This is a genomic window from Morganella psychrotolerans (assembly GCF_001676055.1).
Taxonomy (GTDB): Bacteria; Pseudomonadota; Gammaproteobacteria; order Enterobacterales; family Enterobacteriaceae; genus Morganella; species Morganella psychrotolerans_B.
The window spans coordinates 1-57,671 of record NZ_LZEX01000008.1; the positions used below are offsets into that span (position 1 = coordinate 1).

Annotated in this window: 49 protein-coding genes, 1 tRNA gene, 1 rRNA gene and 1 pseudogene (1 of these 52 running past the window's edge); 35 read left to right on the forward strand and 17 right to left on the reverse strand. The window is 48.6% G+C overall.

The features are described from left to right. Positions 1-10 precede the first annotated feature (10 nt). The 3 genes from rrf to metA all read left to right on the forward strand — a co-directional run bounded on the left by rrf (position 11) and on the right by metA (position 1,329). Positions 11-126, forward strand: a 5S ribosomal RNA gene (gene rrf / locus AYY17_RS07220). Between the two features lie 49 nt (positions 127-175). Next, positions 176-252: transfer RNA gene (locus AYY17_RS07225), tRNA-Asp, on the forward strand. A gap of 147 nt (positions 253-399) precedes the next feature. Continuing rightward, positions 400-1,329: a homoserine O-acetyltransferase MetA gene (metA, locus tag AYY17_RS07230; protein WP_067422562.1), complete on the forward strand. Its 930-nt coding sequence runs from the start codon at positions 400-402 to the stop codon at positions 1,327-1,329. A 48-nt stretch (positions 1,330-1,377) separates the two neighbouring features. Here the strand turns inward: metA and AYY17_RS07235 are convergent, their stop codons facing one another. Both AYY17_RS07235 and edd read right to left on the reverse strand, forming a co-directional pair. After that, positions 1,378-2,019: a bifunctional 4-hydroxy-2-oxoglutarate aldolase/2-dehydro-3-deoxy-phosphogluconate aldolase gene (locus tag AYY17_RS07235; RefSeq protein WP_067422564.1), complete on the reverse strand. Its 642-nt coding sequence runs from the start codon at positions 2,017-2,019 to the stop codon at positions 1,378-1,380. Between the two features lie 37 nt (positions 2,020-2,056). Further along, positions 2,057-3,892, reverse strand: a complete 1,836-nt coding sequence (gene edd / locus AYY17_RS07240) for a phosphogluconate dehydratase (RefSeq protein WP_067422566.1) — start codon at positions 3,890-3,892, stop codon at positions 2,057-2,059. Positions 3,893-4,227: 335 nt separating this feature from the next. Here edd and metH point away from each other — a divergent pair, with 335 nt between their 5' ends. From metH to AYY17_RS07260, 3 genes are all read left to right on the forward strand, one after another. Further along, on the forward strand, positions 4,228-7,908 hold the full coding sequence (gene metH, locus AYY17_RS07250; protein WP_067422569.1) for a methionine synthase: 3,681 nt from the start codon (positions 4,228-4,230) through the stop codon (positions 7,906-7,908). A gap of 163 nt (positions 7,909-8,071) precedes the next feature. Beyond that, positions 8,072-8,413: a hypothetical protein gene (locus AYY17_RS07255; protein WP_067422571.1), complete on the forward strand. Its 342-nt coding sequence runs from the start codon at positions 8,072-8,074 to the stop codon at positions 8,411-8,413. Between the two features lie 217 nt (positions 8,414-8,630). After that, entirely contained in the window at positions 8,631-9,215 is a 585-nt protein-coding gene (locus tag AYY17_RS07260) for a hypothetical protein (RefSeq protein WP_067422573.1), read from the forward strand. Between the two features lie 465 nt (positions 9,216-9,680). Here the strand turns inward: AYY17_RS07260 and lysC are convergent, their stop codons facing one another. Further along, positions 9,681-11,063 (reverse strand): lysine-sensitive aspartokinase 3, encoded by a 1,383-nt coding sequence (lysC, locus tag AYY17_RS07265; protein WP_067422575.1) that lies wholly within the window; start codon positions 11,061-11,063, stop codon positions 9,681-9,683. A gap of 275 nt (positions 11,064-11,338) precedes the next feature. Between lysC and pgi the strand changes: the two genes are divergently transcribed. The 3 genes from pgi to ubiA all read left to right on the forward strand — a co-directional run bounded on the left by pgi (position 11,339) and on the right by ubiA (position 14,637). After that, positions 11,339-12,991 (forward strand): glucose-6-phosphate isomerase, encoded by a 1,653-nt coding sequence (pgi, locus tag AYY17_RS07270; RefSeq protein ID WP_067422577.1) that lies wholly within the window; start codon positions 11,339-11,341, stop codon positions 12,989-12,991. 253 nt (positions 12,992-13,244) lie between these two features. After that, entirely contained in the window at positions 13,245-13,769 is a 525-nt protein-coding gene (gene ubiC / locus AYY17_RS07275; protein WP_067422579.1) for a chorismate lyase, read from the forward strand. 13 nt (positions 13,770-13,782) lie between these two features. Then, positions 13,783-14,637 carry a 4-hydroxybenzoate octaprenyltransferase gene (ubiA, locus tag AYY17_RS07280; protein ID WP_067422662.1) on the forward strand — a complete coding sequence of 285 codons (855 nt, stop codon included), beginning with the start codon at positions 13,783-13,785 and terminating at the stop codon, positions 14,635-14,637. A 728-nt stretch (positions 14,638-15,365) separates the two neighbouring features. Here the strand turns inward: ubiA and AYY17_RS07290 are convergent. From AYY17_RS07290 to plsB, 3 genes are all read right to left on the reverse strand, one after another. Further along, complete coding sequence (locus AYY17_RS07290; protein ID WP_067422583.1) at positions 15,366-15,920, reverse strand: hypothetical protein; 555 nt, start codon at positions 15,918-15,920, stop codon at positions 15,366-15,368. After that, positions 15,920-16,399: an Hcp family type VI secretion system effector gene (locus tag AYY17_RS07295; protein WP_067422585.1), complete on the reverse strand. Its 480-nt coding sequence runs from the start codon at positions 16,397-16,399 to the stop codon at positions 15,920-15,922. Before AYY17_RS07295 ends, AYY17_RS07290 begins: the two co-directional genes overlap by 1 nt. Before the next feature lie 405 nt (positions 16,400-16,804). Continuing rightward, complete coding sequence (gene plsB / locus AYY17_RS07300; protein WP_067422587.1) at positions 16,805-19,321, reverse strand: glycerol-3-phosphate 1-O-acyltransferase PlsB; 2,517 nt, start codon at positions 19,319-19,321, stop codon at positions 16,805-16,807. A 138-nt stretch (positions 19,322-19,459) separates the two neighbouring features. Between plsB and AYY17_RS07305 the strand changes: the two genes are divergently transcribed. Together AYY17_RS07305 and lexA are read left to right on the forward strand one after the other, a co-directional pair. Further along, a complete protein-coding gene (locus AYY17_RS07305; protein WP_067400747.1) occupies positions 19,460-19,831 on the forward strand; it encodes a diacylglycerol kinase in 372 nt (123 codons plus the stop codon). 117 nt (positions 19,832-19,948) lie between these two features. Beyond that, the gene (gene lexA / locus AYY17_RS07310) at positions 19,949-20,563 is read left to right on the forward strand and encodes a transcriptional repressor LexA (protein WP_067422589.1); all 615 of its coding nucleotides are present in this window, start codon (positions 19,949-19,951) and stop codon (positions 20,561-20,563) included. An 82-nt stretch (positions 20,564-20,645) separates the two neighbouring features. Here lexA and zur read toward each other — a convergent pair whose 3' ends face one another. Then, the gene (zur, locus tag AYY17_RS07315; RefSeq protein WP_235845322.1) at positions 20,646-21,089 is read right to left on the reverse strand and encodes a zinc uptake transcriptional repressor Zur; all 444 of its coding nucleotides are present in this window, start codon (positions 21,087-21,089) and stop codon (positions 20,646-20,648) included. A gap of 248 nt (positions 21,090-21,337) precedes the next feature. On the opposite strand from zur, the gene AYY17_RS07320 reads away from it, so the two are divergent. Further along, positions 21,338-21,808: a YbaK/EbsC family protein gene (locus tag AYY17_RS07320; RefSeq protein ID WP_067422593.1), complete on the forward strand. Its 471-nt coding sequence runs from the start codon at positions 21,338-21,340 to the stop codon at positions 21,806-21,808. Between the two features lie 54 nt (positions 21,809-21,862). On the opposite strand, the gene AYY17_RS07325 is transcribed toward AYY17_RS07320, so the two are convergent. Together AYY17_RS07325 and AYY17_RS22195 are read right to left on the reverse strand one after the other, a co-directional pair. Then, positions 21,863-22,195 (reverse strand): helix-turn-helix domain-containing protein, encoded by a 333-nt coding sequence (locus AYY17_RS07325; protein WP_067422664.1) that lies wholly within the window; start codon positions 22,193-22,195, stop codon positions 21,863-21,865. 51 nt (positions 22,196-22,246) lie between these two features. Then, positions 22,247-22,489: a helix-turn-helix domain-containing protein gene (locus AYY17_RS22195; RefSeq protein WP_067422595.1), complete on the reverse strand. Its 243-nt coding sequence runs from the start codon at positions 22,487-22,489 to the stop codon at positions 22,247-22,249. A gap of 809 nt (positions 22,490-23,298) precedes the next feature. Here AYY17_RS22195 and AYY17_RS07335 point away from each other — a divergent pair. Beyond that, positions 23,299-24,495: a multidrug effflux MFS transporter gene (locus AYY17_RS07335; RefSeq protein ID WP_067422597.1), complete on the forward strand. Its 1,197-nt coding sequence runs from the start codon at positions 23,299-23,301 to the stop codon at positions 24,493-24,495. Positions 24,496-24,776: 281 nt separating this feature from the next. Then, on the forward strand, positions 24,777-25,823 hold the full coding sequence (gene dusA, locus AYY17_RS07340) for a tRNA dihydrouridine(20/20a) synthase DusA (protein WP_067422599.1): 1,047 nt from the start codon (positions 24,777-24,779) through the stop codon (positions 25,821-25,823). 47 nt (positions 25,824-25,870) lie between these two features. Here the strand turns inward: dusA and AYY17_RS07345 are convergent, their stop codons facing one another. Both AYY17_RS07345 and AYY17_RS07350 read right to left on the reverse strand, forming a co-directional pair. Beyond that, on the reverse strand, positions 25,871-26,194 hold the full coding sequence (locus AYY17_RS07345) for a hypothetical protein (RefSeq protein ID WP_067422601.1): 324 nt from the start codon (positions 26,192-26,194) through the stop codon (positions 25,871-25,873). A 160-nt stretch (positions 26,195-26,354) separates the two neighbouring features. Beyond that, entirely contained in the window at positions 26,355-27,338 is a 984-nt protein-coding gene (locus AYY17_RS07350) for an NADPH:quinone reductase (protein WP_067422603.1), read from the reverse strand. Positions 27,339-27,594: 256 nt separating this feature from the next. On the opposite strand from AYY17_RS07350, the pseudogene dnaB reads away from it, so the two are divergent. The 3 genes and pseudogenes from dnaB to AYY17_RS07365 all read left to right on the forward strand — a co-directional run bounded on the left by dnaB (position 27,595) and on the right by AYY17_RS07365 (position 31,410). Further along, positions 27,595-29,000, forward strand: a pseudogene (gene dnaB, locus AYY17_RS07355) (replicative DNA helicase). A 79-nt stretch (positions 29,001-29,079) separates the two neighbouring features. After that, a complete protein-coding gene (gene alr / locus AYY17_RS07360; RefSeq protein ID WP_067400750.1) occupies positions 29,080-30,159 on the forward strand; it encodes an alanine racemase in 1,080 nt (359 codons plus the stop codon). A 54-nt stretch (positions 30,160-30,213) separates the two neighbouring features. Then, positions 30,214-31,410, forward strand: coding sequence for an amino acid aminotransferase (locus tag AYY17_RS07365; protein WP_067422605.1), 1,197 nt, complete (start codon positions 30,214-30,216; stop codon positions 31,408-31,410). A gap of 60 nt (positions 31,411-31,470) precedes the next feature. Here the strand turns inward: AYY17_RS07365 and AYY17_RS07370 are convergent, their stop codons facing one another. Continuing rightward, complete coding sequence (locus AYY17_RS07370) at positions 31,471-31,737, reverse strand: DksA/TraR family C4-type zinc finger protein (RefSeq protein ID WP_067422607.1); 267 nt, start codon at positions 31,735-31,737, stop codon at positions 31,471-31,473. 142 nt (positions 31,738-31,879) lie between these two features. Then, complete coding sequence (gene uvrA, locus AYY17_RS07375) at positions 31,880-34,714, reverse strand: excinuclease ABC subunit UvrA (RefSeq protein WP_067400659.1); 2,835 nt, start codon at positions 34,712-34,714, stop codon at positions 31,880-31,882. A gap of 276 nt (positions 34,715-34,990) precedes the next feature. Between uvrA and AYY17_RS07380 the strand changes: the two genes are divergently transcribed. Further along, on the forward strand, positions 34,991-35,518 hold the full coding sequence (locus AYY17_RS07380) for a single-stranded DNA-binding protein (RefSeq protein WP_067400661.1): 528 nt from the start codon (positions 34,991-34,993) through the stop codon (positions 35,516-35,518). Positions 35,519-35,686: 168 nt separating this feature from the next. Here AYY17_RS07380 and AYY17_RS07385 read toward each other — a convergent pair whose 3' ends face one another. Beyond that, entirely contained in the window at positions 35,687-36,139 is a 453-nt protein-coding gene (locus AYY17_RS07385; protein ID WP_067422609.1) for a hypothetical protein, read from the reverse strand. Positions 36,140-37,369: 1,230 nt separating this feature from the next. Here AYY17_RS07385 and ivbL point away from each other — a divergent pair. The 3 genes from ivbL (at position 37,370) to ilvN (ending at position 39,577) form a co-directional block, all read left to right on the forward strand. Then, positions 37,370-37,474, forward strand: coding sequence for an ilvB operon leader peptide IvbL (ivbL, locus tag AYY17_RS21525; RefSeq protein ID WP_150385191.1), 105 nt, complete (start codon positions 37,370-37,372; stop codon positions 37,472-37,474). A gap of 109 nt (positions 37,475-37,583) precedes the next feature. Beyond that, positions 37,584-39,275, forward strand: a complete 1,692-nt coding sequence (ilvB, locus tag AYY17_RS07390; protein ID WP_067422611.1) for an acetolactate synthase large subunit — start codon at positions 37,584-37,586, stop codon at positions 39,273-39,275. Between the two features lie 17 nt (positions 39,276-39,292). Then, positions 39,293-39,577, forward strand: a complete 285-nt coding sequence (gene ilvN / locus AYY17_RS07395) for an acetolactate synthase small subunit (protein WP_067365304.1) — start codon at positions 39,293-39,295, stop codon at positions 39,575-39,577. Between the two features lie 138 nt (positions 39,578-39,715). Here the strand turns inward: ilvN and AYY17_RS07400 are convergent, their stop codons facing one another. Further along, the gene (locus AYY17_RS07400; RefSeq protein ID WP_067422614.1) at positions 39,716-40,273 is read right to left on the reverse strand and encodes a helix-turn-helix domain-containing protein; all 558 of its coding nucleotides are present in this window, start codon (positions 40,271-40,273) and stop codon (positions 39,716-39,718) included. A gap of 168 nt (positions 40,274-40,441) precedes the next feature. On the opposite strand from AYY17_RS07400, the gene AYY17_RS07405 reads away from it, so the two are divergent. Next, positions 40,442-41,191: a sulfite exporter TauE/SafE family protein gene (locus AYY17_RS07405; RefSeq protein WP_067422616.1), complete on the forward strand. Its 750-nt coding sequence runs from the start codon at positions 40,442-40,444 to the stop codon at positions 41,189-41,191. Here the strand turns inward: AYY17_RS07405 and AYY17_RS07410 are convergent. After that, positions 41,172-41,987 (reverse strand): M15 family metallopeptidase, encoded by an 816-nt coding sequence (locus AYY17_RS07410; RefSeq protein WP_067422618.1) that lies wholly within the window; start codon positions 41,985-41,987, stop codon positions 41,172-41,174. The genes AYY17_RS07405 and AYY17_RS07410 overlap by 20 nt on opposite strands. Before the next feature lie 264 nt (positions 41,988-42,251). On the opposite strand from AYY17_RS07410, the gene AYY17_RS07415 reads away from it, so the two are divergent. From AYY17_RS07415 to AYY17_RS07425, 3 genes are all read left to right on the forward strand, one after another. Then, entirely contained in the window at positions 42,252-43,598 is a 1,347-nt protein-coding gene (locus AYY17_RS07415) for an NCS2 family permease (protein ID WP_067422620.1), read from the forward strand. A 277-nt stretch (positions 43,599-43,875) separates the two neighbouring features. Continuing rightward, positions 43,876-45,525, forward strand: coding sequence for a Na+/H+ antiporter (locus AYY17_RS07420; protein ID WP_067422622.1), 1,650 nt, complete (start codon positions 43,876-43,878; stop codon positions 45,523-45,525). Between the two features lie 3 nt (positions 45,526-45,528). Beyond that, the gene (locus AYY17_RS07425; RefSeq protein ID WP_067422624.1) at positions 45,529-46,428 is read left to right on the forward strand and encodes a carboxylate/amino acid/amine transporter; all 900 of its coding nucleotides are present in this window, start codon (positions 45,529-45,531) and stop codon (positions 46,426-46,428) included. Here AYY17_RS07425 and metR read toward each other — a convergent pair. After that, positions 46,313-47,275: an HTH-type transcriptional regulator MetR gene (metR, locus tag AYY17_RS21155; protein WP_067365212.1), complete on the reverse strand. Its 963-nt coding sequence runs from the start codon at positions 47,273-47,275 to the stop codon at positions 46,313-46,315. The two genes, AYY17_RS07425 and metR, sit on opposite strands and share 116 nt — an antisense overlap. A 106-nt stretch (positions 47,276-47,381) precedes the next feature. On the opposite strand from metR, the gene metE reads away from it, so the two are divergent. From metE to tatB, 10 genes are all read left to right on the forward strand, one after another. After that, positions 47,382-49,664 carry a 5-methyltetrahydropteroyltriglutamate--homocysteine S-methyltransferase gene (gene metE, locus AYY17_RS07435; RefSeq protein ID WP_067422628.1) on the forward strand — a complete coding sequence of 761 codons (2,283 nt, stop codon included), beginning with the start codon at positions 47,382-47,384 and terminating at the stop codon, positions 49,662-49,664. A 154-nt stretch (positions 49,665-49,818) separates the two neighbouring features. After that, positions 49,819-50,574, forward strand: coding sequence for a uridine phosphorylase (gene udp, locus AYY17_RS07440; protein WP_067422630.1), 756 nt, complete (start codon positions 49,819-49,821; stop codon positions 50,572-50,574). Positions 50,575-50,765: 191 nt separating this feature from the next. Further along, positions 50,766-51,545, forward strand: coding sequence for a tyrosine-protein phosphatase (locus AYY17_RS07445; protein WP_067422632.1), 780 nt, complete (start codon positions 50,766-50,768; stop codon positions 51,543-51,545). A 23-nt stretch (positions 51,546-51,568) separates the two neighbouring features. Further along, complete coding sequence (locus AYY17_RS07450) at positions 51,569-52,102, forward strand: DedA family protein (RefSeq protein WP_067422634.1); 534 nt, start codon at positions 51,569-51,571, stop codon at positions 52,100-52,102. 137 nt (positions 52,103-52,239) lie between these two features. Beyond that, entirely contained in the window at positions 52,240-53,634 is a 1,395-nt protein-coding gene (gene rmuC / locus AYY17_RS07455) for a DNA recombination protein RmuC (RefSeq protein ID WP_067422636.1), read from the forward strand. Between the two features lie 91 nt (positions 53,635-53,725). Further along, complete coding sequence (ubiE, locus tag AYY17_RS07460; RefSeq protein WP_067400708.1) at positions 53,726-54,481, forward strand: bifunctional demethylmenaquinone methyltransferase/2-methoxy-6-polyprenyl-1,4-benzoquinol methylase UbiE; 756 nt, start codon at positions 53,726-53,728, stop codon at positions 54,479-54,481. A gap of 1 nt (position 54,482) precedes the next feature. Beyond that, a complete protein-coding gene (locus AYY17_RS07465; RefSeq protein WP_067422638.1) occupies positions 54,483-55,157 on the forward strand; it encodes a ubiquinone biosynthesis accessory factor UbiJ in 675 nt (224 codons plus the stop codon). Then, complete coding sequence (gene ubiB, locus AYY17_RS07470; protein WP_067422640.1) at positions 55,144-56,781, forward strand: ubiquinone biosynthesis regulatory protein kinase UbiB; 1,638 nt, start codon at positions 55,144-55,146, stop codon at positions 56,779-56,781. The genes AYY17_RS07465 and ubiB overlap by 14 nt, the downstream gene beginning before the upstream one ends. A gap of 105 nt (positions 56,782-56,886) precedes the next feature. Beyond that, positions 56,887-57,147 carry a Sec-independent protein translocase subunit TatA gene (tatA, locus tag AYY17_RS07475; RefSeq protein WP_067422642.1) on the forward strand — a complete coding sequence of 87 codons (261 nt, stop codon included), beginning with the start codon at positions 56,887-56,889 and terminating at the stop codon, positions 57,145-57,147. Positions 57,148-57,150: 3 nt separating this feature from the next. Beyond that, positions 57,151-57,671, forward strand: partial view of a Sec-independent protein translocase protein TatB gene (tatB, locus tag AYY17_RS07480; RefSeq protein WP_067422643.1) — the 5' portion only. Its footprint extends 16 nt past the window's final position; 521 of the gene's 537 nt are visible here — the first part of the coding sequence; its start codon is at positions 57,151-57,153; its stop codon lies off the right edge, out of view.

Genomic DNA, 57,671 nt, shown 5'->3' on the forward strand with positions numbered 1-57,671 from the left:
ACAGAATTTGCCTGGCGGCACTAGCGCGGTGGTCCCACCTGACCCCATGCCGAACTCAGAAGTGAAACGCCGTAGCGCCGATGGTAGTGTGGGGTCTCCCCATGTGAGAGTAGGGAACCGCCAGGTTTTACATTAAGTGAGGATGCACAATTGCATCAGTCACGCAGAGATACGCGGAGCGGTAGTTCAGTTGGTTAGAATACCTGCCTGTCACGCAGGGGGTCGCGGGTTCGAGTCCCGTCCGTTCCGCCAACAAACATTAACCCCGATAGGAAACTATCGGGGTTTTTTGTTTTGTATGAAATAAATTCACCTTGAGGTTTTGCTCTCGACATTATAACGGTTTTTCGTTATTTTTAGATGTCCGGATGTCCAAAATAACAAGGAGAATGACCCGCCATGCCAATCCGTATTCCTGATGAACTTCCCGCAGTGACTGATCTTCGTGATGAAAATATCTTTGTAATGACGTCTTCGCGGGCGCAGTTTCAGGATATCCGGCCGCTGAAAGTCTTGTTTTTAAATCTGATGCCGAAAAAAATAGAAACAGAGCTGCAATTTCTGCGGTTACTGTCAAACACGCCGCTTCAGGTGGATATTCAACTACTCCGTATCAGTCATCACGAATCCAAAAATACACCAAAAGCGCATTTGGATGCCTTTTATTGTGATTTTGAGGAGATCAGGGAACAGAATTTTGACGGATTAGTTATCACTGGCGCACCACTCGGATTGGTTGATTTTAATGATGTTAATTACTGGCCGGAGCTTGATGAAATAATTCGTTGGTCACAAACGCATGTTACATCAACACTTTTTGTTTGCTGGGCTGTGCAGGCGGGACTGAATGCCTTATACAATATTCCTAAACAGACATTGAGCGAAAAACTCTCAGGCGTATACCGTCACACCACTCTGATGCCGCATGCGTTGCTGACCCGCGGGTTTGACGGGCAATTTTTTGCTCCGCACTCCCGTAATGCCGATTTTCCGGAATCAATGATCCGTGATTATACCGATCTTGATATTCTTGCGGCCTCAGAAGAGGCTGGTGCGTATTTATTTGCCAGTAAAGATAAGCGACAGGTCTATGTTACCGGACATGCAGAATATGATGCCGATACATTAGCGAATGAATATTGGCGGGATACGGATGCCGGGTTAGCACCGGAGTTGCCGGTAAATTATTTTCCGGGGGACGACCCGCAGCAAACACCCGTCTCCAGCTGGCGCGGACACGGGCATCTTCTCTACTCTAACTGGCTGAATTATTGCGTTTATCAGATAACGCCATTTGATCTGAGTACCATGAACCCGACCAGTGATTAAACTGAAAATGCCACCATTGCGGTGGCAAAAAACAGATGAGTTGAATAATCAGGCTGTTGCACCGGCAACGGCTTGTGCAGCCAGAGTTGTAATACGCGCATAGTCACCATCACGGATAGCATCCGCAGGCACCAGCCAGGAGCCGCCGACACACAGCACACTGCTGAGTGCGAGATAATCACGATAGTTACTCAGACTGATCCCGCCTGTCGGGCAGAACCGGATATGCGAAAATGGACCCGCTATTGCTTTCAGGGCGCTGACACCGCCGTTAGCCTCTGCCGGGAAAAATTTAAAGTTATCCAGCCCGTAACTCATGCCGGTCATTAACTCTGATACTGTTGAAATGCCCGGGATCAGCGGAATCGGTCCGTTCACAGCCGCTTGCAGCAGGGCATCCGTCAGGCCCGGGCTGATAGCAAACTGCGCACCTGCTGCGGTAACCGCTTTTAATTGTTCCGGATTAGTCACAGTACCAGCGCCGACAATCGCTTCCGGCACTTCCTGTGCGATAGCGCGTATTGCATCAATGGCACAGCTGGTGCGTAATGTTACTTCAAGAACACGCACGCCTCCTGCGATCAGCGCGCGGGCCAGCGGCACAGCCTGGTGCAGTTCATCGATCACAATAACAGGCACAACGGGTCCTGCGGTTAAGATTGAGTTTGCACTTATTTTCCAGTTATTCATTGTTACTCTCACTTTTATCATCAAATCTAAAAAAGGCTCAGAAACGGATACAGCAGGCACCTTCTTCCGCACCGGACAGTTGTGTGCGCAATGCGCGGAATAATTCACGGCCGGTTCCTTCGTGTTCAGCACTGAGATCTGGCTGCTCTGCGTCACGGGCGGCTAAAATAGTCTCATCAACAAGCAATGTCAGTTCGCCGGTCTGTCCGTTGACCCGGACAAGGTCACCTTCACGGATTTTTGCCAACAACCCGCCGGTACAGGCTTCAGGTGTCACATGGATAGCAGAAGGTACTTTGCCTGATGCACCGGATAAGCGCCCGTCAGTAACAAGTGCCACGTTATAGCCTTTATCCATCAATACACCCAGTGGCGGCATCAGTTTATGCAGTTCCGGCATTCCGTTTGCCTGCGGGCCCTGGAAACGAACCACCACAACACAATCCTTATTCAGCAGCCCGGCTTCAAAGGCGGGAACGATGTCATGCTGGCTGTTAAAAACCATGGCGGGTGCTTCAATTACCTGATTAGCCGACGGTACAGCGGACGTTTTCATCACGGCGCGCCCCAGGTTTCCGTTCAGTACCTTGGTGCCGCCATGAGACGAAAACGGGGTGCGTCCCTGCGCGATAACACTGTTATCCGGGGAATTGATCGCGCCTTCGCGCCATCTCAGTTCCCCGTTATCCAGCCACGGCTCCTGTGTATAGCGGGATAAACCAAATCCTGCGACAGTATGGACATCTTCATGCAGCAGACCCAGACTGAGTAATTCGCGGATAATCAGTTGTAATCCGCCGGCGGCATGGAATTGATTAATATCAGCGGGGCCATTCGGATAGATGCGACTGAGCAGCGGCACAATATCTGACAGCTCAGAAAAATCGTCCCAGTTAATGATAATACCGGCAGCGGCAGCGATTGCGACCAGATGCATGGTCAGATTGGTAGACCCGCCGGTTGCCAGCAGACCAACAATGCCGTTTATAATTACTTTCTCATCCACCAACTGACCAACCGGCAGATAATTACCGCTGTTTTCCGTAAAGCGGACAACCTGCTGCGTTGCGGCATCAGTCAGTGCACTACGCAGCGGTGAATCAGGCTGGATAAAGGACGACCCCGGCAGATGCAGCCCCATGATTTCCATCATCATCTGGTTAGAATTGGCGGTGCCATAAAAGGTACAGGTTCCGGCTGAATGATAAGACGCCGCTTCTGCATCAAGCAGAGCCCGGCGATCAGCTTTTCCTTCAGCAAATAACTGGCGCACCCGTACTTTTTCTTTATTCGGCAGACCGCTGGTCATAGGACCGGCAGGAATAAAAACAGACGGCAGATGCCCGAAAGAGAGCGCTGCCATCATCATTCCCGGAACAATTTTATCGCAGATCCCTAAGTACAGTGCGCCATCAAACATATTATGGGATAAACCGATAGCGGCTGACATGGCAATCACATCGCGGCTCAGCAGCGACAACTCCATACCATCCTGACCCTGAGTAACACCATCACACATTGCCGGAACGCCACCTGCCACCTGACCAATTGCTCCGGCACGGTGCAGTGCTGCTCTGATTTGTTCCGGATACTGTTCATACGGTTTATGTGCGGACAACATATCATTATAGGCGGTGATAATTGCGATATCGTTATGTGCCATATTGCGCAGCTGTTGTTTCTCTTCCGGCTGGCAGGCGGCAAAACCATGAGCCAGATTTCCGCAGGCTAACTGAGCACGGTGAACTGTTTTACTGCGCGCGGTGCTGATTTTTTTCAGATAACGGGCGCGGGATAAGCGCGAACGCTCAGTAATACGGGCGGTGATATCTGAAAGGCGCTGATGAACCGGCGGATAAGCAGAATGTGTCATGGTATTGGCTCCCGGCTGGGTATCTGCCGCAGTGTTTCAACGTCGGCAGTATCATTAATATGCGTGTTACCGGTAACATTTACACAGACCAACGGGTACTTGCAACTGTTCGGCGCAATTCATACCGGGAAATATGATCGACCTCAAATTTTAGCTGAAACGAGAAAGCTTCCGGTGCAGATCGAATAACCGGGAAAATCCGGTTGTGCGGGTTTGTTGCAGGCATCAACATGAAAAACGCTCAGGTTGGTCTTTGATATCCTCAGTAAAAGCTGTGTTATTATAGACGTTCAGACGTCTGTTTAAATCAGGGTAATACGGAGTGGAGTCAGAACATGGATAATAAATTCAGCGAATTAAAAGAAACACTCACCAGGCGGATCCTTATTCTGGATGGTGCCATGGGGACAATGATCCAGCGTTATGCACTGAATGAAGCTGGTTACCGGGGAGAACGTTTCGCTGACTGGCCTGTGGATCTGAAAGGCAATAATGATCTTTTATCCCTCACTCAGCCGGATATTATCCGTGAAATCCATCTTGCCTACCTTGAGGCCGGTGCCGATATCATTGAAACTAATAGTTTTAATTCCACTGTTATTTCAATGGCGGACTATCAGATGGAATCTCTGTCTGATGAAATCAATGAAGCGGCGGCAAAACTGGCGCGTGAGTGCGCCGACGAATGGACGCGAAAAACGCCGGAGAAACCCCGCTATGTTGCGGGTATCCTGGGGCCGACCAACAGAACCGCTTCTATTTCCCCTGATGTGAATGATCCCGCTTACCGCAATGTTTCCTATGATGCACTGGTTGATGCCTATCGCAGCTCTGTGCGGGCATTAGTTCGTGGCGGTGCTGACATCATTATGATCGAAACTATTTTCGATACACTCAATGCCAAAGCGGCAATTTATGCGGTAGAAACTGAATTTGAAGCGCTGGGTATCAAACTGCCGGTAATGCTTTCCGGCACCATTACGGATGCGTCAGGGCGGACACTGACCGGACAGACAACCGAAGCGTTTTATAACTCCATGCGCCATATACGCCCGCTCTCTTTCGGGCTTAACTGCGCCCTGGGTCCGGCAGAACTGCGCCAGTATGTTGCGGAACTTTCACGGATAGCGGAGTGTTGTGTCAGTACGCACCCCAATGCCGGTCTGCCGAATGCGTTCGGCGGGTACGACCTGGATGCGGCAAACATGGCGGAGTATATCCGCGAGTGGGCGCAGTCCGGGCTGCTGAATATTGTCGGCGGTTGTTGCGGAACAACGCCTGAACATATCCGTGCGATTGCGCAGGCCGTTGCGGATATCGCGCCGCGTGTTCTGCCGGAACGCCCTGTTGCCTGCCGCCTGGCGGGTCTTGAACCGCTGACAATTGATAAAAACTCACTGTTTGTGAATGTGGGCGAGCGGACAAACATTACCGGCTCTGCCCGTTTCAAACGGCTGATTAAGGCAGGGGACTATCAGGAAGCGCTGGCTGTTGCGCGCAGCCAGGTGGAAAACGGCGCACAGATTATTGATATCAATATGGATGAGGGCATGCTGGATTCGCAGGCGGCGATGGTGCGCTTTCTCAATATGGTGTCCGGTGAGCCGGATATTGCCCGTGTGCCGGTTATGATTGACTCCTCTAAATGGGAGGTGATTGAGGCGGGACTGAAATGCGTCCAGGGCAAAGGTATTGTGAATTCTATCTCTCTTAAAGAGGGGGAAGCCGTTTTTATTGATCATGCCAAAAAAGTGCTGCGCTATGGCGCCGCTGTGATTGTGATGGCATTTGATGAAACCGGGCAGGCGGATACCCGTCAGCGCAAAGTGGAAATTTGTCAGCGCGCCTACCGCATCCTGACAGAGAAGGTCGGTTTTCCGCCGGAAGATATTATTTTTGACCCGAATATTTTTGCAGTGGCAACGGGGATCTCTGAGCACAATAACTATGCGGTTGATTTTATTGAAGCCTGTAAGGAGATCAAAGCTACATTACCCCATGCCATGATTTCCGGCGGGGTATCGAATGTCTCTTTCTCTTTTCGCGGCAACGACCCGGTGCGTGAAGCTATCCACGCCGTATTCCTCTATTACGCCATCCGCAATGGAATGGACATGGGGATCGTCAATGCCGGGCAACTGGCGATTTATGATGATTTACCGCCCGCACTGCGTGATGCCGTCGAAGATGTTGTTCTGAACCGCAATGATGAGGCAACAGAACGTCTGCTGGCGCTGGCAGAGGAATTCCGTGACAGCAAAGGGGATGAAATTGCACCGCAACTGGCGGAATGGCGCGGATGGGAAGTGGAAAAACGGCTGGAATATGCGCTGGTAAAAGGGATCACCGAATTTATTATTGAGGATACCGAAGAGAGCCGTCAGCGTGCCGCAACCCCGGTGGAAGTGATAGAAGGTCCTCTGATGAACGGTATGAATGTTGTCGGTGACCTGTTCAGTGAAGGTAAAATGTTTCTGCCGCAGGTGGTGAAATCAGCCAGGGTGATGAAACAGGCGGTTGCTTATCTTGAGCCATATATTAAGGCATCAAAAACCAGTGGCAGCAGTGCCGGTAAGGTTCTGCTGGCAACCGTGAAAGGCGATGTTCATGACATCGGCAAAAATATCGTCGGCGTGGTGCTGCAGTGCAATAACTATGAAATTATTGATCTCGGCGTTATGGTGCCGTGCGAAACCATCCTGCGCACGGCAATTGAAGAGAAAGTCGATATTATCGGCTTGTCCGGGCTTATCACTCCGTCTCTTGATGAAATGGTGCATGTGGCGAAGGAGATGGAGCGTCAGGGCTTTACTCTTCCGTTACTGATTGGCGGGGCGACGACATCCAAAGCACACACTGCCGTAAAGATTGAACCTAATTACAGCGGTGCCGTAACTTATGTCCAGAACGCCTCGCGCACTGTGGGTGTGGTGGCAGCGTTACTGTCAGATAAACAGCGGGATGAATTTGTTGCCCGCACCCGCAGAGAGTATGAAGTGGTCCGCGATCAGTATGCCCGCCGTCAGCCGCGTTCGGCTCCGGTGACACTGGCACAGGCGCGGGAAAATGCAGTGGCGGTTGATTGGAGCAACTATACGCCGCCGCGTCCGCAATTTGCCGGGGTAAAATCAGTCAGCGCGCCGATCTCTGTTTTGCGCCGCTATATTGACTGGACGCCGTTCTTTATGACCTGGTCACTCGCCGGAAAATACCCGCGTATAATGGAAGATGACGTGGTCGGGGAAGAAGCAACGCGTTTATTTCAGGATGCAAATGCGATGCTGGATGAGCTGGACCGCTCCGGCACACTGACTCCGCGCGGCGTTGTCGGGATCTTCCCGGCAAACCGCATTGGCGATGATATTGCGGTGTACCGGGATGAATTGCGTGAGGAAATCCTGCTGTACAGTTGTCATCTGCGCCAACAGACACAAAAGAAAGATAACTTCCCGAATGCCTGTCTGGCGGATTTTGTCGCACCTGCGGGCACACCTGATTACCTCGGTGCTTTTGCGGTGACCGGCGGGCTTGAGGAAGATCAATTAGCCGCCGGGTTTGAAGCCGCTCATGATGATTACAATAAAATCATGGTAAAAGCACTCTCAGATCGCCTGGCGGAAGCATTCGCTGAATATCTGCATGAGCAGGTGCGCAAAACAATCTGGGGTTACAGTCCGGATGAAGACCTGGATAACGACGCCATGATCCGTGAAAATTATCAGGGGATCCGTCCGGCGCCGGGTTATCCGGCATGTCCTGAGCATACGGAAAAAAGTAAAATCTGGGATTTACTGGATGTTGAGTCCCGTACCGGTATGCGTCTGACAGAGTCTTATGCTATGTGGCCGGGCGCGTCAGTTTCCGGCTGGTATTTCAGCCATCCGCAAAGTAAATATTTTGCTGTCGCACAGATTCAGAAAGATCAGATTGAAGATTATGCCGCACGCAAAAATATGCCGGTTAAAGAACTTGAACGCTGGCTGTCACCGAACCTGGGCTATGACCCTGAAGATTAATATCACCGCCCCGTAAGGGGCTTTTTTCTGCCGATTTTCCTGATATATAAGCCTTATCAGTCTCCTGTCCGGGTTTGCGTTAACGGCCCGGAGATGCCCTGCGTATAGTGGACAGTGCAACATTCAGTTGCTCTGCTATCAGCACAAAAGGAGATAATATAATATGAAATCGTCTTTGCATTACCGGCTGGTGATTTTTTCGGCCCTGATAATTAGCGGTGTATTTACCGGCAGTTGCCGGGCTGAAATTGATATATCGTGTCCACTGCTTTTCATGCATGTCTCCCGTGATGTCGAGGATAGTATATGCATCAGTAAGATGCGGGTTCTTGTGTGTCCGAAAATGTGTCATCCGGTAAACGGACATGAGGAAGGCATTAGTACTGTATGTTTTAAAAAAGGAGAACCATTTGGTGAACAAACAGAATTTAAGATACGAGTCTTCATCCCTGAAAATTGTGAACTGACCCTTCCGGTTGCAGTGAAACCTGCCACTGAACAGTGATGTGATATTACTCAGGATAACCGGCCGGTATCCTTTTGTAGCGGATCTGTTTTCATTTTCCTTATTATCTGCCGGAAATGATCACCTGATGTGATACTCCGGACCTTGTCATTGTCTTTTTCATCCCCATTTATAAACAAGGAATTATGCCGTACTATGGCAACTATCTGCCGCGGTCGGGCACATCATATTCAATCATAACGGGAGTGATGAAATAATGTACCGCTTCTATATTCAGGATGCTCTACCCGCCGGGTGCCTGCCGGCCTATACGCTGCCTAAACCGGACCAGCCTCACTATTATGAACTGGATGAAAATGTCCTGAATGCTGCGCTGAACATTATGCAGATAACGGATGTTCTGGATACGGACGATCTGCTGGATGATGACTGTTTTAACCGTATCTGGCTGAAAAGCGAACTGACTCCTGCCCGTGCATCGGAAGTTTATCATTTTCTTTTTAAACAGCAGATTGTTGAGCCCATTCCGTCGCCGGATGAAATCGCTGCATTTAAGCAGGCGCGGGAAGATGAAATTGCACTGCTGAGTTTACGCAGCCCGAAAGACGGGTGTATTCCTGTGCATAAATTTGCCACACAAGATGCCTGGCGGATAGTTCCGCAGGAGTGCCTGTTGATCGTGGACATGCTCAATGAGCATTTACTGGATGATCATAACGAAGTGGTTAAAAATATTGCGTCACTGTGCCACATTTCACATAAAACCCTGGAGCAGGCACTGAAAGGCTGGCGCGGGTTTAATAAATTTGCCGCGAAGCATGGCGGATATAAGGTCTGCTGACGCAGCCTGTGCCTGTTTTTTCTGCGGTCCGGATGAAATGACGGTATTATTGCCATACTGAACAAGTAAATTAAATTAATAATAAGGCAAGTGATTATTCATAGCGCCTTGTCTTAGTTGGTATAAATCACTTTGCTATTGATATATTAAATATCTTTATATTGTTCTGCAAAAATATGATTTTAATTGATGGAAAGATGCTCTTCTTTCCTTATAATTTCTGGTGAGGGATATGATTGATAGCGAGGAACAGTTCACTATCTTTTATGTTTCCTTCCGTGATCGTCTTACTCTTCTTCATATTTTGGAGCTATCAATATCGTGATGACAGGGACAGCAAGCGATATGTTATGTATCGGCAATATGTCACTTTTGTTCTGTATTGATTGATCTCTCTTCGTGTGAATTAATCGCCTGGCGTTAATATCGTCAGGCGTTTTTTTTTGTTTTTCTGCTATCTGCAAATTACTGATCTGATTTTCGGAACAAGTCACGGTGCAGGGCACGGATAATATTTTCCGCATCATTACCCGGAACCAGCAGACACATATTATGTCCGCTTGCTCCGTAGCTTATCATCCGGATATTAAACGGCTCCAGCGCACTGAAAATCGTTTTTCCTAATCCGTGTGCCCGCGTCAGTTCATTACCAATTACCGCGACCAATGCCAGATTTTGCTCAACTTCAATGCGGCACAGTGATGATAATTCTGCGGTTAACTCTTCACTCAGTAATGCACCGTTTGTGTGAGTGGATCCGACCGTATCCAGTGTTAACGCAATACTGACTTCAGAGGTCGTAATAACATCGACTGAAATATTGTGGCGTGAGAGAAGGGTAAAAATCTCTGCCAGAAATCCGCGTGCATGAAGCATTTTCAGGCTGTGCAGTGTCAGCAGGGTTTGCTGGCGGCGTAATGTCAGTGCGCGGAACAGCGGCGGATTCGGATCATTGTCACATACCAGTGTGCCGCCTGCGCTGCTCTCTTTACTGGAGCCGACAAACACCGGGATCCCGCTGCGCACGGCCGGAAGCAATGTGGCCGGGTGCAGAATTTTCGCACCGAAGTTTGCCATTTCTGCAGCTTCATCAAAGGTAATATGATCAATAGGATAGGCATCCGGTACAATGCGCGGGTCGGTGGTATAAATTCCCGGTACATCAGTCCAGATATCGACCCGCTGACATCCCAGCGCCTCTGCCAGAAGTGCTGCGGTATAATCGCTGCCGCCGCGTCCGAGTGTGGTGGTACGATCCCGGCTCTCCCGTCCGATAAATCCCTGTGTGATAACCACGCCGTCTGCCAGCAGAGGCGCAAGTATCTGATCACATCGTGTCCGGAGCACGGCGGTATCCGGCTCAGCGCGTCCGAAGCAATCATCCGTCTGCATGACATCCCTGACATCAAACCATTGTGCCGGCGCGCCTTGTTCACGGAGCACGTCAGTAAACAGCAGTGTCGACATTATTTCGCCGTGGCTGACAATTTCATCTACCAGTGCGCTGGATGTTGCCAGTGCCGCCGCATCAGATAAGGTTGCAATATTACTCAGCAGGCGGGCAATCTCTGTTTGCAGAGCCTCATTTTCAGGGAGTTGCGACAAAATAGAGTATTGCACATCGCTTATCTGTTTCAGGTATTTTTCACGTTGTGTGCGGGAGCATCCCTGTGCTAATTCGATGAGTGCATTTGTGATACCTGCGGAGGCTGATAAAACAACCAGCGCCACACCCGGGCTTTGCAGAATAACCCCGGCACTTTTGCACATGGCTTCATAATTTGCCACGCTCGTGCCACCGAATTTTGCGATTACCTGCGTAGCAGGTGAGGAAGATGCCGACGCCATAATGAATTCCTTATCCCGTAAAATGAAAAATGTGAGCTGTGTTACACTGATAGAATTATCTGTATTGTCTGAATGAGTCAATATTGATTAGCGGATAATCAATATCTTTCATAATGGCGGCTGAATTATCGTTTTTTGCGATAGTCAGTTCAGCACAGGATTTAACTCCGTTTTTTGAGCAATATCACGGAATGACAGACGTATGACACCTTTATCGTCAGGACAGAGTACACTTTGTTGACACGATTCAGTTTTTCAATGAGAAGAGAGCTGCAATGAAAAATATTAACCCCGTCGATACTGCGGCCTGGAAGGCGCTTGAACAGCATTACAGCGAAATAAAATCTGTGCATATGCGTGATTTGTTTGCGCAGGATGATAACCGGTTCAGCCGTTTTTCAGCTGCATTTGGTGAAGAGATGCTGGTGGATTACTCGAAAAACCGCATCACGCAGGAAACATTGGATAAACTGCTTTCACTGGCTGAAGAGTGTGATGTGCGCGGGGCAATCCGCAGCATGTTTTCCGGTGAGAATATTAACCGGACAGAAAACCGTGCCGTATTACATACCGCATTGCGCCACCGGGATAATACACCGGTCATGACAGACGGGCAGGATGTGATGCCACAGGTGCGGGCCGTGCTTGAAAAAATGCGTCTGTTCAGTGAGCGGATCATCGGCGGCAGCTGGAAAGGTTACACCGGAAAAGCGATTACCGATGTGGTTAATATCGGTATCGGCGGTTCAGATCTGGGTCCGTATATGGTAACAGAAGCCCTGAAACCGTATAAAAATCATCTGGGTATGCATTTTGTCTCCAATGTTGACGGTACACACATTGCGGAAACCCTGAAAACACTGAATCCGGAAACCACACTGTTTCTTATTGCCTCGAAAACCTTTACCACACAGGAAACCATGACAAATGCCCATTCGGCGCGTGACTGGTTCCTGGCAAAAGCGAAAGATGAATCGGAGGTCGCAAAACACTTTGTGGCGCTCTCCACAAATGCGGCAGAAGTCGCAAAATTCGGCATTGATACCGACAATATGTTTGAGTTCTGGGACTGGGTCGGCGGGCGTTATTCTTTATGGTCAGCGATTGGCCTGTCCATTGTGCTGTCTGTCGGTTATGACAATTTTACGGCATTGCTGGATGGCGCGTATGCCATGGATACGCATTTCACACAGACAGAATTTTCGCAAAATATTCCCGTACTGCTGGCACTGATTGGTCTGTGGTATAACAATTTCTTTGGTTCAGAGACAGAAGCGATTCTGCCGTATGACCAGTACATGCACCGGTTTGCCGCGTATTTCCAGCAGGGTAATATGGAGTCCAACGGCAAATCAGTTGATCGCAACGGAAATGTTGTGACACAGCAGACCGGGCCGGTTATCTGGGGAGAGCCCGGAACTAACGGCCAGCATGCGTTTTATCAGTTGATCCATCAGGGAACCAAGCTTATTCCGTGTGATTTTATTGCACCGGCACAGAGCCATAATCCGCTGGGGGATCATCACAACAAATTACTGTCGAATTTCTTCGCTCAGACGCAGGCACTGGCATTCGGTAAAACCCGTGAGCAGGTGGATGCTGAGTTTGCCGCACAAGGCAAAAACCCGGCTGACATGGATTATGTCGCGCCCTTTAAAGTGTTTGAAGGCAACCGCCCGACAAACTCTATTTTGCTGAAATCGATTACGCCATTCAGTCTGGGTGCACTTATCGCCATGTATGAGCACAAGATTTTTGTTCAGGGTACGATCATGAATATTTACTCGTTCGACCAATGGGGCGTTGAACTGGGTAAACAGCTGGCAAACCGCATTCTGCCTGAATTGGCGGACAGCTCGCCGGTGGAGAGCCATGATGGCTCAACGAACGGATTAATTAACCGGTTCAAAGACTGGCGTCAGAACTGAGTTTTTCTGTAACTGGTATCCCGGGTATATCAATTTTTGAATAAAGCCGCTCTGCCGTTGTGCAGCGCGGCTTTATTTATGACAAAATATTTTCATCAACGCACTCATTTTACCCCTGATTTTGTTACAGTATATCCGGACACTTATCGTGCTTCCTGTTCACCGGATAAATAATGGTTTGTATGACCAAAACACGTAATTTCATCTGCAAATACGGGAACAGAAGGCGGATCGACACCACGGAGTTTCATGAGTGGAAACAAAAATAATACCTGTACCGCCTATCCACTGGCTTGATAATGCGGATACGATCCCCGCAATAGTACTGGATTGGCTGGTCGAATTAGGATCGATGACCCGGCGTTTTGAACAGCACTGCACAGAAGTGACAGCAGCGCCGTATTGTGAAAAATATATTTCCCGCGATGCGCTGACGGAAGAAGAGCAGATGAATCTGCCCGACAGTGTGCGTTACTGGTTACGGGAAGTGGTGTTGTACGGCGACGGGGTGGCCTGGCTGACCGGCAGGACAGTCGTACCGGAAGAGACACTGACGGGTGAAGAGCGGCAATTATTGGAGATGGGCAATGTACCTCTCGGGCGCTATTTATTCACCAGTGGTTGCCTGACCCGGGATTATATCCGCTTCGGCCGGTCAGAACATAACTGGGCGCGCTGTTCGCGCCTGCGGCTTGCCGGTAAGCCACTGTTACTGACTGAAATCTTTTTGCCGGCGTCCCCGGCATATTCTGTAAGCGAACATCATGGAGAAGATTAACGTGGAACAAAGCATGGTGCATCGCAAATGGCAGGCATACAGCCGCCTGATGCGGATAGATAAACCTATCGGCGCCCTTTTATTGCTCTGGCCGACGTACTGGGCCCTGTGGATTGCTGCCAAAGGTATTCCTGACTGGCGGATCCTGCTTATTTTTACGATTGGCGTATTCAGTATGCGTGCTGCCGGTTGTGTGATTAATGATTTTGCTGACCGGAAATTTGACGGTGCAGTGGAACGGACAAAGAAACGACCGTTGCCGAGTGGCGATGTTACGGAAAAAGAAGCCAAGATTTTATTTGCGGTTCTGGTGCTGGTTTCATTCGGGTTGGTGCTGACACTCAATACCATGACAATCTGGCTTTCTGTTGCAGGGCTGGCACTGGCCTGGGTGTATCCGTTTGTCAAACGGGTCAGCCACCTGCCACAGGTGGTATTGGGCGCGGCATTCGGCTGGTCGATCCCGATGGCGTTTGCCGCGGTCAGTGAATCCCTGCCGGCAGTATGCTGGCTGCTGTTTGCTGTCAATATTGTCTGGTCGCTGATTTATGATACTCAGTATGCAATGGTGGATCGCAACGACGATATAAAAATCGGCGTGAAATCGACAGCAATTCTGTTCGGGCGCTTTGATAAAATGATCATCGGGGTATTACAACTGGTGATGATTTTAATGCTGCTATTGATTGGCGTAATGATTAATCTCTCGGGGATTTTTTACTGGTCGCTGCTGCTGGCAGGTGCGTTATTTGTCTATCAGCAGAGACTGATGGCTGATCGCGAACGCGACCCGTGTTTCCAGGCATTTATGAATAATAACTATGTCGGGTTTATTTTGTTTCTCGGCATGCTGGTCAGTTATTTGTAAATCCGGATAAGCGCTTTGGTATTCGCTGGTGTGAAGCCTTTCACTGTACCATGCAGGCTCTGATATACAGAGCTCAGCGTCATGATGAATGAAGAGCGTAACCATCTGTTCGGTCAGAATCCTGTAGTGGCCAACTAAAACGGTGGCTGGTTTCAGCTGACCACTACAGACCACTACAGACCACTACAGACCACTACAGACCACTACAGGGGGAGTTCCGGATTAATTTTTCAGGGATGTAATAATATAGTAAGTACGTTTATTTCTTATTTTCGCACTTCAAAACCAATTTTTTTATTGCCACAAGCAATGTGAAAGAGGCAACGGAGAACATAACAAAAACATAGGAATAAGAGCCTATAAATGAGATTAATACCCTTATCAGAAAGTCATACAATGACATATCAAAGCATGATTTTTGGTAAATTGATTGCTTCAGGCACGTATAGAAATGCCAGGCTATCATTGGTATCAACGTCGGGAAAATAATATACAGAGCCCCCCATTTGCAAGGGGACAACTTTGTTATCTGAACTCGTAGTAAGCAAATCAAAATGATAGAATAAAGCAAATAAAACAAGCCCATCCCGTTATAATAGTCAGACACCGCCTCATACATGTCCCCATAATAACCATAGACCCGAAAAAATGACTGATGAACTACTACGATTAAATATGTAATAGTACCAATTATCACTGATAATCCATTGATATATATGGTGCTCTTTTTATTTGGCATTTGGGAATAGAACCGCTGGTGGTTTCATACCTAACAACTCTTTTTTTACACCCCAGGGAGCCCTGAAGCCATCCTCTAAATTTTCAAATATGCCTCCACTCTCTCTCAGCACCCGGGCAACATTTGTTGCACAATGAAAGTAATATGAATAGTCATTATTAAGAATGATATTCCTGAGCCGCTCTGCATGTTCGCCAGGTATAGTGAATTGAATTACGACAATATCGTCGCTACTCCAGCGATGATAGGAAAGGTAAGTATCCCAATCAAAATCAGGATATGGCATAAACTCTGCTGAACCACGATGCGCTACCTCGTTTGTGAGGCACTTCTCTCCGCATCCAATATAACCACCGGAAGGGTCATATAGTAAGGCTTGTTCCCTATCACCAATAACTAATCCAACGTGCCCTGAATAATCATTATCTACCATAACGTAAATATTTACAGGATCTGCAATCATTGCAGTATAGAGTGGATTTGATACTACGATTACCGGTACGTCGTAACTATTTTGATGAACATCGATAATAGGCCTAACCATTATTTACCTGCTGTATGGCTAATGCTGTAACCTGATGTGCTTGCTGTAATATGATTTATTGTAATACTTTCATATCGTAATGATACCATTTCGAATGGTTGCAACTCATTATTCAATTGTGAGTTTGGATGCTCATTTGCAATTCTGATAATTGATGCTTTACCCAACTTGATAGTTTTATAGTGCTGCAGTCCTCCGTTCTTATCAATACGATGAAATTTGAACTTACAGTCTAAAATTTCATTACCAGATATGGCGGTTAGTAAGAGTGGTGTTGATTTATCATCTGCTTTTGTTAATACGAAAGGTGCATGGGAGATGTTCTGCTGTCGGTTTATATCGTAGTTTGTAGAATACACCAGTATTTCATCGGTATGCCCATCCTGATATCTATTGCCAATTGAGTTGTAGCTCGAACAGCCCGCCGAAATTAACCCCTGATTACGTCCCTTTAGCGTCAAATAAATTATGTCTGACATTGTATTCCTTTTAATATTTAAATTTCTCCGGGATAAATATTCTGAAACAATAAATTGTTTATTTTTGTTAATCAATAGTTAATTTCATTTAATGAAGGTTAAATTGGCGGTCAGTTACAATGTGAAGTAAAAAATCATATTTTTCATGCGGTAATGGTTTATTGTTTCCAAGGGGATTTAGCTGACAAACATCTTATATATAGCCTTATTCAATTGTTACCATTATGAAAATAAGAAAATAATAAGTATATTCAAATAATAAATTGAGTTACTAATTTGCGCTTGAAAGTCTTACCCGCATTATCGCTGGCTTCCGGATGCGCGGAGGCCACTAAATTTGGTCTGACAAGCAATAAAAAAGGTGATTGGGGAAACCCAATCACCTTTTTTTGTTCTCAGAATTGATCAGATCTGAGTTGTTTTATCTTGATTATCATCCGTATTATCTGCCGGCAGTGTTACATCAGTCTCTTGTGGTGCGGTTTCGTCTTGCTCCGCTTCCAGACTGACACTCTCAATGGTCAGACGTACTTCCGGCGACATCAGTTCAGCCAGCACGTTGTAGAATGCCTGTGCATTGGCCTCAATGATATCATCGCTGTCATTGATATAACCTTCTTCGCGCAGTGTGCTGACCAGAGTGGCAAACACCGCTTTATCGAAGAATTCAGGTGCATTGATCCCGTGCAGAACAGACAGGCGCTGTGCCAGCGTCCGGCTCTCTCTTTCCAGTGTTGAGCGGCTGATTTCCGGTGTGGCATTCAGCAGTGACAGTGTGATTGCATAACGCTGCAGTGTTTCACGCACCCCGGCGGCCAGCAGTTGTAACGGACGGATACGTGCCGGGTTGATCACCAGCACATTATCGTCTTTACGACAGATTAGCTTCTGACGGCATAGCTCATCAATAATGGTATCGAGAATATCCGGTAACTCTTCCCGGCTGTAACGCATAAATAATTCTGCTTTCAGCAGCGGATAGATCATGCCGACATGTTCACGGATTGTATCAATGCTGATACGGCGGTGATGGATCAGAATACTGGCGATAAGCGACGGCAGTACCAGCATATGCAGAATGTTGTTCCGGTAATATGTCATCAGAACGGCAGTTTCACGCGGGAGGACGATAATATCGCCGAGGCTGTCTTTTTCAACCTCAAACTTATTCATCTGTAATGCGTGTTCCAGCAGTGCTTCTGCTGTTTTATCCGGCGTGGTGCTGTCCGGTGAGTAAGGTACATTGCGCAGCAGTTGCAGGTAACAGTCAAGCTGTTCAAGCAGTTGCTCACGGGTCAGTGAACGCTGACGTGATGCGAGCAGGGCTGTTGTACACAGATTGATAGCATTTGCGGCAGCAGCATTATTGATGTTAACCATAATATTGCCTGCCAGCTCAGTTGCTGTCGGTGTCAGCCAGGACGGGCGCTGTGGTTCGACAGGATCAATCGCTTCACGCCAGTCCGGTACCCGGCGGGTCAGATACTGGGACAGCGGAATCGGCTGGCCGAAGTTAACATAGCCCTGACCGAGATTACGCAATTTGCGCAGTCCGCGCACCATCTGCATAAAACCTTCTTTCTGCTTGGTGGCACCCCGCAGCTCTTTTGCGTAAGTCCCCACTTCCATCACATGCTCATAGCCGATATACACCGGCACCAGGGTGATAGGACGGGAGTCACCGCGCAGCATCGCCTGGAGAGTCATAGAAAGCGTACCGGTTTTCGGTTCAAGCAGACGGCCTGTCCGTGAGCGTCCGCCTTCGACAAAGTACTCAATCGAATAACCGCGTGAGAATAATTCACTCAGATACTCGCGGAAAACCGTGGAGTAGAGTTTATTACCTTTGAAGCTACGGCGGATAAAGAATGCCCCGAGACGGCGGAAAATCGGACCGGCGGGCCAGAAATTGAGGTTAATCCCCGCGGCAATATGCGGCGGCACCAGTCCCTGATGATAAAGCACATAAGAGAGCAGCAGATAGTCCATGTGGCTGCGGTGGCACGGAACATACACTATCTCATGACCATCCTGCGCCAGCTGGCGTACCCGCTCGGCATTATGAACATTCAGCCCCTGATACAGGCGGTTCCATGTCCAGCGTAACACCCGGTCTGCAACACGCAGTGCATCGTAAGTGAAGTTTGCCGCCACTTCATTCATCATTGATACTGCATTTTGCCGGGCTTTTTCAGGGGTGATTTTTTTAGTCTTTGCTTCATCTTCAACTGCTTTTTCAATCACTTTGGATTTCAGCAGTTTATTAAATAATTCCTGACGAACCGGCAGTTTCGGACCGATTGCCGCCATGCGCTGGCGTGAAAAGTGAATACGGGCGACACGGGCCAGTTTATTAGCAATAATAGTGTCAGTGCCGTGCTCAGATGCCATCGCACCCATGGAGACCGGCTGAGAAAAGCGTACAAAGCTGTCGCGTCCGAGCCAGATAATGGCGAAAAATTTCTGAATACCGTTTAATAACCTCAGGTGTGGTACGCCGTTGTGCCCTTCGCGCCCGGGAGAGCGGCCGAACATCACAGAAACCGGCAGCATCTGAATATCCAGCGCAGGATTATTGCGGTGCAAATCCAGATACGCATGGAAAATATTGACCGAATCCTTACGCGGATTCAGGGCGTAATAACGGAATACCCGCGGGCCGTCGTCGATAAAGACATACCCCGGTAATGTGGTATTACCAATGGTATTATCTTCCAGCGGATCAGGCAGACCTTGTGCGAGGCATTGGCGGCGCAGCGTGAGTAAGTCAGCCTTGGAATGATAAGGGAGAACATAGAGTGTCGGATGTTGTGTATCCAGCCCCAGTTCGTTGACCGGATCCGTCGGGATCGGCTTGCTTTTTACCAATAATTTCAATGGTAAACTCAATGCGTTATAGTATATTTTACGCCAGAGTGACATAAATGTATGAAGCCTCTTGTTGATAATTCGCGCTCAGCATACCAGAAAGGCGAAGCCGGGTCTGTGTTACACCAATAATAACGCAGTGAAAAATCAGCGGCAAATTTTCAGATAATCAATGAATAAACAGTGACCAAAATGAAGAAAAATACCGGTTTTATACGTGTAATTAAAGCAGCAGGCTATTCCTGGAAAGGACTGAAAGCCGGATGGCAGCATGAAGCGGCTATCCGCCAGGAGTTGCTGGCACTTGTTCTTGCAGTGATTATTGCGTTTTCATTATCCTTTTCTGCTATTGAGCGGATTTTACTGGTCGGGTCTGTGGTGCTGGTGGTGGTGATTGAGCTGCTTAACAGTGCGATTGAAGCGGTTGTGGACCGAATCGGTACAGAGTACCACGTGCTTTCCGGGCGGGCGAAAGATATGGGATCGGCTGCGGTGCTTGTTACGTCATTACTCGGGCTGTTTATCTGGATTATGCTGTTTATCGGCTATTTTCAGCGCCTGTGACAGACTATTTTTTATGAAACATGCAGTTGTGTGCGTATTTCCCTCATGTTGTGGTTCCCAATCCTGAAATACCTGTATATACTCACAGCTTGACTGTATAAACAAACAGGGGGCGGAATGAAAGCACTGACGGCACGGCAACAACAGGTATATGACCTGGTACGTGACCATATTGCGCAGACGGGCATGCCACCAACGCGTGCAGAGATTGCGGCCCGCCTGGGTTTTCGCTCTCCGAATGCGGCGGAAGAGCATCTGAAAGCACTGGCGCGTAAAGGCGTAATTGAAATTATCTCGGGAGCGTCCCGGGGGATCCGTCTGCTTATGGAAGAAGAAGACGATGCAGGTTTACCTCTGATTGGTCGTGTGGCCGCAGGTGAGCCTTTATTAGCGCAGGAACATATCGAAAGCTATTATCAGGTTGACCCGTCACTCTTTAAACCCAGCGCAGATTTTCTGCTGCGGGTGAATGGCATGTCGATGAAAGATATCGGTATCATGGATGGTGATTTGCTCGCAGTGCATAAAACCCAGGACGTGCATAACGGTCAGGTGGTGGTTGCCCGCATTGAAGATGAAGTTACCGTTAAGCGGTTTAAGAAAGTAGGTAATAAAATTGAGCTTCACGCTGAAAATACGGAGTTCAGCCCGATTGTTGTCGATTTGCGGGAACAAAGTTTTATTGTTGAAGGTCTGGCTGTCGGGGTTATCCGTAACAGTGACTGGAACTGATTCAGCGATCGAAATGAGTTAATACGTAAATCGCTTAAAAAACCACAGTGCGCCGGAGACGGATTCTGTGGTTTTTTGTTATTCAGCGCCCGCGTTTATGCGGCTCTTCGTGGTCGTGCAGGCATTTATCTCTGTGTGTACAGGATTCAATATCATAGCAAGGCCGGCAATAGCCATGCGCTTCGATCACACTATGGCGGATATGAAATTGTGCGGCATCTGCCAGCAGATTAATTTGTGAATCAATCTGTTCGCCATCCCGCTCAGTAACACTATTACAGCGATCACAGATAAATAACACAGAGGTGTGGCTGGGTTTATCAAAGTGCGGGCACATAACAAAGCTGTTTGTGGATTCAATTTTGTGGATAAATCCTTGTTCCAGCAGGAATTCCAATCCCCGGTAGATAGTCGGCGGTTTTGCCTGCGGCTCTGTTTCCCGTAGTAAATCCAGTAGTTCATACGCACTGATGGCGCCGTACTGCCCGGCAATCAGCTGTAAAATAGCTTTACGCTGAGAGGTCATGCGCACACTGCGTGACTGGCACAGCGCTTCTGCTTTTTTTTAATAAAGATGTTATATCAACAGGTTGCATGACATTGCCTTCCGTTAACCAATAAATAGATAAACAACTCACTCTAGCATGAATTGCGGCAGAATAACCGGAACCGGTACTATTTTGTCGAAAAAACTGCTGCCAATTCAGGGCAAATTATGTTGAGCTTTCAGGGGCAGACACAATAAAACAAATAATAATTAAACGGAGTTCCTGAATGAGTATTGACGCTGTCCGTATCTGGCTTAACACACACGCCCCGGAGATAACGATCATTGAAACAGCACCGCCTACCGCAACAGTGGTACAGGCCGCAGAGGTTCATGGTGTGACTCCCGGGCAAATTTGTAAAACGCTCTCATTTAAACTGACGGATGAGAGCGCTATCCTGGTGGTTATGGCAGGAGATGCCCGCCTGGATAATAAAAAATTTAAAACACAGTTTGGCTGTAAAGCTAAAATGCTGACTGCTGATGATGTCGTTCTCTTTACCGGGCATCCGGTAGGCGGAGTGTGTCCTTTCGGGTTACCTGTACCGCTTGAGATCTATGCGGATCATTCTCTTAAACAGCATGAGGTTATTTTACCGGCAGCGGGATCGGCTAATTCAGCAGTACGGCTTGCTCCTGCCCGTCTGGCGGAACTGACTGATGCAAAGTGGATTGATGTCACGACACTGCCGGCATAATTAAAGGCTGCAATTACACTGAGCGGTGTTATTGCAGCAGGTATCCGGGGATGATTATATTATTGTCACGGGCAGTATGGTATCTGCGTCGTGCAGAAGCGTATTTTCCTCCGGCAGGTGATGGTGGATAAAAAAGAGCAGACCATCGTCAATAAAATAGTAGGGCGAGGTATTTAATACCCGGGAGATCCTCAGAATAATATCCAATGAAATTTTGGTACTGCCATTTTCATAGCGGGATATTTGCTGTTGTGATACGCCAATCATCCCGGCCAGTTCGGTTGAGGTGATACCGGTGAGTTTACGTATCTTGCGAATCTGTCCGCCGACCATTTTGTACATTTCGCCGATGCTGGTGTTCAGGTTATTATCTGTTTTATTACTCATTATCATCTGTCATTCTGGTTAATTACATATTAATGTTTATCAAATTAAAGCCTATTCATCATCACAACGGGTATCATCAAAAAAATAATTAACATTAATATTCAGGACGTCAGCGAGCATTAATAGCTTATCAAGCGGAATTAAACTCGCTCCCGTTTCATATCGGGATAGCTGTTGCTGTGAGATATTAATTTTCATTGACAGTTCTCTTCCTGTCAGGCATCGGGAAATACGCTGACACTTTATTTTTTTGCCAATAAACATCGCCAACTCATATTTATCATATGTTGTCATAAATTATTTTAGATAAACGGTTGTCATTAATAATATTGAAATTTAACTTGACGAATTTGTTTCCTCAAAGGGGGTCTTTAAAAAGTATAATCGATACCATTTTAATATGTAATATATACAAAAAAACAACAAAATATATACATCTTCACGGGCGTGACTAAGTATGAACACGGTAACCTCAACTATTTCATATTGTTATGGATCATCCATGGGTTTTAACATCTTACATGAATGACGGGTAAGGGGAATATTCTGATATTTACTCGGGATTATACTTAATATAAAGATATTGATGCTAAATATGTGTACATAATGGGCGATTAAACTACTGTAACGGATTGTGCGCTCACAGCTGATGTACTGAGGAACAAATGTGGGATACATCACAGCCTATAGGTACATTTGTTAAATCCATTACGGGTATGTCGGCGCTGACAGCAGAACAAATAATATAAAAGTTTCCATAAAGTATAAAAATAATTTCATTATATTTTAATTTATCAGAATCAACATATGATGGATTCCATTGATAACGACAGAGCTATATTAACGCAATATAGATAGTTTGTTCTATTTTATGATCCGGGTTTTATTTGTTATTATTTTATTTGCACATCATGAATGTGTTATTTTGTGGTGATTATAATATCTAATTAAAGTAAGTGAAATAAAAGTCAGATGATATTTATATGTAATGATATTGTATTCACGAGGTTTTGGTAATAACGCAGGAAAAGTGAAACTGTTGAAAAAAGCAGTGTTTAGTGTATTCTTCAGGTTTGTCAAAGAATTAGCGAATTATTCATTATATGCGAAATCTATTACCTTTATTACTTGTCATGGTTTTGCTCGGACCATTAGGTATCGATCTGTACCTGCCGACTATCCCCGCGATTGCAAAAGGATTGGGCAGCAGCGAGTCATTGATCCAGTCAACAATATCCTTATTTATTCTTGTATTAGGCCTTGGACAGTTGGTAACCGGGTATCTTGTTGACCGGTTCGGACGCAGGCCGATGGCTGTTATCGGTATTATTTTGTATATATCCGGCTCTCTGACTGCCGTATTTTCGGTGACACCGGCAATGTTTATTATTTCCCGTTTATTACAGGGGCTTGCTGTTTGTTGTACATCTGTCGTTGCATTCAGCAGTGTCCGTGATTGTTTTAACGGCAATGAAGCAGCCCGCGCTTTTGGTTTTTTAAACGGAACATTAAATATTGTTCCCGCATTAGCTCCGTTATTGGGCGGAATATTAGCCGAATATTTTGGGTGGAGGGCACCTTTTGGGTTCCTGACATTATATGCAGTAGTGATTTTGGTTCTTATAGTCAGATATCTTCCCGAAACCAGACCTGAAAATAAAAATGGAGCAAAAGAAAAACCGCTTAAAATTATGATTTCAATTTTAGGCAACAAGCGTTTTTTAATATTTTCATTAGTAAATGCCGGCACAATGGGAATGGCTTTAACGTATGTCTCTCTGGCACCAACAGTATTAATGGGCGACGCCGGGCTTAGTCCGCTGCTATTTTCGGTTGTTTTTGGTTTTAACGGATTCTGGATCATGGCTGTCAGTATGATAGCTAACCGTATTATCCAAAAAGCCGGTCGTCCTGTTTGCCTGTTTACCGGTGGCGGAATGATGATTGCAGGCTGTGCCGCGCTGGTAATCAGTTTATTGTTGATGCCGGCTGATATTCAGCGCCATTGGCTGGTGTATATGTTACCTGTGGTTATTTCATGTTCCGGGCTGGCGTTTATTATGGGCCCGGCAACCAGTTATGCACTGGAACCTTATTCAGATACAGCGGGTGTTGCTTCGGCGTTAGTCGGATTTATTCAGATGGCAGGTGGTGCGCTTTTCGCTCTCCTCGCAATAGCAGCGCCGTTACCGCCAAAACCAGCGCTGGCAATTGTTATGCTGTGTGGCGGATTGCTGGCGTGGAATGCATACCGGGTCAGTAAGAATGAACAACAGATGAAAAAAGAGAGCAGAGAATAATAATAACCCGGATATCGAAAGAATATGCGCCGATATAATTGATATGCTCGATAAATTCATCACGCTTATTATCCGGGTTAATATCCGCGCCTGCGCTGCTGCTCAGAGTGACGTATTATATCTGGATATGCTGTGCATCCGGTTCTGATTGCGGATCAGTGTACAGCTCATGCTCTGTGATACAATCACTCATCAGTTATGTGCTTCCTGATTTATATCCCTGCTCTTTGGGGTGCTGACAGGGGTGCCGATAAAGCAAAAACACACTAAAAAGACCAAATATGCACCAAAATACGCCAACAGAAAAAACCACAGAAAACCAGCAACCACGCGCCGTCAGCGGCTATAAGAACCTTAACCGCTTTTCCGTGGCACCGATGCTGGACTGGACTGACCGTCATTGCCGGTATTTCCACCGCAAACTCAGCCGCCATGCCCTTTTATATACAGAAATGGTGACGACCGGGGCAATCTTGTTCGGTAAAGGTGACTATCTGGCGTATAACGAGGCTGAACATCCGGTAGCCCTGCAATTGGGCGGCAGTGACCCGATGGCACTCGCTGAATGCGCGAAGCTGGCACAGGCGCGCGGATATGATGAAATCAATCTCAATGTGGGTTGTCCTTCTGATCGTGTGCAAAATGGTATGTTTGGTGCCTGTCTGATGGGAAATGCTGCACTGGTTGCAGATTGTGTTGCCGCGATGCGCGATGTGGCAGATATCCCGGTAACAGTAAAAACCCGGATTGGTATCGACGATCAGGACAGCTATGAATTTCTCTGTGATTTTGTCGGCACAGTAGCAAATCGCGGGGGATGTGAGATGTTTATTATCCATGCCCGCAAAGCCTGGCTCTCCGGACTCAGCCCGAAAGAGAACCGCGAAATTCCGCCACTGGACTATCCGCGGGTTTATCAGCTGAAAAAAGATTTTCCGAATCTGATAATGGCACTGAACGGCGGTGTCAAAACGTTGGAAGAAGCAAAAATACATCTGCAATATATGGATGGGGTAATGGTCGGACGCGAAGCGTATCAGAATCCGTCGATTCTGGCACAGGTGGATAATGCGTTATTTGATAACGCGTTGCCGGTCACGGATACCATTGCCGCGATTGAATCCATGTATCCGTATATTGAAGAAGAACTGGCTAAGGGAACGTATCTGGGGCATGTCACTCGTCATATGCTGGGTATTTTCCAGGGGATCCCGGGCGCGCGTCAGTGGCGGCGTCATCTGAGCGAAAATGCACATAAAGCGGGAGCGGATGTGAAAGTCATTGAAGCTGCGCTGGCATTTGTTACCCGAAAGGGTAATGAAGAATAATATAAATTATGAATGAACTCTCCGACCGGAGAGTTCATTTAGATCAATTACAGTGAATCAAAGAAACGATTATAACAAGCAACCATATAATTTATTTGTGCATTGAATGCATCTTTAATTTCTTCTTTCTTTTCTGCTGTTTCTGCTGCTTCTGTTTTTTTCTTCATAATAAAAAAACTTTCCTGCATTAACTGTACTGTAACGTCAGCCGATTTTTGAAAAGCAGAAAGACTATTATTTTTTCCATATTGTTCAAGAAGGGAATCAAATTTTTTGTCAGCTTCATCACGGATCATCTGAAACTCAGTATTGGTAATGTGTCCATCTTTATAAATAAAATCAATAAGATATTTAATTTCATTATTACTCATGCTAATTCCTTTTATTATTGTCTCCGGAGAACAAAGGATAAATACCCGTGAGTGAGCAGTCAATGAAAATAACGATATAGATTTAGTATGGTTATTGGTTATATATAAATAAGCGCTTGTTAAATAACGAGCGCTTATTAATTATGAAATAATATATATTTTAAGGAATTAAAATACTGGAACCGGTTGTTGCGCGGCTTTCCAGGCGCTGATGGGCTAGTTTTGCGTCTTTCAGCGGATAAACCTGATCCACCGGAATGGAAATCGTCAGTTTGCCGCTCAGGATCAGGTCAAAAATGGCTTTGCTGGCTTCATTTAATTCTTCACGGTTAGTGATATAACCAAAGACAGAAGGGCGGGTCACATACAGTGAGCCTTTTTTATTTAAAATGCCCAGATCTACGCCTGTTACCGGGCCGGATGCATTACCGTAGCTGACCATCAGGCCGCGACGTTTCAGGCAGTCGAGAGAGGGCAGCCAGGTATCTTTCCCGACAGAGTCATAGACGACACTCACTTTTTCGCCGTTAGTCAGTGCCAGCACGCGCTCAGTTATATCTTCTTTATTATAATTAATGGTTTCCCATGCACCGGCGGCTTTTGCTTTCTGCGCTTTTTCCTCAGAGCCGACCGTACCGATCATTTTCGCGCCCAGTGCTTTTGCCCACTGACAGGCAATTTGTCCCACGCCACCGGCGGCGGCATGGAACAGGAAAATTTCCCCGGCTTTTACTTCATAGGTTTTGCGCAGCAGATAAAAGGCGGTCATGCCTTTCATAAAGCAGGCGGCAGCCGTTTCAAAGCTTATCCCGTCAGGCAGAACAGCCAGTTTTTCTTCCGGTACATTATGAATTTCACTGTATGCACCCAGCGGAGATTGCCCGTATACCACGCGATCCCCCACTTTAATGTGCTTAACACCGGCACCAATTTTTACCACCACACCTGCGGCCTCTGAACCAACGCCCGATGGTGAAACCGGTGCCGGATATAGCCCGCTGCGAAAGTAGGTATCAATATAATTCACGCCGATCGCTTTATTCTCTACCTGAACCTCACCAGGCGCCGGATCTGCCGGGGTGAAATCGCGGTATACCAGTACATCAGCGCTGCCGGGAGCATCAAATTCAATACGTTTAGCCATGAAGGGAACCTCATTCGGAAAAGAAACTGACTACTTACATGCGGATTACATGCAGGTTGACTGCGGGATCCCGCGGAAACAGTAAGCAGAAGAGATAATCAGATGATTTATTGTATTTGGCATAATTGCATGTCACTGAAAATTACTCAAGCTTCGTGCAATCGGCGGTAAATGAGGGCTATACTAGCCCATTGCGTCCCCCTTCCGGGACCAGACTATTCTCCCCGACTGACGTATCGATAAGTAAGAGAGTTTCATGGCCAGATATCCCAAGGACACCAAGAACGACAAACCCCGCGACCATCAGATGGAAGGCTGAAATTACCGCCGCATTCCCTGGAGGCTGAGCAGTCTGTTCTCGGCGGACTGATGCTGGATAACGAACGTTGGGATAATGTCTCTGAGCGTGTGACCAGCGAGGACTTTTTCAGCCGCCCGCACCGGACTATTTTCAGCCAGATGCAGCGCCTGCTGGAGCAGAGCCGTCCGATTGACTTAATCACGTTGTCTGAAGCACTGGATACGAGCGGCGAGCTGGATAATGTCGGTGGTTTTGCCTATCTGGCAGAGTTATCAAAAAATACGCCAAGTGCGGCGAATATCAACGCTTATGCAGATATCGTCCGCGAACGTGCGGTTATCCGCGATATGATTTCAGTCGCGAATGAGATAGCCGACGCCGGATATGATCCGCAGGGGCGTTCAAGTGAAGATCTGCTCGATCTGGCGGAATCCCGCGTGTTCCAGATCGCTGAAAATCGTGCCAATAAAAATGAAGGGCCGAAAGGGATCGACGCTATTCTCGAAGAGACGGTCGAAAAAATTGAAAAGCTGTATCAGCAGCCGCATGACGGTGTGACCGGCGTTTCTTCCGGCTATCATGATCTGGATAAAAAAACCGCTGGTTTGCAATCCTCTGATTTAATTATTGTTGCAGCGCGTCCGTCCATGGGGAAAACAACGTTCGCCATGAACTTATGTGAAAATGCGGCGATGACAGAAGACAAACCGGTGCTGATTTTCAGCCTTGAGATGCCCGGCAACCAGATCATGATGCGTATGCTCGCTTCTCTTTCCCGCGTTGACCAGACCCGGATCCGTACCGGACAGCTTGATGATGAGGATTGGGCGCGGATCTCCAGCACCATGGGTATTCTGCTTGAAAAGCGCAATATGTATATTGATGACTCTTCCGGCCTGACGCCGACCGATGTGCGCTCCCGCGCCCGGCGGGTTTACCGTGAGCACGGCGGATTGAGTATGATTATGATCGACTACCTGCAACTGATGCGTGTGCCGTCTTTGTCCGATAACCGGACCCTGGAAATTGCAGAAATCTCCCGCTCCCTGAAAGCACTGGCAAAAGAGTTACAGGTGCCGGTGGTTGCGCTCTCCCAGTTAAACCGTAGCCTGGAGCAGCGCGCAGAAAAGCGCCCGGTGAACTCAGACTTACGTGAATCAGGTTCTATCGAGCAGGATGCTGACCTTATTATGTTTATCTATCGTGATGAGGTTTATAACGAAAACAGTGATCTGAAAGGCGTTGCTGAAATTATCATCGGTAAGCAGCGTAATGGTCCTATCGGGACAGTCCGCCTGGCATTTAACGGGCAATGGTCGCGTTTTGATAACTATGCCGGACCGAGTTATGACGATGAATAATCCACCTGAATTCAGTGCAGGCGGATTATTACCCCGGACAATAAAACCTACAGCAAACACACATAACCAAGGAACCCCTATGAAAGCGGCAACAGCCGTCATTGACCGTGGTGCGTTGCGCCACAACTGGCAGCAGATCCGGGCGCTTGCACCTGACAGCCGCCATGTTGCTGTGGTCAAAGCAAATGCGTATGGTCACGGATTAGTCGAAATTGCCCGTGAACTCACTGATGCTGATGCATTTGCCGTGGCGCGGTTAAGTGAAGCACATGCATTACGCGCGGGGGGCATTGTAAAACCTATCATTTTGCTGGAAGGTTTTTTCGATGCATCAGATTTACCGGTTATTGTGGCGAGCCGTCTGGAAGTCGCGGTTCACTTTGAAGAGCAGTTGCAGGCGCTGGAGCAGGCAGAATTATCAGACCCGGTAAAAGTCTGGATGAAAATAGATACCGGGATGCACCGCCTGGGGGTGCGTCCTGAAGAAGCAGAGGCATTTTATCAGCGCCTTTGTCAGTGTAAAAATGTGAAGCAGCCGGTGAATCTCATCAGCCACTTCAGCCGGGCGGATGAAGACGATCCTCAGCCGACAGAAGCACAGATTGCCCGCTTTATGGCTTTTGCCGACGGCAAACCGGGCGAAAAATCGATTTCTGCTTCAGGCGGAATACTGTATTGGCCGCAGGCGCATCTTGACTGGGTACGTCCCGGGATCATTCTTTACGGTGTTTCCCCGAAAACCGGTACCGATGCATCAGAATACGGACTGAAACCGGTGATGACACTGAAATCCCGCCTGATTGCGGTGCGCAAACACAAAGCGGGCGAACCGGTAGGTTATGGTGGCACCTGGGTCAGTGAACGCGATACCTGCCTCGGTGTGATCGCGGTCGGTTACGGTGACGGCTATCCGCGCAGCGCGCCATCGGGTACGCCGGTGGTGATTAACGGACGCAATGTCCCGATCGCCGGACGGGTTTCCATGGACATGATTACTATCGACTTAGGTCCGGATTGCAGTGATAAAGCCGGTGATGAAGTGATTTTGTGGGGCGATTCCCTGCCGGTTGAGCATATCGCAGATGTCAGTGGTATCAGCGCTTATGAGCTTATCACCAAGCTGACATCGCGCGTGGCGATGGAATATCTGGACGAATAAAATACGACGCGATATGGTCTGAAGTGAGAAAAATAACTATCAGGAGTATCGCTTGTGTTTGAACATGTAGACGCCTACGGCGGCGACCCGATCTTAACGCTCGTCGAGCATTTTAAACAGGATCCCCGGAAAGATAAGGTCAATCTCAGTATTGGTCTTTATTACGATGAATCCGGGGTGACTCCTCAACTCAACAGTATTGCACAGGCGAAACAGCGCTATATCGCACAGGACAGCGGTGCGTCTCTTTATCTGCCGATGGAAGGACTGGCGTCTTATCGCAGCGCCATTCAGACTTTGCTTCTCGGCGATGAAACCCCGCTTATCCGCGAAGGGCGGGTCGTTACGATCCAAACCCTCGGTGGATCCGGCGCACTGAAGATCGGCGCTGATTTTCTGCATCGTTATTTTCCGGGATCCGATGTCTGGCTCAGTGATCCGACATGGGAAAACCATCAGGCGATCTTTGCCGGTGCCGGATTTAAAACCCATTATTATCCGTATTTCGATCAGCAGACCAAAGGCGTTAAATTTGATGAAATGCTGGCAACGTTTGAAACATTGCCGGAAAAAAGCATCATTTTACTGCATCCGTGCTGCCATAACCCGACCGGCACTGACCTGACGCCTGAACAGTGGGATAAAGTCACAAGTGTCGTGAAAAAACGCGGGCTGATCCCCTTCCTGGACATTGCCTATCAGGGCTTCGGGGCAGGAATTGAAGAAGATGCTTATGCTATCCGTGCTATGGCGGCAGCCGGTATCCCGTGTTTTATCAGTAACTCCTTTTCGAAAATCTTCTCCCTGTATGGCGAGCGCGTCGGCGGACTGTCTGTTATCTGCCCGACACAGCAGGAAGCGGAGTGTGTGCTGGGACAACTGAAAGCCGGTGTCCGTCGTGTCTACTCCAGTGCGCCGTCTTATGGTGCAAAACTGGTATCTGAAGTGCTGAATGATGCAGCACTGAAAGCGGAGTGGTTAACCGAAGTGGACACCATGCGCCGCCGGATAGCCGATATGCGCACTGTGCTGGTGGAAACCCTGAAAGGGACACTGCCGGAGAAAAATTTTGATCATCTTCTGCATCAGCGTGGCATGTTCAGTTACACCGGGTTCAGTCAGGCGCAGGTGACCGCTCTGAAGGAGCAACACGGCGTTTACCTGGTCGGCTCCGGCCGCGTCTGTATGGCGGGGGTGAATCGTCATAATGTGGATGTGATCGCACAGGCATTTGCGGCGGTCAGCCGTTAATCCTGTACAAAAAACAGTTATGCGCGGAATTATTGACAGGGTTTGCTGTTCCGCGCATTTTCAGCGTAACTGGCTGTCTTTGCTGCCACGGCGGTTATATCCGCTGTATGACGCCTGCTTTTTATCAGACTCCGTCTGACAGGTCACACATAACTGCACACCCGGGATTGCCTGCCGCCTCGCGGGCGGGATCGGGTCACCGCACTCTTCACAAAACAGCGCACTTTCCCCGTGTGTTAACTGGCTGCGCACCCGTGCAACGGCATCATCCAGTGTGGCATCAATTTGTTCCTGTACTGCGGAATCATTTGCCCAGCCGCTTGCCATTATTACCTCCGGTACTGTCCGGTACTGAGTCGTGTTGCGTATCTTTAAAGATTACCACCGGGTGCTCAAAATTCAATCAACAAAGAGTGCGGACAAAAAAAATACCGCAGACAGGCTGCGGTATGTTCAGAACATCGAAAGATTAATAGCCTCTTTCCAGGATGGTTTTCAGGAAGCGGGCTGTATGTGAGCGCTCACACTCTGCAACCTCTTCCGGAGTACCGGCAATCAGGATCTCGCCGCCGCCGCTGCCGCCTTCCGGACCTAAGTCCACAATCCAGTCTGCTGTTTTGATTACATCGAGGTTATGTTCAATAACCACAATACTGTTGCCCTGGTCACGCAACTGATGAAGTACGGTCAGTAATTGCTGAATATCGGCAAAGTGTAGCCCGGTTGTCGGCTCATCAAGGATATACAGAGTCTGACCTGTGCCGCGTTTGGATAACTCACGCGCCAGTTTCACGCGCTGTGCTTCACCGCCTGACAGCGTGGTCGCGGACTGACCCAGGCGGATATAGGATAATCCCACATCCATCAGTGTCTGTAATTTACGCGCCAGCGCCGGAACCGCATCAAAGAATTCACGGGCTTCTTCAATGGTCATATCCAGCACTTCGTGAATACTTTTGCCTTTGTATTTCACTTCCAGCGTTTCGCGGTTATAGCGCTTACCTTTGCACTGATCGCATGGCACATACACATCCGGCAGGAAGTGCATTTCCACTTTCAGTACGCCGTCACCCTGGCAGGCTTCACAGCGCCCGCCTTTGACGTTAAAACTGAACCGTCCCGGGGTGTAACCGCGTGAACGGGATTCCGGAACACCGGAAAACAGTTCGCGGATCGGGGTGAAAATACCGGTATAGGTCGCCGGGTTCGAGCGTGGTGTACGCCCGATAGGGCTCTGGTCGATATCGATCACTTTATCGAAATGCTCCAGACCTTCCACCGATTTAAATGGAGCGGGGGTAACGGTTGTTGCGCCATTCAACTGAGTTTGTGCGATCGGGAACAGGGTGTCATTAATCAGCGTCGATTTACCTGAGCCGGAAACCCCGGTAATGCAGGTGAACAGCCCGACCGGCAGATTCAGAGTCACGTCTTTCAGGTTGTTCCCGCATGCACCGGTGATGGTCAGCATTTTTTCCGGGTTTGCCGCATTGCGTTTTTCCGGGATCTCAATCCGGCGCTCGCCGCTGAGAAACTTACCGGTCAGCGATTCCGGCGTATTGATGATATCGTCCAGCGAACCCTGCGCGACAACTTCCCCGCCGTGAATACCGGCACCCGGTCCGATATCAATAATATGATCAGCGGCGCGGATAGCATCTTCATCATGCTCAACAACAATCACGGTATTACCGAGGTCACGTAAATGCACCAGGGTTTCCAGCAGGCGATCATTATCGCGCTGATGCAGCCCGATCGACGGCTCATCCAGCACATACATGACGCCGACCAGGCCCGCACCAATCTGACTTGCGAGACGGATACGCTGCGCTTCACCGCCTGACAGGGTTTCGGCTGAGCGGGAAAGCGTCAGATAATTCAGCCCGACATTCACCAGAAATTTCAGGCGATCCTGAATCTCTTTCAGGATTTTTTCGGCGATTTTCTCGCGCTGTCCGCTGAATTTCAGGTTATTAAAGAACTCCAGTGAATGCCCGATACTGAAATCAGAAATCTGCGGCAGTGTGGTGTCTTCGACAAACACAAAGCGCGCTTCTTTTTTCAGGCGTGTCCCGCCGCAGGAAATACACGGACGGTTGCTGATATATTTTGCCAGTTCTTCGCGTACCGCCATGGATTCCGTCTCTTTATAACGGCGCTCCATATTGTGCAGCACACCTTCAAACGGATGATGGCGAACAGTGACATCACCCCGGTCATTTGAATATTTGAATTCAATTGATTCACGACCTGAACCATTCAGGATCGCTTTCTGTACTTTGGCGGGCAGCTCAGAATAAGGCGATTCAATATCAAACTTATAATGAGAAGCCAGGGACATCAGCATCTGATAATAATAAAAATTACGGCGATCCCAGCCACGGATAGCACCGCCGCCAAGGGATAAATTCGGGTTCTGTACCACGCGTTCAGGGTCAAAAAACTGCTGAACACCCAGGCCGTCACAGGTCGGGCAGGCACCGGCCGGGTTGTTAAAGGAGAACAGGCGCGGCTCCAGCTCACTCATGCTGTAACCACATACCGGGCAGGCAAAGTTTGCTGAGAACACCAGTTCTTCTGCGGTTTTATCTTCCATGTCAGCGATCACAGCAGTGCCGCCGGAGAGCATCAGCGCGGTTTCAAATGATTCTGCCAGGCGCTGTGCCAGGTCATCACGGACTTTAAAGCGATCTACCACCACTTCAATCGTATGTTTGATCTGAAGCTCAAGTGTTGGCGGATCAGACAGATCGCAAATCTCCCCGTCGATCCGTGCGCGGATATATCCCTGCGCCGCAAGGCTGTCGAGCAGTTTGGTGTGTTCGCCTTTACGATCTTTAATCACCGGCGCCAGTAGCATCAGGCGCTGACCTTCCGGTAATTTCAGAACATTATCAACCATCTGACTGACAGTCTGTGCCGCCAGCGGAACACCATGATCCGGACAGCGCGGCTCACCCACGCGGGCAAACAGCAGGCGCAGATAGTCATGAATTTCAGTAATTGTTCCCACGGTGGAACGCGGGTTATGGGATGTGGATTTCTGCTCAATAGAAATCGCAGGAGATAACCCCTCGATGTGATCGACATCCGGTTTTTCCATCAGTGATAAAAACTGACGTGCATAAGCGGAGAGTGACTCCACATAGCGGCGCTGCCCCTCGGCATATAAGGTATCAAAGGCCAGGGATGACTTCCCGGAGCCTGATAACCCCGTGATAACAATCAGTTTATCACGCGGAATAATAAGGTTGATGTTTTTCAGATTGTGGGTGCGGGCGCCCCGTATATCGATATTATCCATGTACCATTTCCCGGGAGTTTCAGATAGCGGCTAATTAATTCAGCCTGACATTATTGCATAGAATTCACTGAATGGATATCCAGTACCGGAAGAAATCTGTGTATAATCTCAGCAGAATTTTCCTGTCAGATGATTGCAATTTGTGCGGTGAATTTCAGAGAGGAGTCGCAAATCTGAAAAGCGGATCGTGGCAGGGGATTAGCGTTTCAAAAATATCACTCAGACGTGTTAGACTAGATCCTTATACGTTCTAAACAATTTCATCGGGAGCATTTCATGGCCAGCAGAGGCGTCAACAAAGTCATTCTTATCGGGAACCTGGGTCAGGATCCGGAAGTGCGTTACATGCCTAACGGCGGTGCGGTTACTAACATCACACTGGCGACATCAGAATCATGGCGTGATAAACAAACCAATGAGATGAAAGAAAAAACCGAATGGCACCGTGTGGTGATTTTCGGCAAACTGGCAGAGATCGCCGGCGAATATCTGAAAAAAGGCTCACAGGTTTATATCGAAGGTTCACTCCAGACCCGTAAATGGCAGGATCAGAGCGGCCAGGAACGTTATACGACAGAAGTTGTGGTCAATATCGGCGGCAGCATGCAAATGCTGGGCGGACGTAACAGTGGCGGCGGTGACAATGCATCGCAGGGCGGAAGCTGGGGACAACCACAGCAGCCGCAGCAATCCCAGCAGTTCAGCGGCGGCGGCAGTGCTCCGCGCCAGCAGGCTCAGCAGCAACCGGCTGCACCACAGAGCAATGAACCACCAATGGATTTCGATGACGATATTCCGTTCTGATTCGGAGTTATTAAAAATGCCCTGCTTATGCAGGGTATTTTTTTATATAAATAATATATTTCATTATATTGTCTTTAAATATAAGTGATAAAAAACACCCCGGAATACATAATATTCACGGGGTGTTTTTATTAATTAATACGCTATCCTGCCCGCAGGAAAATTACATTATGCCTTCAGAGACAGCTCTGTTGCATAACGCAGAACATCTGTTGATGTCCAGACGCCTTTACCCAGTGCGCCACCGGCTGTTTTTGAATACTGGCCTGCGGCACCGGAGCCTGAATTACATGCAACGGTTAAGCAATCAGCGACAACGTGTGCGTTGTTATAACGTGAGAACTGATATTGCGGGATATGGTTACTGATATTCGCGATAAAGAATGCGAGTTTTTCAGTATTGATTTCGTTGATGGTAATAACCTGCGGCTGGCGGCCGCCTTCAGCGGTGATATCATCTTTCAGTGCGCCGATAAACGAGCCCTGATGGCTGGCCTTAATATTGACATCGCTGACACCGGCACCTTCTGTGGTGCGGATACTGACATAATTACTGCGGAATGAAACAGAGGTATGACCCGCTGATTTCTTTGTCGGTAACCAAACATAAACTTTTAACATGACAACGCTCCTTGTTCTGAATGAGTAATGAATATATTCCTTTATATAAGCAGATAAATAATGATTAGTCTTAATGTAGGTTCTTTGTATTTTTCTGCGGGAATTTCATCATCTGATGCGTTACACATGAATTTCAATATGAAACAGGCTATTTTTCAGAATTAATGAAACCAGTTTTAGTCTGGTTTTTCTGCGTGATATCACGTAGGTGGTTTTTGTGGGTGAATAAAATATAACAAGTGTTTTGCCGCCGGCATATCAGGACAATCTGAACATATGTCATCGTGGTGTGCCCGCTTCGTTCTGTTTTTTTGGACAGCCAAAACTTTTGATTGCTAAAACTTTTGATTGTTAAAAGAATACCCCTTACTTATCGGGTGATAAATTAAGGGGTAATATCTCATGCCGTTGGATGAATACATGAGGAGCCCGGGTTAACGGGCAGATTATTTTATTTTTTATAGCGGAACTACTATTTTTATCCTGTCAGCCCTGTTTTTAATCATAATAGGTATTTTTTTATTTTTAATATAAAGAAAACCCAATGTAATCATTGGGTAATTATGCATTATAGTATCTGTTTATTATTAAAATATGATAAGAGGTTTAAAATATCATGTGTCGGATTCCGTTTTATCGGGAATAGCGGAAGGTGGCAATCGCTACACGCTAATTATGTGACGCCAATCACTAAAAACGAGCCTTTAAGACGTAATTTGTAACGTCAATGTAATTTAATACGCCAAATGCAACAAAAATATTACAATAAAATAATGGTTAAGTTACCCCGCTCACCGGATGAGTAAATGCCGGTTTTTAGCTTACTGAACAGCAAAAGTAATAAAATATAATTTTTTAGTCACTAAAGATGGTTTTGTGATCAGGTATTGGTTTTCCTTCCCCCATACTAACCGATCATTCTGCAATTTTAATAAATACGCCATTTTTATTCCGGATAACCGATTAAATATCCTTTTTTATCTCTGCTTTTTTGTATTGTTGATGCTATTTTCATCTTTTCATGAATAGGTGTTTTTTTGTTATTGTCTTATAAATCAATAAATTAATTATTTTGTTATTTATCGGTAGTGATTTTAACGTGATATCCATCACGATTTAGCACCGGATTACAAAATAAATCAGAAAAGGCTTGTGCCGCTTGCGATCTTATGTTTTTTTAAGATACACAACGATATTTATTCATACACAATTACTGTTGAGAGATACCCCGTGAAACCATTCATCCGTCCACAAAATGTACTACTAACAACCGCGCTATCAGACGCGGTTGTCGTCGTGCGTGTGGTAGTGGTGGTGGTCGGCAACGCGCCGTAACGGGCTGGGATCAGCAAGAAGATCACTAACCCCGCCGGCGTAAACCGAGCGGGGTTTTTTTATATCAGGCTCCGCGAAACTGAACCGGTTGTAAGAGAAGGATGATGTTATGGGAGCTTCGCAAGACACTCAGGCTAAAACCCGGATGACGGGTGCGGAATTAATTATCCGCATGTTAGAACAACACGGCATCACGACCGTGTCTGGTATCCCCGGGGGAGCGGCGCTGCCATTGTATGATGCACTGGGGAAAAGCCGTATCCGGCATATCCTGGCGCGCCATGAGCAGGGCGCCGGATTTATCGCACAGGGAATTGCCAGGACGACCGGCAAAGCGGCGGTATGTATCTCTTCCAGCGGGCCGGGTGCGACAAACCTGATGACGGCGATTGCCGATGCCAAGCTGGATTCTGTTCCGCTGGTCTGCATCACAGCACAGGTTTCTTCTCCGATGATAGGCACTGATGCGTTCCAGGAAGTGGACACTTACGGTATGTCCATCCCTATCACCAAGCACAACTATCTGGTTCGTAATGTACAGGATTTACCGGCAATTATTGCCGATGCTTTCCGGATTGCGGAATCAGGTCGTCCGGGACCGGTGTGGGTTGACGTACCGAAAGATGTTCAGTCAGCTATCATTGAAATTGATGAATTGCCGCCAATTATGCCAAAAGATCCGCTGCCGTTGTTTGATGCTGAAAAAGTCTCTGAAGCAGCGGCGATGATTAATCAGGCGAAACGCCCGATCCTCTACATCGGCGGCGGTATTGTGGCATCACAATCTCAGCAGATGATTCAGAGTTTTGCAGAGCGTGCCGGGTTGCCGGTCACCATGACTCTGATGGGCCTGGGAACCATCCCGCAGCAGCATCCGTTGTATCTCGGTATGCTGGGAATGCACGGCGCGCGTTATACTAATATGATTTTGCAGGAATCCGATTTACTGATTGTGATCGGCGCGCGTTTTGATGATCGCGCTATCGGCAAGGCAGAGCAGTTTTGTCCGGATGCCAAAATTATTCATGTGGATATTGATCGGGCTGAAATAAGCAAGATCAAACAACCTGATCTCTCGGTGAATGCAGATGCCGGACAGGTGCTGGCAATGCTGTTGCCACAGATTGAGGTCAATCCGCGTCAGGAGTGGAACGATCATATTGCACAGGTCAAACAGGCGTTTCCGTTAATTCAGGTAAATCATGAGGATCCGTTATCGCATTTCGGACTGATCGCGGCGGTTGCCGGTGCGGTTGATAATGATGCCATTATTACTACAGATGTGGGGCAGCATCAGATGTGGGTGGCACAGGCATATCCGTTATGCCGTCCGCGTCAGTGGTTAACCTCCGGCGGGCTGGGTACGATGGGCTTCGGATTACCGGCCGCTATTGGTGCTGCACTGGCAGAGCCTTCCCGTAAAATTATCTGCTTTACCGGGGATGGCAGCATTATGATGAATATTCAGGAGCTGGCGACTGCCGCAGAGCATAATCTGGATATCAAAATTATTCTGATGAACAACCAGGCGCTGGGAATGGTTCACCAGCAGCAGACGTTGATGTTTAATGAGCATATTGTTGCATCTGCCTATCCGTATCAAACTGATTTTATTACGATAGCGAAAGGATTCGGGTTGCAGACCTGTGATCTGAACAAAGAGAGTGACCCGATTGCGGCATTGCAGGCGGCGATTTCCCGCCCCGGCCCGTGTCTGATCCACGCATTAATCGATGTCTGTGAAAAAGTGTGGCCGATGGTATTGCCCGGTGATGCAAATATCGATATGGTCAGTGCCTGATGACGGAGAATAAAATCATGGAAAAAAATAATCAGCCAATTGCGCTGGAACTGGTTGTACGCAACCATCCCGGCGTTATGACTCACATTTGCGGACTCTTTGCCCGCAGAGCATTCAACGTGGACGGAATTCTCTGTCTGCCTCTGCCGGGACAGGATGAAAGCCATATCTGGCTGTTGGTGAAATCTGATGATCGTCTGAGCCAGATGGTCAGTCAGGTGGAAAAACTGGAAGATGTACAGGGTGTGAAGTACAACGAAGATATCAGTATTTTCGAGCAACTAAGCAAATATATTCCGTAGAGTGATAAGACCGGGCAGAGGAACGAAAAGCAGGCGCGCATGGATGTATTTACAGCGGCTTTTCGTTTTGCCCGTTATCAGCCCGGCCCCGGGGCTGAAATCAATCAAATCCTGAATGACGTCGGGTATAGGATATTACTACGGCGAGGTTTGTCCGATATGTGAATAGGACATAATCAGCGTGCCGCTCAGTTCCCCTTCCATGCAGATATAAGAGTGGGGAATGTCACAGGAAAAGGCATAGAAATCCCCCGGTTCCAGCAGGACAGTCAGATCGTCATTAAAGCGCATCATCAGTGTACCCTGATGGATGAGGATGTGTTCGTGAGTGCCGGTGCTGTGCGCCGGGCTGTTAATAATCGCACCGCGGATCATTTTCAGGTGCCAGATCTCAGAAATATTCCCCATTCCGACACGGAATTTAAAATCTTCTGCATACTCCCCCTTGAACGTTTTGTTTTGTTCATAGCGGGGATAGCCTTCATTACTTGCGGTAAACAAATCACCCAGCGGAAAACGCAGAGCCACGGCGATGGCTTCCAGGGTATCGATGCGCGGATTGGAATCACCGGATTCCAGTTTGGATAATGCGGCTTTCGAGATGCCGGAGAGTTTTGAAAGGTCATTAAGCGACAGGTTACGCGCCTGGCGCAGCAGTTTCACTTTCTGGCCGATATGGGCACTGGTTTTATGCATAATTGAGTGGATACCAATGAAGTCAGCGGGAATATCCCGTTAGTATTGCATACTTGTTATACGACGGTAAGCCGCGATTGTCCGGATAAAATGTGATAGTGATTTTATCAGATGAAATAATCCGGTATGGTCAATAATTAAATGTATGTCAGTAAACGGACTCTCACCATGATCTACACCCTGCCCTGGGCAGATTTTCTGATCTGTTTTATCACACTCTTTTTTGGTTATTGGGTTTTCGGTATGGTCGGGTTCGGCTCGGCGCTGATAGCAAGCCCTGTTCTGGCTTTTTTTATCCCGGTCTCTCATATTGTGCCGATGCTGGCTTTGATGGATTTGGGCGCGGCTGTGATTAATGTCACCCGCGACGGGCGCAAAGCGGATTTCAGTGAACTGAAATGGATGGTGCCGCTGATGATAGGCGGCAGTCTGATTGGTGCGGCGATATTGCTGAAAACACACCCCGATATGCTGGCGGTGTTCCTCGGCGGGTTTATTGTGCTGTATGCCCTGTATTCTCTCTTTATTAAGAAGAGTGCGCGGCATTATCCTCAGAAATATATTGTTCCGTTCGGGATTGGCGGGGGGATATTAAGTGCATTATTTGGTGCGGGTGGCTTTGTATATGCCATCTATTTCGCCGGAAGGATCGAGGACAAAAACCGCTTTCGTATCACGCAGACGACACTGATTGGCTTCAGTACATTAACCCGCGTGATTATTTTCCTGATCATGGGGATCTATTGGAACAGTGAAATTGCGATTACGGCTCTGATGTTTCTGCCTGCGATGATTGCCGGTATTGTGCTGGGACGTCACATTACCATGCGCATCCCGAAAGAGGCGTTCTTCCGCTTCCTGAATATCGTGATCCTGCTGGCGGGGCTGACTCTGCTTATCAGTAATCTGGTGCGCTGATGTTCAGCGCAGATTTTTTTTTAGCACATTGCCGGGCGCGTTGCAGTTCATCCGTTACCCGGCTTTTACTGAAACAGTCGCGGTAACGGGCGGCATAAGCGGCATATTCAGCTTGTGCAGTGGGCAGAGGTTGTGCAATAAGATGATTAATAAAGGTAAAACTGCCAATCTCAGCGTGCTGATAATCCACCGGGTTTTTCCATTCACCGCCCCAGCGCAGAAAACCGTGACTGAAAATCAGCGGTAAAACAGCTTCAATCCTGCCTTTGCTTATATTTTCTCTGTTATTCAGCGCACCTGCTGATCCCGGCGGGCTGAGGGTGATTTTTCCGTTCTTGTCCCGGAAGCGGTAAGGATTTTGCTGCGGATTGATATCAATAGCCACGCCGTAAGCGTGTTTTGACCAGGCTTTCTGATTGACCTGGCGGCGTCCGTTAAACGCAGAGGTATTATTTGCCGCCATAGATGCCTCGTCATCTCCGCCGAAGACATCAATAGGCTGTACCCTGTGCAGCGGGAATTTGTTCCGGTACAAATCGGCAAACAGCGCCTGTGTTTCGGGAGCTGCCACATCAAGTACAGTGATGGTTCCGGTCTGTGTTTCGCCCTGAAAATTAATAAATTGCACATCCACATTGACCAGACGTTCACAAGGCACCGGGTTGTCCGGTGCAATAATACTGAGCGCACTCAGGGCCCGACAGGTATCCGGGCCGAGCGGGGTGATCGCCGCCTGTGCTGCGTTCAATCCTGCAAACAGTAAAAAAGCGGGTAAGAATGGCGTGCTCAGTTTCATTATTAAACCTGCTGTCAGTGACTGAAAAACAGGATAGTACCCTGCGGGGTGGTGTTATGTGAAAAAATTCCCGTTTTGAGCCTTGATTATGGCGATTTTTCCTAAGATAATCGTTTGCTTCAAAAATCACATCTTTTTGTCAGTTAAAAGCCAAACGTTTGCGTCCTGTCTGTCCGGTCTGTTTTTATCCGGTAGATATCAGTTTTCAGTAAAACGCAATCGTTTACGCCGATGTGAAACGAATTCATTAACACAGGTGATTACATGTCCGCGACACAGCCACAGAGTGGGTGCAAATTAGACAGTTTCTTTAAATTAACCGAGCGCGGCACCACTGTCCGCCGGGAAGTATTAGCCGGGATGACCACGTTTCTGGCAATGGTTTACTCCGTTATTGTTGTACCGGGGATGTTAGGCCAGGCCGGTTTCCCGCATACGGCTGTTTTTATCGCCACCTGTCTGGTCGCGGGATTAGGCTCTCTGCTGATGGGCTTATGGGCTAATTTGCCGATGGCTATCGGCTGCGCTATTTCCCTGACTGCATTTACTGCATTCAGTATGGTTATCGGACAGAATATTTCTATTCCGGTTGTTCTCGGCGCGGTTTTCCTGATGGGGGTATTGTTTACCCTGATTTCCGTGACCGGTATCCGCACCTGGATCCTGCGTAATATTCCGCTGGGAATTGCTCACGGCACGGGGATCGGTATTGGTCTGTTCCTGCTGCTGATCGCGGCAACCAACATTAATTTAGTCATCAAAAACCCGTTTGCCGGCATGCCGGTTGTTCTGGGTGATTTCACTTCATTCCCGGTCATTATGGCGCTGGCGGGTCTGGCGGTTATTTTTGGTCTGGAAAAACTGAAAGTGCCGGGCGCAGTATTGCTGGTGATTATCGCTATTTCTGTTATCGGACTGATTTTTGATCCGTCAGTTAAATATCAGGGCTTCTTTAAGCTTCCTTCTCTCGGGGATGACGGACTGTCTCTTTTCTTCAGTATGGATATTAAAGGTGCTTTGCAGCCGGTTGTTCTGCCGACCGTGCTGGCGCTGGTCATGACAGCGGTATTTGATGCCACCGGGACAATCCGTGCGGTTGCCGGTCAGGCGAACCTGCTGGATAAAGACAATCAGATTATCAGCGGCGGACGCGCACTGACGACCGACTCCGTCAGCAGCATTCTGGCAGGGATGGTCGGTGCCGCACCTGCGGCGGTGTATATTGAATCAGCAGCCGGTGCTGCAGCCGGTGGCCGTACCGGGCTTACGGCGACTGTGGTCGGCGTCATGTTCCTGCTGATCCTGTTCCTCTCGCCACTCTCTTACTTGGTACCTGCGTATGCAACCGCACCGGCACTGATGTATGTGGGTCTGCTGATGTTAAGCAATGTCAGCAAACTGGATTTCGGTGATTTTGTCGGCGCAATGTCCGGATTACTGTGTGCGGTCTTTATTGTGCTGACCGGAAACATTGTGACCGGGATCATGCTGGGCTTTGCATCATTAGTGATCGGTCGCATTGTCGGCGGGGAATGGCGCAAGCTGAATGTCGGCACTGTCCTGATCGCGATTGCGTTAGTAGCATTTTATGCTGGTGGCTGGGCAATCTGAGTGATAAGCCGCCACTGAAGGCTGGCTGGTGGTGACGATACACTGTATTTGTACGATTTATCTTAAAATGTTAATTAATTGCCCGCCCTGATGGCATGAGAAGATAAAATAGCAGCGACGGATAACGCATTCGTCGCTGTTTTTTTTGTATGATAGTGACAGAAGACGGTAATATTTTTCTCCTTTGGCATCGTATTACGGCTTTTTGTGTCGTTATTAATAGGTATCTTTCTTTTTTGGTCAGCGGGCACATTGCCCTAAGTTCAGTAAGGGCAATATGGAAATATTCTTTACGATTCTTATTTTGATTTTGATGGTGTCGGTGTCAGGTGTTCTCACCAAAATGATCCCGTATCGCATTCCGTTACCTATCATTCAGATAGCAATGGGGGCGTTGCTTGCCTTCCCGCAGTTTGGGCTGCATGTCACCTTTGACCCTGAACTGTTCCTTGTTCTGCTGATCCCGCCTTTACTGTTTGTTGACGGCTGGAAAACCCCGACCCGGGAATTTATGCAAAAAGGGCGGGAAATCTCCATTCTTGTGCTGTTCCTGGTGCTGGTGACGGTTATCGGGATTGGCTATCTGATTTACTGGTTGATGCCGGGAATCGAGCTGATACCTGCCTTTGCACTGGCGGCAGTTTTGTCACCGACAGATGCGGTGGCGCTCTCTTCTATTGTCGGAAAAGGACGTATTCCGAAACAGATGATGGGGATCCTGGAAGGTGAGGCGTTGATGAATGATGCCTCCGGTCTGGTTGCACTGAAATTTGCCGTGGCAATCGTCATGGGCACCATGGTGTTTACTGTCACCGGGGTCACGATTGAATTCTTTAAAGTCGCGATTGGCGGGTTACTGGCGGGGATCGCTGTTACCTGGTTGTACAGTAAATCCCTGCGCCTGATGAGCCGCTGGAGCGGGGATGACCCTGCTACACAAATCGTCTTTATGTTACTGCTGCCGTTCGCCTCTTATCTGATTGCAGAGCACATCGGTTTCTCCGGGATCCTTGCCGCGGTTGCCGCCGGGATGACCATCAGTAAATCGGGTGTTATCCGCAATGCCCCGCTGGCGATGCGTCTGCGGGCAGATAATGTCTGGGGCATGCTGGAATTTGTCTTTAACGGACTGGTCTTTATCATGCTCGGGCTGCAACTGCCCGGGATCTGGCAGGTATCTGTTATTGAAGCGGAACTTGACCCGACAGTTGAAGTCTGGATGCTGTTTACCGCCGTTTTTGTTATCTATTTTGCTCTGCTGGTGCTGCGTTTCTGCTGGTTATGGATGATGAAAACTGTCAGCCGCCTGACCTTAAAACGCAAGCCGCTGGATTTCAGTCACTACACCACCCGTGAGCTGTGGCTGGCATCATTTGCCGGTGTGCGCGGGGCGATAACCCTTGCCGGTGTGCTCTCTATTCCGCTGTTTCTGCCTGACGGCACACCATTCCCGGCGCGTTATCAGATGATCTTTATCGCTGCCGGTGTCATTTTGTTGTCACTGTTTATGGGCGTGGTGTCGCTGCCGTTCCTGCTCAAAGGTGTTCATGTCGGTGATAAAGCCGCTGATGCCAATGAAATCCGCGCAGCAAGAGCTGCAATGGCCGAAGTCGCGATTGTCAGTATCGGCAAAATGGAAGAGCGTTTGTCTGCCAGTTCTGATGAAGCGCTGGATGCGGAAGCTATCAGTGAGGTGGCATCGAGGGTTGCCGGTCATCTGCGGCGGCGTACCGCCAATGATGATGAAATGGAATATAACCTGAAAGTGGAAGACCTGGAGCGGCGCTTCCGTCTGACCGCGCTGCGTGCCGAGCGCGGGGAACTGTATCATCAGCGTGCGACCCGTAATATCAGTAATGAAACACTGCAATTGCTGTTGCATGATCTGGATTTACTGGAAGCCCTGCTTGTTGAGAAAGAAACATAACCGATGCCGCTACTGATTATTACCACTATTTTATGGGCCGCATCATTCAGCCTGATTGGCGAATACCTCGCCGGTCAGGTTGACAGCTGGTTCTCTGTATTAGTCCGTGTCTCGCTGGCGGCAGTGATTTTCCTGCCGTTTTTGCGCTGGCGCGGTATTGCCCCGAAAGTCATTCTGCTCTATATGGCAGTGGGTGCATGTCAGCTCGGCATTATGTATCTGTTTGTTTTTCATGCCTATAACTATCTGACAGTTGCTGAATTTCTGCTGTTCACGGTACTGACTCCGCTCTATGTGACGCTGATTTACGATCTGCTTGAGCGGCGCGGGCTGCGTTGGGGGTATGTCTTCAGTTCACTGCTGGCGGTGATTGGTGCGGCGGTTATCCGCTATGACCATCTGAGTGACTCATTCTGGAAAGGACTGATCCTGGTTCAGCTGGCAAATATTTTCTTTGCTATCGGGCAGGTGGGGTATAAACGATTGATGGAAGTTCATCCGCTGGTGCAGCGTACGGCGTTTTCGTGGTTCTATCTCGGCGCGTGTGTGGTGGCGCTGGCGGGCTGGCTGCTGTTTGGTAATTTTGCCAAAATGCCGTCAACACAGTTACAGTGGGGCGTTCTGCTGTGGCTGGGGATCGGCGCATCCGGTATCGGTTACTTTATGTGGAACTACGGTGCCACTCAGGTTGACGCCGGAACACTCGCTATCATGAATAACATGATGGTTCCGGCGGGTCTGTTGGTTAACTTTGCCATCTGGCAGCAGCATCCGGACTGGCTCACATTCAGCATAGGTGCAAGCCTGATTGTTGCATCGCTGTGGGTACACCGGGTATGGATACTGAAGCCGTCTTTACAAAAGGCAGATTGTCCACCGCGTGCTGACGCGCACAACGAATAAATGACTCAATAGCCGGTTGGCGCTGTTCTCCGCTGCGGTTTGCGGCATACAGCCGGCTCCATAATCCGTCCCCTAAGGTTTTTGTCACCACCAGCCCCTGTTTTTCAAAATTCTCTACCGCCCAGTGCGGCAGTGCGGCGATCCCCATCCGTGCGGCAACCATCTGAATCAGCAACAGGGTGTTATCCACTGTTTTCACCTGCGGAGACACACCCGCCGGTTGCAGGAAGCGCCGCCAGATATCAAAGCGCTGGCGCTGTACCGGGTATATCAGCAGCGTGTCACTTCCCAGATCCTGCGGCTGGATAATCAGGCGCTGTGCCAGCGGGTGCTCCGGTGCGACCACCAGCTTCACCTCATAATCAAACAGCGGTGTGTAGGTCAGTTTGCCGTTGTGCTGCTCATCAATATCAGAAGTGAGCACTACATCCAGCTCCCGTTTGAGCAGTTCCGGCTGCGGATCAAAACTGACTCCTGAGGTGAAATCCACATTAATCTGCGGCCAGTTTTCGCGGAAATTAGCCAGCGCCGGTGTCAGCCACTGAATACAACTGTGGCACTCAATCGCGACCCGCAGCGCGCTCAGCCCCGGTTCATTGCACTCCCGGATAGCATCTTTAACCAGCGGCAGTATCTGCCCGGCAAGTTGTAACAGTACCTGTCCCTGCGGCGTAAATTGCAGCGGCTGTGTTTTGCGGATAAAGATCCGGAAGCCCAGCCGGTGTTCCAGTTCACTGAACTGATGAGAAAGGGCGGATTGTGTCTGATGCAGCGCATTTGCCGCACCCGCCAGTGAGCCGGACTGATTCAGAGCCTGAATCGTTTTTAAGTGTTTTATTTCTATCATGAGAAACCTTCAGGTTAGCAATGAAGAATCTGCGCTTGTTTCTTATACAGTACCCGCTGATTATGGATGTGTAAACATCTGGATGGCTAAATGACGGAGATTTTTTATGACAACACATAATCACACACTGGGTTTTCCGCGTATCGGTTTGAAAAGAGAGCTGAAAAAAGCACTTGAGAGTTATTGGGCAGGGCACATTTCACAGGACGAATTACACGAAACCGGGAAGGAACTGCGTCTGCGTCACTGGCAGCAGCAAGAAGAGGCAGGGATTGAATTATTGCCTGTGGGTGATTTCGCATGGTATGACCATGTGCTGGGCACCAGCCTGCTGTTCGGCAATGTGCCGCCGCGTCATGCAAGTGCGGATGGTCAGATTGACCTTGATACCCTGTTCCGTATCGCCCGTGGTCGTGCGCCGACCGGCGAACCGGCTGCCGCATCTGAAATGACCAAATGGTTTAACACCAATTATCACTATATTGTGCCGGAATTTCAGCGCGGACAAACCTTCAGTGTCAGTTGGCAGCAACTGTTTGACGAAGTGGACGAAGCACTGGCGCAGGGCTTTAATATCAAGCCGGTACTGCTCGGACCGGTAACCTATCTGTGGTTGGGGAAAGTGAAAGGCGCATCATTTGACCGCTTATCATTACTGCCGTCACTGTTAGCCGCCTATAAATCGGTGCTGGCAAAACTGGCTGAGCGCGGCATTGAATGGGTTCAGATTGATGAGCCCGCGCTGGTGTTGGATTTGCCAAAAGAGTGGCAGGATGCTTACCGCACGGCATACGATGCATTACAGGGACACAGTAAGTTACTGCTGACCACCTATTTTGACAGTGTGAGTCATCACTTACCGCTGATCCGCGAACTGCCGGTGCAGGGTCTGCATGTCGATTTTATTGCGGGCAATGATGATATTCAGGCAATCCATAATGCGTTGCCGGCAGACTGGCTGCTCTCCCTGGGTCTTATCAACGGACGCAATGTATGGCGTACCGATCTCCGTGCCAAATATGATTCAGTGCAGGCGGTAGCCGGCAAGCGCAATCTGTGGATCGGAACCTCGTGTTCTCTGCTGCACAGCCCGATTGACCTGCGCGAAGAAACAAAATTAGATGAAGAAGTAAAAAGCTGGTTTGCATTCGCACAGCAAAAATGTGAGGAGCTGGCTCTGCTGACCCGGGCGGTCAACAGCGGGTCGCCGGACGATATTGCCGCACTGGATACCTACAGCGCACCAATCACCGCGCGGCGTCACTCAAAACGAGTGCATAATGCAGATGTGGCTGCGCGTCTGGCTGCCATCACCGCCCGCGACAGTGAGCGTGATGCGCCGTATGACGTGCGGGCAAAAGCCCAGCGCAGTCGTTTTAACCTGCCACTGTGGCCGACAACCACCATCGGCTCTTTCCCGCAAACTACCGAAATTCGCGGGCTGCGGCTGAATTTCAAAAAAGGTAATATTGATAAAGCGTTCTACCGCACTAATATCTCAGAACATATTAAGCAGGCAATTAATGAGCAGGAACGGCTCGGGCTGGATGTGCTGGTACACGGCGAAGCAGAACGCAATGACATGGTGGAATACTTCGGTGAGCATCTCGACGGCTACGTTTTTACCCAAAACGGCTGGGTGCAGAGTTACGGCTCCCGTTGTGTGAAACCTCCGGTGATTATTGGCGATATCAGCCGTCCGGAGCCGATCACTGTCGGGTGGGCGACTTATGCACAATCCCTTACCGACAAACCGGTAAAAGGCATGTTAACCGGGCCGATTACTATTCTGTGCTGGTCGTTCCCGCGTGAAGATATCAGCCGTGAAACTATCGCCAAACAGATTGCGCTGGCACTGCGTGATGAAGTGGATGATTTGCAGAAAGCGGGGATCGGTATTATTCAGATCGACGAACCGGCACTGCGCGAAGGTTTGCCGCTGCGCCGCGCAGAATGGGCGGATTATCTGACATGGGCGGTGGATGCATTCCGTCTGAATGCCTCGGTCGCGGATAATGACACTCAGATCCACACCCACATGTGTTACTGCGAATTCAATGACATTATGGACTCAATTGCAGCACTGGATGCGGATGTGATCACTATCGAAACATCACGCTCGGATATGGAATTGCTGGAAGTATTTGAAGACTTTGACTATCCGAATGAGATTGGGCCGGGTGTTTATGACATTCATTCACCGAATGTCCCGGAAGTGGAATGGATAGAAGCATTGCTGCGCAAAGCGGCGGATAAAATTGCCGTTGAGCGCCTGTGGGTAAACCCGGACTGTGGTCTGAAAACCCGTGGCTGGGATGAAACCCGCAAAGCCCTGGCAAACATGGTGGAAGCGGCGCGCCGCCTGCGGGCAAATCCGGACTATACTTAATGATAGGTTATACACTGTAATTTAGTGATGAATATCACGTTTTCATGTAATTGATTCATTTTTGAATTTCAAAGTGGTGATAATAATCACTAAATTACATGCGACAGCACGCTACAGTGTCTTTAATAATCATTTTTTCGATAAGGAGTTCAGGATGGCTGATGTGTTTCATTTAGGTTTGACCAAAGGTGACTTACAAGGTGCAACACTGGCTATCGTGCCGGGCGATCCTAACCGGGTTGAAAAAATTGCCCGTCTGATGGACAAGCCGGTTCACCTCGCATCCCTGCGTGAATTTACCTCATGGCGCGGTGAAATTGACGGTAAAGCTGTGATTGTCTGCTCAACCGGTATCGGCGGTCCTTCTACCTCTATTGCAGTGGAAGAACTGGCGCAACTGGGGATCCGCACCTTCCTGCGTATCGGCACCACCGGGGCGATTCAGGAAAATATTAATGTCGGTGATGTCCTGGTCACGACAGCTGCTGTACGCCTTGATGGCGCGAGCCTGCATTTTGCACCGATGGAATTCCCGGCTGTGGCAGACTTTGAATGTACCACTGCGCTGGTTAATGCCGCGAAAGCCGCAAAAGCAACCGTACATATCGGTGTAACCGCCTCTTCTGATACTTTCTATCCGGGCCAGGAGCGTTATGACACCTTCAGTGGTCGTGTCACCCGCCGTTTCAAAGGCTCGATGCAAGAATGGCAGGAAATGGGCGTGATGAATTTTGAAATGGAATCAGCCACACTGCTGACCATGTGTGCCAGCCAGGGGCTGCGCGCCGGGATGGTCGCAGGGGTTATCGTCAATCGTACTCAGCAGGAAATTCCTGATGAAGCGCGGATGAAGAAAACCGAAGCAAACACCCTGGATATCGTGGTAGCCGCCGCCCGCCATCTTATTTAATCAGCCTGCTTTCAGTCAATCTGCCGCATCTCCGGTCTTTCCGGGGCTGCGGTTTTTTATTCATCTTTCATAATGCAAATCTGATAAAGTAATTGCTCTGATCACACTGATAATAATGATATAGCCAACGTCATTCAGGATGCAGGCAACGAACCTGCGGTTTGAATGAATAAGGGTATAAAGAGGGATTAATGACCAGACAAACACTACATCCGTCGGTACTGCCGCTTGACGGCGGGATCAATTTCCGTGATTTGGGGGGCAAAGTTCTGCCGGACGGCAGCAAAATTAAACCGGGACTTTTATATCGCGCCGGTGCCCTGGATCGCCTGAGTGACAATGATTTAACCCGCCTGACGGAACAAAACCTGTTTCAGATCCTGGATTACCGGGATCGCGGCGAAATCACTGATAAACCGGATCGCCTGTGGAATGGCGCGTTGTACACTAACGCCCCGGCAAATCCGATGTCAAAAGAGGTGGATGCTAACCTCGAAAAGCTCGGTGACGATGCACTGACCGAATTTGATCCGAAAGCCTTTATGCTGCGCCTGTATGAGCTGCTGCCGCTGAACAATCCTGCTTACCATACTCTCGGCAACATGCTGTGCCAGCCGGAAAAAGGCGGTATTGTGCAGCACTGTGCAGTCGGTAAAGACAGAACCGGTGTCGGCTCTGCGCTGGTACTGTTTGCGCTGGGTGCAGATACTGACATGGTGATGGAAGATTATCTGCTGACCAATGACACTCTGGCGCCGTATCGCGATGAGCTGCTGTCTGAACACGCGAAAACTATGCCGGACGATGTGGTGGAAAAATTCGCCTATGTGTACTCAGTTCAGACTGACTTCCTGAATACGGCACTCAAAAGCATTCATTCGCATTATGGCAGCATTGATATCTGGCTGGCGAAGGATATAGGTCTGACGACGGCAGTCCGTGATAAAATCCGCAATCATTTCCTCGAATAATATCCGCTGGAAAGGGGGTTTTTCTGACACTGACTGACATTATTACTATTGTGACCGCGTTTGTCCGTGAGCATGAATATTGGGCATTACCGGTCATTTTTGTGCTGGCGTTCGGTGAATCTCTTGCGTTTCTCTCCCTGCTGTTTCCGGCAACCGTGATCCTTCTGGGGGTCGGCGCGCTGATTGGTGAAGGCGGGCTGAGTTTCTGGTCTGTCTGGCTGATGGCGGCCTCCGGTGCGTTTTTCGGCGATTGGATCTCCTATTACGTCGGTTACTATTATAAAGACGGTGTCCGTAAAATGTGGCCGATTTCCCGCTCCCCGCAAACTCTGGTCAGAGGGCATCAGTTCTTTGAGAAATGGGGAATATGGGGCGTATTCGTCGGCCGGTTTTTTGGTCCTCTGCGTGCCGTTATCCCGCTGGTAGCGGGGATCTGCGCTATGCCGCAGCGCTATTTTCAGATAGCCAACCTGCTTTCTGCCATGGTCTGGGCGTTCGGATTATTAGCCCCCGGCGCGTTCGGGCTGCACTGGATAGCAAAACTGATGGGAGAGTAATTTTCCGTTTCACCGGTTTACATCTGTTTTTGCGTGACGCGCCGAAAAAATAGTCCGTCCGATAAAAGATAGTGGACATCTGTACAGTGGTATTTTACCGTAAGCGGCGTAAGACATACGCAGAGGAGACAGCCATCGTGGATATTCAGTGGCTCTATGGTTTTATCGGAATTTTAAGTGGTGTTCTGCTGGGCGGCGGTATTGTCTGGTTCAGTTTGCAACAGCGGCTGGCAGAAAAAAACCGCACGCTGAATGAGAATACCGGACAGCTTGCGGTACTGGAAGAAACCCGGCGTCAGGCGGCGTACTGGCAGAATTCGCACGAACAAAGTGAACAGGCATTACAGAATGCCCGCAATATCAGTGCGCAACAGGAAGCTGAAATCCGTGAACTGAGCACCCGTCTGGAAGAGAGCCGTCTGGCGGCGGAAGAAAAACAGCGCCTGCTGCTGAACAGTGAACAACGCCTGAATACCCAGTTTGAAAACCTTGCCGCCCGTATTTTTGAACAAAACGGCCGCCGGACAGATGAACTGAACCGGCAGAGCCTCTCTTTGCTTTTACACCCTTTTCGTGAACAGCTGGATAATTTCAATCGTCAGGTACAGGAGAGCTACAGCCAGGAAAGCCGTGAACGGCATACGCTGACTCATGAAATCCAGCGCCTGCAACAGCTGAATCTGCATATGGCACAGGAAGCGGTGAATCTCACCAATGCCCTGAAAGGGGACAATAAAATGCAGGGAAACTGGGGGGAAACTATTCTCGCCCGTATCCTTGAAGCCTCCGGTCTGCGCGAAGGTCATGAATTTGCCACCCAGGTAAATCTGAAAAGTGAGCAGCAAAACCGTTATCAGCCGGATGTGGTGATTTATCTGCCGCAGAATAAACAGGTTATTGTGGATGCGAAAGTCTCGCTGGTGGCTTACGAGCGCTATTTTAACAGTGATACGCAAGATGCCCGCAGGGCCGCACTGACTGAGCATATTAACTCTGTCCGCCAGCATATCCGCGGGCTGAGTCATAAAGCGTACCAGGATTTAAACGGGATAAATTCACTGGATTATGTACTGATGTTTATCCCGGTCGAACCCGCGTTTCTGGCGGCTGTCGGGCAGGAGAGTACCCTGTTGGATGATGCGCTGAGAAGTAATATTATGTTAGTCAGCCCGTCGACACTGCTGGTGGCATTGCGGACAATATCCAATCTCTGGCGCTATGAACATCAGCATGAAAACAGTCAGGCGATAGCACAGCGTGCTGCCCGGTTATATGACAAGCTCCGGCTGTTTGTTGAAGAGATGGAAGGCATCGGCAGCGCGCTGGATAAAGCACAGGGCACTTATCACGACGCGATGAAAAAACTGACCACCGGCAGGGGAAATCTGTTGTTACAGGCAGAAGGTTTCCGTGAACTGGGTGTGGAAGTAAAACGCCCGCTGGATGAAAATCTGGTAAAAAAATCCCGGCTGAGTGAAGAGCAGGAAACACAGCAGTATACGTCCTCCGGGGATCCGGCTAATTTCTCATAACAACACAATGCGCATAGGGTTTTGCGGTAAAGGCTGATACACTTTTGCGATTATTAAACCGTGTGCACAGGCAAAACAGGCAATATAAAGAATGGAAGAGCAATCCCGGGATAAAATCGATTTTGGTTTTCGCACTGTTAACAAGAGCGAAAAAGAAGGTATGGTGGCAAACGTCTTTCATTCTGTTGCTGCAAAATATGACCTGATGAATGACCTGATGTCTTTTGGCATCCATCGTATCTGGAAGCGTTTTACTATTGACGCCAGTGGTGTGCGCCGTGGTCAGCGGGTGCTTGATTTAGCCGGGGGAACCGGTGATTTTACAGCAAAATTCTCCCGTATGGTCGGTGAAACCGGGCAGGTTGTTCTCGCGGATATCAATGATTCCATGCTGAAAATGGGCCGCGAAAAACTGCGTAATAACGGGATTATCGGTAACGTCAGTTATGTTCAGGCCAATGCAGAAGAACTGCCGTTCCCGGATGATTACTTCAATTGCATTATCATCTCGTTCGGGCTGCGCAATGTTACGGATAAAGACAAAGCTCTGCGTTCCATGTTCCGCGTATTAAAACCGGGCGGACGTCTGCTGGTCCTGGAATTTTCCAAACCGGTTATTGAGCCGTTGAGCAAAGTATACGACGCTTACTCATTCCATATTCTTCCACGTATCGGGCAGGCGGTTGTCAATGATGCCGAAAGCTATCGTTACCTGGCTGAATCTATCCGCATGCACCCGGATCAGGGTACCCTGAAGGGAATGATGGAAAATGCCGGTTTTGAACAGGTATCCTATACCAATATGACCGGCGGTATTGTCGCACTGCATAAAGGGTTCAAATTCTGATATGACTGATCCGTTTGCTGAAAACGCACCGTCTTCCGTCAGTCCGCACGCGCTTTATCCTGTCATTGCCGGCTTTCTGGAAACCGTACTGAATCAGCTTCTTTACCGTGAAGCTGTTCTGAAGCCGGCCCGCGTCCGCCTGACCGGGAAAACTCTGGCTCTCTGTCTGGCTGAGCCGGAAATGCAATTCACACTGATTTTCAGTGAAAAACAGCTGGATGTTATCTCCCGTTGGGAAGATTCGGCTGACTGTGTGCTGCAAACCCGGTTTATGACCCTTCTGAAGCTGAGAGATAAACAACAGCTTTCAGCGCTGATCCGTAGTGGTGATATCACTATTGACGGAGATATGCAGGTTATTCAGCACTTTTCAGCACTGCTGGATATGGCTGAGTGGGATCCCGCTCATTATCTTGCGCCGTATCTTGGTGATGTTGCAGCACAAACACTGACACAGATTGCCGTGAAAGGCGGACAATTTATCCGCAGCGCAGTTTGCCGTCAGAAAGATTATCTGTCAGGTGCGGTGACCCGCGAATGGGCATTAGCACCATCGGCACCGGAAGCCGCTCATTTCTGTGATGAAGTGTCCTCAGCGGCACAAGCCGCCGCAGAACTTGATGTGCGTCTTTCCCGTCTGGAAAAGAGAGCAGGAACCGGGCATGAGACCGAGTGAGATTAAACGCCTTTATTTTATTATCCGTACTCTCCTTGCTTACGGTCTGGATGAACTCATCCCGAAAAACCGGCTGAGCTGGGCTATCCGCCTCTGGCGTCGCTCACTTTTCTGGATGCCGAATAAGCATAAAGACAAAGCATTAGGTGAACGTCTTCGTCTTGCATTACAGGAGCTGGGACCGGTCTGGATTAAATTCGGGCAGATGCTCTCCACCCGCCGGGATCTGTTTCCGCCTGCCATTGCTGACCAACTTGCTCAGTTGCAGGATCGTGTATCCTCTTTTGATGGTGCACTGGCAAAGAAAACAATTGAAGATGCGATGGAGGGGCCGGTTGAAACCTGGTTTGATGATTTTGATATCACTCCGCTGGCATCTGCGTCTATCGCTCAGGTTCATACTGCGGTTCTGAAAGAAAACGGGCAGGCAGTTGTCCTTAAAGTGATCCGCCCTGATATTCTGCCGGTTATACAGGCAGATATTCATCTGATGTACCGCCTGGCGGGGATGATCCCGCTGTTACCGGATGGCCGGCGTCTGCGCCCGAAAGAAGTGGTACGTGAATACGAAAAAACGCTGTTGGATGAACTGAATCTGCAACGTGAAGCGGCAAATGCGATTCAGTTGCGGCGCAACTTTGAAAACAGCCCGATGTTGTATATTCCGGAAGTGTATCCGGATCTCTGCCGTGAAAATGTGCTGGTGATGGAACGGATCTACGGGATCCCTGTCTCTGATATTACAGCACTGAATGCGCAGGGAACGAATATGAAGCTGTTAGCCGAACGTGGCGTACAGGTCTTTTTTACCCAGGTATTCCGTGACAGTTTTTTCCATGCGGATATGCATCCGGGTAATATTTTTGTCAGCCGGGAGCATCCGGACGATCCGCAGTATATCGGCATCGACTGTGGCATTGTCGGCTCACTGAATAAAGAAGATAAGCGTTATCTGGCCGAAAATTTTATCGCTTTTTTTAACCGGGATTACCGGAAAGTGGCGGAATTACATGTCGATTCCGGTTGGGTTCCGCCGGATACGAATGTTGAAGATTTTGAATTTGCCATCCGTACTGTCTGTGAACCTATTTTTGAAAAACCGCTGGCGGAGATCTCATTCGGACATGTTTTGCTGAACCTGTTTAATACAGCGCGCCGGTTTAATATGGAAGTACAGCCGCAGCTGGTTTTATTGCAGAAAACACTGCTGTATGTCGAAGGTCTGGGACGACAGCTTTATCCGCAGCTGGACTTGTGGAAAACAGCAAAACCCTTCCTGGAATCATGGCTGAAAAGTCAGATTGGTATAAAAGCGGTGATCCGCGGGATAAAAGAGAAAGCGCCTTTCTGGGCTGAAAAACTTCCGGAGTTACCTGAATTGGTGTATGACAGTCTCAGGCAGCAGCGCCGTTTGTTGTCTGGTGTTGAGCGGCTGACTGAGCAGATGAAACAGCAGCAGGCGACACAACGGAAAGTCAATTTTGCTCTGGGTGTCGGCGCAACCTTATTTATCTGTGCAAGCCTGTTTTATCTTGCCGGCGCTCCGCGCGCACCCTGGATTCTGATGTCCTTCGGTGCTGTGAGCTGGGTAACAGGATGGTGGCAATCAGGTAAAATGAAGTAAAGATTGAGTTAAAACAAAGTTTCAACAGGTGTTGCGTATTTCCGTATATGCCTGTCGTTGTATATAATGAAGATAGTAGGTCCATATCAAATTGAGGTAAAACTAATGGCTGGTATTAATATTTGGCAATTGTTAATTATTGCTGTAATTGTTGTTCTCCTGTTCGGAACGAACAAGCTTCGTTCACTGGGTTCTGATTTAGGGGCTTCAATCAAGGGCTTTAAAAAAGCTATTGGTGATGAAGATCAGAACAAAGCAGAAAGTACGACGGCCAGTAAAGACGCTGATTTTGAACAAAAAAATATTGCTGAAAAGAAAACTGACTCGTCTGAACAGTCTGAGAATAAAAACAAAGAGCAGGTATAACCCGTGTTTGACATCGGTTTTGGTGAACTGATTTTAGTAATGGTCATCGGGCTTGTTGTTCTGGGGCCGGAACGTCTCCCGGTTGCTGTGAAAACAGTCGCCGGCTGGGTTCGTGTTTTACGCTCAATGGCTGCCAATGTGCAGAATGAGCTGACTCAGGAACTGAAACTTCAGGAATTGCAGGATAATCTGAAGAAGATGGAAGAGCAGGCCGGTACCATTATTTCACCTGAATTGAAGGCATCTATGGATGAGCTGAAAGGGGCTGCCGATTCACTGCGCCGTTCTTATCAGGAGCCGGTGGATTCTCTGAAAAAACAGCTTGATCCGGAAGCACTGGCTGACAGGGAACTCGATCTTTCTGCGATTAATTCAGCACCATTGCCTTCTGCCGGCAAACCGTCTGCGGATAGTACGGCTCCGGTGACACAGTCGACGATCCCTGATGCAGAAGTACCGGTTTCTCCGGTGTCGGTGGTAAATGAAACGGAACATACCCCGTTATCTGTACCTACGGCGTCAGA

Coding starts and splice junctions, on each gene's coding strand:
- AYY17_RS07255 (WP_067422571.1), top strand. CDS start 8,072: ATGAAATCGTCTTTGCATTACCGGCTGGTGATTTTTTCGGCCCTGATA.
- metH (WP_067422569.1), top strand. CDS start 4,228: ATGGATAATAAATTCAGCGAATTAAAAGAAACACTCACCAGGCGGATC.
- pgi (WP_067422577.1), top strand. CDS start 11,339: ATGAAAAATATTAACCCCGTCGATACTGCGGCCTGGAAGGCGCTTGAA.
- AYY17_RS07420 (WP_067422622.1), top strand. CDS start 43,876: ATGGAAATATTCTTTACGATTCTTATTTTGATTTTGATGGTGTCGGTG.
- AYY17_RS22195 (WP_067422595.1), bottom strand. CDS start 22,489: ATGACAACATATGATAAATATGAGTTGGCGATGTTTATTGGCAAAAAA.
- AYY17_RS07235 (WP_067422564.1), bottom strand. CDS start 2,019: ATGAATAACTGGAAAATAAGTGCAAACTCAATCTTAACCGCAGGACCC.
- tatA (WP_067422642.1), top strand. CDS start 56,887: ATGGCTGGTATTAATATTTGGCAATTGTTAATTATTGCTGTAATTGTT.
- AYY17_RS07350 (WP_067422603.1), bottom strand. CDS start 27,338: ATGGCTAAACGTATTGAATTTGATGCTCCCGGCAGCGCTGATGTACTG.
- AYY17_RS07465 (WP_067422638.1), top strand. CDS start 54,483: ATGACTGATCCGTTTGCTGAAAACGCACCGTCTTCCGTCAGTCCGCAC.
- dusA (WP_067422599.1), top strand. CDS start 24,777: ATGCACCAAAATACGCCAACAGAAAAAACCACAGAAAACCAGCAACCA.
- AYY17_RS07445 (WP_067422632.1), top strand. CDS start 50,766: ATGACCAGACAAACACTACATCCGTCGGTACTGCCGCTTGACGGCGGG.
- lysC (WP_067422575.1), bottom strand. CDS start 11,063: ATGGCGTCGGCATCTTCCTCACCTGCTACGCAGGTAATCGCAAAATTC.
- ubiA (WP_067422662.1), top strand. CDS start 13,783: ATGGTGCATCGCAAATGGCAGGCATACAGCCGCCTGATGCGGATAGAT.
- metR (WP_067365212.1), bottom strand. CDS start 47,275: ATGATAGAAATAAAACACTTAAAAACGATTCAGGCTCTGAATCAGTCC.
- AYY17_RS07325 (WP_067422664.1), bottom strand. CDS start 22,195: ATGAGTAATAAAACAGATAATAACCTGAACACCAGCATCGGCGAAATG.
- AYY17_RS07335 (WP_067422597.1), top strand. CDS start 23,299: ATGCGAAATCTATTACCTTTATTACTTGTCATGGTTTTGCTCGGACCA.
- ilvN (WP_067365304.1), top strand. CDS start 39,293: ATGGAAAAAAATAATCAGCCAATTGCGCTGGAACTGGTTGTACGCAAC.
- ilvB (WP_067422611.1), top strand. CDS start 37,584: ATGGGAGCTTCGCAAGACACTCAGGCTAAAACCCGGATGACGGGTGCG.
- AYY17_RS07415 (WP_067422620.1), top strand. CDS start 42,252: ATGTCCGCGACACAGCCACAGAGTGGGTGCAAATTAGACAGTTTCTTT.
- zur (WP_235845322.1), bottom strand. CDS start 21,089: ATGACCTCTCAGCGTAAAGCTATTTTACAGCTGATTGCCGGGCAGTAC.
- lexA (WP_067422589.1), top strand. CDS start 19,949: ATGAAAGCACTGACGGCACGGCAACAACAGGTATATGACCTGGTACGT.
- metE (WP_067422628.1), top strand. CDS start 47,382: ATGACAACACATAATCACACACTGGGTTTTCCGCGTATCGGTTTGAAA.
- AYY17_RS07425 (WP_067422624.1), top strand. CDS start 45,529: ATGCCGCTACTGATTATTACCACTATTTTATGGGCCGCATCATTCAGC.
- AYY17_RS07405 (WP_067422616.1), top strand. CDS start 40,442: ATGATCTACACCCTGCCCTGGGCAGATTTTCTGATCTGTTTTATCACA.
- AYY17_RS07305 (WP_067400747.1), top strand. CDS start 19,460: ATGAAGAAAAATACCGGTTTTATACGTGTAATTAAAGCAGCAGGCTAT.
- uvrA (WP_067400659.1), bottom strand. CDS start 34,714: ATGGATAATATCGATATACGGGGCGCCCGCACCCACAATCTGAAAAAC.
- AYY17_RS07380 (WP_067400661.1), top strand. CDS start 34,991: ATGGCCAGCAGAGGCGTCAACAAAGTCATTCTTATCGGGAACCTGGGT.
- AYY17_RS07385 (WP_067422609.1), bottom strand. CDS start 36,139: ATGTTAAAAGTTTATGTTTGGTTACCGACAAAGAAATCAGCGGGTCAT.
- plsB (WP_067422587.1), bottom strand. CDS start 19,321: ATGTCACTCTGGCGTAAAATATACTATAACGCATTGAGTTTACCATTG.
- alr (WP_067400750.1), top strand. CDS start 29,080: ATGAAAGCGGCAACAGCCGTCATTGACCGTGGTGCGTTGCGCCACAAC.
- AYY17_RS07295 (WP_067422585.1), bottom strand. CDS start 16,399: ATGTCAGACATAATTTATTTGACGCTAAAGGGACGTAATCAGGGGTTA.
- ubiB (WP_067422640.1), top strand. CDS start 55,144: ATGAGACCGAGTGAGATTAAACGCCTTTATTTTATTATCCGTACTCTC.
- udp (WP_067422630.1), top strand. CDS start 49,819: ATGGCTGATGTGTTTCATTTAGGTTTGACCAAAGGTGACTTACAAGGT.
- AYY17_RS07290 (WP_067422583.1), bottom strand. CDS start 15,920: ATGGTTAGGCCTATTATCGATGTTCATCAAAATAGTTACGACGTACCG.
- AYY17_RS07260 (WP_067422573.1), top strand. CDS start 8,631: ATGTACCGCTTCTATATTCAGGATGCTCTACCCGCCGGGTGCCTGCCG.
- AYY17_RS07320 (WP_067422593.1), top strand. CDS start 21,338: ATGAGTATTGACGCTGTCCGTATCTGGCTTAACACACACGCCCCGGAG.
- edd (WP_067422566.1), bottom strand. CDS start 3,892: ATGACACATTCTGCTTATCCGCCGGTTCATCAGCGCCTTTCAGATATC.
- AYY17_RS07345 (WP_067422601.1), bottom strand. CDS start 26,194: ATGAGTAATAATGAAATTAAATATCTTATTGATTTTATTTATAAAGAT.
- metA (WP_067422562.1), top strand. CDS start 400: ATGCCAATCCGTATTCCTGATGAACTTCCCGCAGTGACTGATCTTCGT.
- AYY17_RS07400 (WP_067422614.1), bottom strand. CDS start 40,273: ATGCATAAAACCAGTGCCCATATCGGCCAGAAAGTGAAACTGCTGCGC.
- ubiE (WP_067400708.1), top strand. CDS start 53,726: ATGGAAGAGCAATCCCGGGATAAAATCGATTTTGGTTTTCGCACTGTT.
- AYY17_RS07370 (WP_067422607.1), bottom strand. CDS start 31,737: ATGGCAAGCGGCTGGGCAAATGATTCCGCAGTACAGGAACAAATTGAT.
- AYY17_RS07410 (WP_067422618.1), bottom strand. CDS start 41,987: ATGAAACTGAGCACGCCATTCTTACCCGCTTTTTTACTGTTTGCAGGA.